This window comes from Streptomyces beigongshangae, from assembly GCF_019710745.1.
GTDB lineage: Bacteria > Actinomycetota > Actinomycetes > Streptomycetales > Streptomycetaceae > Streptomyces > Streptomyces beigongshangae.
Genome location: NZ_JAHKJW010000001.1, coordinates 57,010 through 114,163, shown reverse-complemented (window position 1 = coordinate 114,163; position 57,154 = coordinate 57,010). Strand labels below are relative to the sequence as shown.

The 57,154-nt window shown below is 71.9% G+C and carries 51 protein-coding genes (2 of these 51 running past the window's edge); 32 read left to right on the top strand and 19 right to left on the bottom strand.

The features are described 5' to 3' along the window. A protein-coding gene (locus KM933_RS00505; protein ID WP_221347721.1) for an NAD(P)-dependent alcohol dehydrogenase crosses the window boundary here: on the top strand, positions 1-407 show its 3' portion. Its footprint begins 634 nt before the window's first position; only the last 407 of its 1,041 coding nucleotides appear in the window; the start codon falls outside the window, past its left edge; it ends in the stop codon at positions 405-407. A 234-nt stretch (positions 408-641) separates the two neighbouring features. After that, complete coding sequence (locus KM933_RS00500) at positions 642-2,774, top strand: restriction endonuclease (protein ID WP_221347720.1); 2,133 nt, start codon at positions 642-644, stop codon at positions 2,772-2,774. Between the two features lie 547 nt (positions 2,775-3,321). On the opposite strand, the gene KM933_RS00495 is transcribed toward KM933_RS00500, so the two are convergent. Next, the gene (locus tag KM933_RS00495; RefSeq protein WP_308013188.1) at positions 3,322-4,752 is read right to left on the bottom strand and encodes an AfsR/SARP family transcriptional regulator; all 1,431 of its coding nucleotides are present in this window, start codon (positions 4,750-4,752) and stop codon (positions 3,322-3,324) included. Positions 4,753-4,891: 139 nt separating this feature from the next. Between KM933_RS00495 and KM933_RS00490 the strand changes: the two genes are divergently transcribed. After that, positions 4,892-5,770 carry a macro domain-containing protein gene (locus tag KM933_RS00490; protein WP_221347719.1) on the top strand — a complete coding sequence of 293 codons (879 nt, stop codon included), beginning with the start codon at positions 4,892-4,894 and terminating at the stop codon, positions 5,768-5,770. Positions 5,771-5,949: 179 nt separating this feature from the next. Here KM933_RS00490 and KM933_RS00485 read toward each other — a convergent pair whose 3' ends face one another. From KM933_RS00485 to KM933_RS00475, 3 genes are read right to left on the bottom strand one after another with little or no spacing between them, the layout of a single operon-like run. Further along, complete coding sequence (locus tag KM933_RS00485) at positions 5,950-6,630, bottom strand: TIR domain-containing protein (RefSeq protein ID WP_221347718.1); 681 nt, start codon at positions 6,628-6,630, stop codon at positions 5,950-5,952. Next, positions 6,627-8,252, bottom strand: a complete 1,626-nt coding sequence (locus KM933_RS00480) for a hypothetical protein (protein WP_308013187.1) — start codon at positions 8,250-8,252, stop codon at positions 6,627-6,629. Before KM933_RS00480 ends, KM933_RS00485 begins: the two co-directional genes overlap by 4 nt. Before the next feature lie 55 nt (positions 8,253-8,307). Continuing rightward, entirely contained in the window at positions 8,308-8,985 is a 678-nt protein-coding gene (locus KM933_RS00475) for a hypothetical protein (protein WP_260332838.1), read from the bottom strand. A 438-nt stretch (positions 8,986-9,423) separates the two neighbouring features. Here KM933_RS00475 and msrA point away from each other — a divergent pair, with 438 nt between their 5' ends. Further along, entirely contained in the window at positions 9,424-9,936 is a 513-nt protein-coding gene (gene msrA, locus KM933_RS00470; protein WP_221347717.1) for a peptide-methionine (S)-S-oxide reductase MsrA, read from the top strand. Between the two features lie 178 nt (positions 9,937-10,114). Here msrA and KM933_RS00465 read toward each other — a convergent pair whose 3' ends face one another. Beyond that, the gene (locus KM933_RS00465; protein WP_221347716.1) at positions 10,115-11,233 is read right to left on the bottom strand and encodes a hypothetical protein; all 1,119 of its coding nucleotides are present in this window, start codon (positions 11,231-11,233) and stop codon (positions 10,115-10,117) included. A 238-nt stretch (positions 11,234-11,471) separates the two neighbouring features. Here KM933_RS00465 and KM933_RS00460 point away from each other — a divergent pair, with 238 nt between their 5' ends. Further along, on the top strand, positions 11,472-12,626 hold the full coding sequence (locus KM933_RS00460; RefSeq protein WP_221347715.1) for a cystathionine gamma-synthase: 1,155 nt from the start codon (positions 11,472-11,474) through the stop codon (positions 12,624-12,626). 30 nt (positions 12,627-12,656) lie between these two features. Here the strand turns inward: KM933_RS00460 and KM933_RS38915 are convergent, their stop codons facing one another. The 3 genes from KM933_RS38915 to KM933_RS00450 form a co-directional block, all read right to left on the bottom strand. Next, on the bottom strand, positions 12,657-12,908 hold the full coding sequence (locus KM933_RS38915; RefSeq protein WP_430727255.1) for a hypothetical protein: 252 nt from the start codon (positions 12,906-12,908) through the stop codon (positions 12,657-12,659). Continuing rightward, entirely contained in the window at positions 12,905-13,414 is a 510-nt protein-coding gene (locus KM933_RS38910) for a sigma factor-like helix-turn-helix DNA-binding protein (RefSeq protein ID WP_308013186.1), read from the bottom strand. The genes KM933_RS38915 and KM933_RS38910 overlap by 4 nt, the downstream gene beginning before the upstream one ends. A gap of 191 nt (positions 13,415-13,605) precedes the next feature. Beyond that, positions 13,606-14,106: a MarR family winged helix-turn-helix transcriptional regulator gene (locus KM933_RS00450; protein WP_221347871.1), complete on the bottom strand. Its 501-nt coding sequence runs from the start codon at positions 14,104-14,106 to the stop codon at positions 13,606-13,608. 162 nt (positions 14,107-14,268) lie between these two features. Here KM933_RS00450 and ilvA point away from each other — a divergent pair, with 162 nt between their 5' ends. The 3 genes from ilvA (at position 14,269) to KM933_RS00435 (ending at position 17,646) form a co-directional block, all read left to right on the top strand. Further along, the gene (gene ilvA / locus KM933_RS00445; RefSeq protein WP_221347714.1) at positions 14,269-15,498 is read left to right on the top strand and encodes a threonine ammonia-lyase; all 1,230 of its coding nucleotides are present in this window, start codon (positions 14,269-14,271) and stop codon (positions 15,496-15,498) included. 229 nt (positions 15,499-15,727) lie between these two features. Further along, the gene (locus KM933_RS00440; protein WP_221347713.1) at positions 15,728-16,792 is read left to right on the top strand and encodes an ATP-binding cassette domain-containing protein; all 1,065 of its coding nucleotides are present in this window, start codon (positions 15,728-15,730) and stop codon (positions 16,790-16,792) included. Beyond that, positions 16,789-17,646: an ABC transporter permease gene (locus KM933_RS00435; RefSeq protein WP_221347712.1), complete on the top strand. Its 858-nt coding sequence runs from the start codon at positions 16,789-16,791 to the stop codon at positions 17,644-17,646. The genes KM933_RS00440 and KM933_RS00435 overlap by 4 nt, the downstream gene beginning before the upstream one ends. 137 nt (positions 17,647-17,783) lie before the next feature. On the opposite strand, the gene greA is transcribed toward KM933_RS00435, so the two are convergent. Together greA and KM933_RS00425 are read right to left on the bottom strand one after the other, a co-directional pair. Next, complete coding sequence (gene greA / locus KM933_RS00430) at positions 17,784-18,284, bottom strand: transcription elongation factor GreA (protein ID WP_221347711.1); 501 nt, start codon at positions 18,282-18,284, stop codon at positions 17,784-17,786. Positions 18,285-18,456: 172 nt separating this feature from the next. After that, a complete protein-coding gene (locus KM933_RS00425) occupies positions 18,457-18,849 on the bottom strand; it encodes a DUF4307 domain-containing protein (RefSeq protein WP_221347710.1) in 393 nt (130 codons plus the stop codon). 125 nt (positions 18,850-18,974) lie between these two features. Here KM933_RS00425 and mca point away from each other — a divergent pair, with 125 nt between their 5' ends. Together mca and KM933_RS00415 are read left to right on the top strand one after the other, a co-directional pair. After that, positions 18,975-19,856 (top strand): mycothiol conjugate amidase Mca, encoded by an 882-nt coding sequence (gene mca, locus KM933_RS00420; protein ID WP_221347709.1) that lies wholly within the window; start codon positions 18,975-18,977, stop codon positions 19,854-19,856. Next, positions 19,849-20,091, top strand: a complete 243-nt coding sequence (locus tag KM933_RS00415; protein ID WP_221347708.1) for a hypothetical protein — start codon at positions 19,849-19,851, stop codon at positions 20,089-20,091. The genes mca and KM933_RS00415 overlap by 8 nt, the downstream gene beginning before the upstream one ends. Before the next feature lie 126 nt (positions 20,092-20,217). Here KM933_RS00415 and KM933_RS00410 read toward each other — a convergent pair whose 3' ends face one another. Then, on the bottom strand, positions 20,218-23,439 hold the full coding sequence (locus KM933_RS00410; RefSeq protein ID WP_221347707.1) for a tetratricopeptide repeat protein: 3,222 nt from the start codon (positions 23,437-23,439) through the stop codon (positions 20,218-20,220). Between the two features lie 264 nt (positions 23,440-23,703). Between KM933_RS00410 and KM933_RS00405 the strand changes: the two genes are divergently transcribed. Further along, positions 23,704-25,734: a thioredoxin domain-containing protein gene (locus KM933_RS00405; protein WP_221347706.1), complete on the top strand. Its 2,031-nt coding sequence runs from the start codon at positions 23,704-23,706 to the stop codon at positions 25,732-25,734. Positions 25,735-25,780: 46 nt separating this feature from the next. Here KM933_RS00405 and KM933_RS00400 read toward each other — a convergent pair whose 3' ends face one another. After that, entirely contained in the window at positions 25,781-26,581 is an 801-nt protein-coding gene (locus KM933_RS00400) for a Mut7-C RNAse domain-containing protein (protein WP_221347705.1), read from the bottom strand. Between the two features lie 170 nt (positions 26,582-26,751). Further along, positions 26,752-27,465, bottom strand: a complete 714-nt coding sequence (gene trhA, locus KM933_RS00395; RefSeq protein WP_221347704.1) for a PAQR family membrane homeostasis protein TrhA — start codon at positions 27,463-27,465, stop codon at positions 26,752-26,754. 347 nt (positions 27,466-27,812) lie between these two features. Between trhA and KM933_RS00390 the strand changes: the two genes are divergently transcribed. Beyond that, entirely contained in the window at positions 27,813-29,651 is a 1,839-nt protein-coding gene (locus tag KM933_RS00390; protein ID WP_221347703.1) for a phosphoenolpyruvate carboxykinase (GTP), read from the top strand. A 202-nt stretch (positions 29,652-29,853) separates the two neighbouring features. Here the strand turns inward: KM933_RS00390 and KM933_RS00385 are convergent, their stop codons facing one another. Together KM933_RS00385 and KM933_RS00380 are read right to left on the bottom strand one after the other, a co-directional pair. After that, positions 29,854-30,282 (bottom strand): SCO4983 family protein, encoded by a 429-nt coding sequence (locus KM933_RS00385; protein ID WP_221347702.1) that lies wholly within the window; start codon positions 30,280-30,282, stop codon positions 29,854-29,856. Positions 30,283-30,389: 107 nt separating this feature from the next. Continuing rightward, positions 30,390-31,601, bottom strand: a complete 1,212-nt coding sequence (locus tag KM933_RS00380; protein ID WP_221347701.1) for a pyridoxal phosphate-dependent aminotransferase — start codon at positions 31,599-31,601, stop codon at positions 30,390-30,392. A 256-nt stretch (positions 31,602-31,857) separates the two neighbouring features. Between KM933_RS00380 and KM933_RS00375 the strand changes: the two genes are divergently transcribed. Beyond that, positions 31,858-32,694 carry a S1 family peptidase gene (locus KM933_RS00375; protein WP_221347700.1) on the top strand — a complete coding sequence of 279 codons (837 nt, stop codon included), beginning with the start codon at positions 31,858-31,860 and terminating at the stop codon, positions 32,692-32,694. A gap of 18 nt (positions 32,695-32,712) precedes the next feature. On the opposite strand, the gene KM933_RS00370 is transcribed toward KM933_RS00375, so the two are convergent. After that, positions 32,713-34,338 (bottom strand): N-acyl-D-amino-acid deacylase family protein, encoded by a 1,626-nt coding sequence (locus KM933_RS00370; protein WP_221347699.1) that lies wholly within the window; start codon positions 34,336-34,338, stop codon positions 32,713-32,715. A 9-nt stretch (positions 34,339-34,347) separates the two neighbouring features. After that, positions 34,348-35,631 (bottom strand): amino acid deaminase, encoded by a 1,284-nt coding sequence (locus KM933_RS00365; RefSeq protein ID WP_221347698.1) that lies wholly within the window; start codon positions 35,629-35,631, stop codon positions 34,348-34,350. A gap of 209 nt (positions 35,632-35,840) precedes the next feature. Between KM933_RS00365 and KM933_RS00360 the strand changes: the two genes are divergently transcribed. The 5 genes from KM933_RS00360 to KM933_RS00340 all read left to right on the top strand — a co-directional run bounded on the left by KM933_RS00360 (position 35,841) and on the right by KM933_RS00340 (position 40,379). Beyond that, on the top strand, positions 35,841-36,869 hold the full coding sequence (locus KM933_RS00360) for a sugar kinase (RefSeq protein WP_260332867.1): 1,029 nt from the start codon (positions 35,841-35,843) through the stop codon (positions 36,867-36,869). Continuing rightward, the gene (locus KM933_RS00355) at positions 36,866-37,630 is read left to right on the top strand and encodes an IclR family transcriptional regulator (protein WP_221347697.1); all 765 of its coding nucleotides are present in this window, start codon (positions 36,866-36,868) and stop codon (positions 37,628-37,630) included. The genes KM933_RS00360 and KM933_RS00355 overlap by 4 nt, the downstream gene beginning before the upstream one ends. After that, on the top strand, positions 37,627-38,040 hold the full coding sequence (locus tag KM933_RS00350) for a RidA family protein (protein WP_221347696.1): 414 nt from the start codon (positions 37,627-37,629) through the stop codon (positions 38,038-38,040). The genes KM933_RS00355 and KM933_RS00350 overlap by 4 nt, the downstream gene beginning before the upstream one ends. Positions 38,041-38,180: 140 nt before the next feature. Continuing rightward, the gene (locus tag KM933_RS00345; protein ID WP_221347695.1) at positions 38,181-39,749 is read left to right on the top strand and encodes a GntP family permease; all 1,569 of its coding nucleotides are present in this window, start codon (positions 38,181-38,183) and stop codon (positions 39,747-39,749) included. A gap of 66 nt (positions 39,750-39,815) precedes the next feature. Beyond that, positions 39,816-40,379 carry a hypothetical protein gene (locus KM933_RS00340; RefSeq protein ID WP_221347694.1) on the top strand — a complete coding sequence of 188 codons (564 nt, stop codon included), beginning with the start codon at positions 39,816-39,818 and terminating at the stop codon, positions 40,377-40,379. A gap of 79 nt (positions 40,380-40,458) precedes the next feature. Here the strand turns inward: KM933_RS00340 and KM933_RS00335 are convergent, their stop codons facing one another. Further along, the gene (locus KM933_RS00335) at positions 40,459-41,862 is read right to left on the bottom strand and encodes a M14 family metallopeptidase (protein WP_221347693.1); all 1,404 of its coding nucleotides are present in this window, start codon (positions 41,860-41,862) and stop codon (positions 40,459-40,461) included. Between the two features lie 336 nt (positions 41,863-42,198). Between KM933_RS00335 and KM933_RS00330 the strand changes: the two genes are divergently transcribed. Beyond that, positions 42,199-43,626, top strand: coding sequence for an Nramp family divalent metal transporter (locus tag KM933_RS00330; protein ID WP_221347692.1), 1,428 nt, complete (start codon positions 42,199-42,201; stop codon positions 43,624-43,626). Between the two features lie 46 nt (positions 43,627-43,672). Here the strand turns inward: KM933_RS00330 and KM933_RS00325 are convergent, their stop codons facing one another. Beyond that, positions 43,673-45,364, bottom strand: a complete 1,692-nt coding sequence (locus KM933_RS00325; protein ID WP_221347691.1) for a chitinase — start codon at positions 45,362-45,364, stop codon at positions 43,673-43,675. A gap of 391 nt (positions 45,365-45,755) precedes the next feature. On the opposite strand from KM933_RS00325, the gene KM933_RS00320 reads away from it, so the two are divergent. From KM933_RS00320 to KM933_RS00260, 13 genes are all read left to right on the top strand, one after another. Continuing rightward, positions 45,756-46,637, top strand: coding sequence for a hypothetical protein (locus tag KM933_RS00320; RefSeq protein WP_221347690.1), 882 nt, complete (start codon positions 45,756-45,758; stop codon positions 46,635-46,637). 239 nt (positions 46,638-46,876) lie between these two features. Then, positions 46,877-47,590, top strand: a complete 714-nt coding sequence (gene cpaB, locus KM933_RS00315) for a Flp pilus assembly protein CpaB (protein ID WP_221347689.1) — start codon at positions 46,877-46,879, stop codon at positions 47,588-47,590. Between the two features lie 53 nt (positions 47,591-47,643). Then, a complete protein-coding gene (locus KM933_RS00310; protein WP_221347688.1) occupies positions 47,644-49,257 on the top strand; it encodes a CpaE/TadZ family protein in 1,614 nt (537 codons plus the stop codon). Beyond that, on the top strand, positions 49,254-49,631 hold the full coding sequence (locus KM933_RS00305; RefSeq protein WP_260332837.1) for a TadE/TadG family type IV pilus assembly protein: 378 nt from the start codon (positions 49,254-49,256) through the stop codon (positions 49,629-49,631). The genes KM933_RS00310 and KM933_RS00305 overlap by 4 nt, the downstream gene beginning before the upstream one ends. 131 nt (positions 49,632-49,762) lie before the next feature. Then, entirely contained in the window at positions 49,763-51,103 is a 1,341-nt protein-coding gene (locus tag KM933_RS00300) for a TadA family conjugal transfer-associated ATPase (protein WP_221347687.1), read from the top strand. 91 nt (positions 51,104-51,194) lie between these two features. Next, positions 51,195-52,133: a type II secretion system F family protein gene (locus KM933_RS00295; protein ID WP_221347686.1), complete on the top strand. Its 939-nt coding sequence runs from the start codon at positions 51,195-51,197 to the stop codon at positions 52,131-52,133. 31 nt (positions 52,134-52,164) lie between these two features. Beyond that, a complete protein-coding gene (locus tag KM933_RS00290; RefSeq protein ID WP_221347685.1) occupies positions 52,165-53,055 on the top strand; it encodes a DUF5936 domain-containing protein in 891 nt (296 codons plus the stop codon). Position 53,056: 1 nt separating this feature from the next. Further along, positions 53,057-54,544, top strand: a complete 1,488-nt coding sequence (locus KM933_RS00285) for a sensor histidine kinase (RefSeq protein WP_221347684.1) — start codon at positions 53,057-53,059, stop codon at positions 54,542-54,544. Beyond that, entirely contained in the window at positions 54,537-55,301 is a 765-nt protein-coding gene (locus tag KM933_RS00280) for a response regulator transcription factor (protein WP_221347683.1), read from the top strand. The genes KM933_RS00285 and KM933_RS00280 overlap by 8 nt, the downstream gene beginning before the upstream one ends. 114 nt (positions 55,302-55,415) lie before the next feature. After that, the gene (locus KM933_RS00275) at positions 55,416-55,658 is read left to right on the top strand and encodes a hypothetical protein (RefSeq protein ID WP_430727254.1); all 243 of its coding nucleotides are present in this window, start codon (positions 55,416-55,418) and stop codon (positions 55,656-55,658) included. Next, positions 55,655-56,263, top strand: coding sequence for a pilus assembly protein TadG-related protein (locus KM933_RS00270; RefSeq protein WP_221347867.1), 609 nt, complete (start codon positions 55,655-55,657; stop codon positions 56,261-56,263). The genes KM933_RS00275 and KM933_RS00270 overlap by 4 nt, the downstream gene beginning before the upstream one ends. A gap of 15 nt (positions 56,264-56,278) precedes the next feature. Next, positions 56,279-56,872 (top strand): hypothetical protein, encoded by a 594-nt coding sequence (locus KM933_RS00265; RefSeq protein ID WP_221347682.1) that lies wholly within the window; start codon positions 56,279-56,281, stop codon positions 56,870-56,872. Positions 56,873-56,874: 2 nt separating this feature from the next. After that, positions 56,875-57,154 carry the 5' end (the start) of an OmpA family protein gene (locus KM933_RS00260; RefSeq protein ID WP_221347681.1) on the top strand. Its footprint extends 344 nt past the window's final position, so 280 of the gene's 624 nt are visible here — the first part of the coding sequence; it begins with the start codon at positions 56,875-56,877; its stop codon lies beyond the right edge, outside the window.

The following is a 57,154-nucleotide window of genomic DNA, read 5'->3' as shown; positions in this document are numbered from 1 at the left end:
ACGACGGCCTGAAGCTGGGCGCCGACCACTACTACGCGACCAGCGACCCGAAGACCTTCGAGGACCTGCGCGGCACGTTCGACCTGATCCTCTCCACGGTGTCCGCGCCGCTCGACCTGGACGCGTTCCTGGCCCTGCTGAAGACGGACGGCGCCTTCGTGAACGTGGGCGCGCCCGAGGAGCCCGTCTCCCTCAACCTGTTCTCGGTCATCGGCGGCCGCAAGACCCTCGCCGGCTCCTCGATCGGCGGCATTCCGGAGACCCAGGAGATGCTGGACTTCTGCGCCGAGCACGGCTTCGGCGCCGAGATCGAGCTGATCAGCGCGTCCGAGATCAACGAGGCGTACGAGCGGGTGCTGGCGAGTGACGTGCGGTACCGGTTCGTGATCGACACCGCGACGATCTAGCTCCGCCGGTGAACGGGGGAGGGGCCGGGGTGGTTCGGTCGTGGGCCGGCCGGCCGCCGGTGGGGGCTGATCGCGCAGTTCCCCGCGCCCCTTCGGGGGCGCCCCCCGCGCCCCTTCGGGCGCCGGGTGGATGTGCGGGGCGGTGATCGCTGGTTAGAGTCGTCCCGTCACATCTGGTTGTGGGGACAACCAGCTGCCTTTCGGCGCGGACGTCCTGGGGAGGGCCTGCAGCGCATGAGTCGTCGCTCTACTGGTTTTGTCGGCGTGTGGGCCGAGGTGCAACGGCAGCAGCAGCGCCAGCTGGAGGCCGAGGCCAGGCAGCGCAGACGCGCGGAACAGCAGGAGCTGGCCTACCGGCGACGGGCCGCCCAGAGCAGACGCCAGTACCGGCAGGCCGAGGCGCAGCGGCGCACCGAGGAACTGGATGCCCGGGTCGAGGCCCTGCAGGGGCTCCTCGCCGCGGGGTGCCGGGCCCCGGCCTTCCGCGCGTCCTCGCTCCTGCGGTCCGAGGAGATCCAGCCCTTCGCCCCGGGCCCGCTGGCACAGCCGGTGCGCATGCCGGACGCCGCCCACTACCAGGTGCAGGGCGGCTGGTCCGCGGGCCGCCGGGCCCAGGCGCAGGCCGAGGCCCGGGCGCGCTTCGAGCGGGACCGGCACGCGGCCCAGGCCGCTGAGGCGCAGCGGCAGCGGCAGCTGGCGTCCTACCAGTGGGAGTACCAGCAGTGGGCGGACGCCCGGCTGGCGGAGGTGCGCGGGCACAACGCGGGGGTCGCCGAGGTGACCGAGGGCGTCCGGCGCAAGGATCCGGACGCCGTGGTCGAGTACTTCTCCGCCGCCCTCTACTCCTCCACGGCCTGGCCGGAGGACCTCCCGCGCCAGGTCGCGGCGGCCTACGACCCGGCGGCCCGGCAACTGGTGCTGGACTGGGAACTGCCCGCCGTCGACATCGTCCCCGAGGTCAAGTCCGTCCGGTACGTGTCCGCGACCGACCAGGACAAGGAGATCCCCCACCCGGTGGGCCGGCGCCGGGCCCTGTACCGGGACGTCCTCGCGCAGTGCGTGCTGCTCGTGCTGCACGAACTCTTCGCCGCGGACGAGCTGGACGCACTGGAGTCGGTGGCCCTGAACGGGTTCGTGAACGGGCACGACCCGACGACGGGCCGGCCGGGCCAGATCTGCGTCGCGACCGTCATGGCCCCGCGCGCGTCGTTCCGCGATCTGCACCTGGCCCAGGTGGAGGCGGTCAGCTGCCTGTCCGACGGTCTGCGGGGGCAGTTGTCGGCCCGGCCGGACCAGCTCGCACCGGTGCGCCCCGGCCGCCGGCCGCAGGACGTCGGCAACCGTGTGGTCGCCCACGGCGGCGACGAGGAACCGGACCTGTACGCCATGGACCCGATCGCGTTCGAGGACCTCGTCGCCGATCTCTTCCGGGCCATGGGCATGCAGGCGGTGACCACCCAGCGCTCGAACGACGGCGGCGTGGACGTCGACGCGCTCGATCCGGCGCCGATCAGGGGCGGCAAGATCGTCGTGCAGGTGAAGCGGTACCGCAACACCGTCCCGCCCACCGCCGTACGCGACCTGTACGGAACCGTGCAGGACGCCGGTGCCAACAAGGGCGTCCTGGTCACGACGTCGCGCTTCGGGCCGGGCTCGCACACCTTCGCCAACGGCAAACCGCTGGAACTGGTCTCGGGACCCGAGCTCGTGGACCTGCTGCACCGGCACGGGCTGCGGGGGCGGCTGGGTGACGGCGGTACGGGTGACGGCGGTACGGGTGACGGCCGTACGGGCGGTGGCGGCGCTGCGGGCGGGAGTGGCGCGGGCGACGGGGACGGGGACGCGGGCGCGGTCCGGCCGGCTCCCGAGCCCAGGCTGCCCGACGACTACAACGTCCTGGGCATGTCGTGGACGGGGGACGTCGCGCTGGACGTGTGCGCGCTCGTCTGCTCGGGCGACCGCGTCCTCAGCGACGACCACTTCGTCTTCTTCAACAACCCGCGCACCCCCGACGGTGCGGTACGCGCACTGCCCGCCACCGCACCCGACAGGGCCGCGCTCTGCGTCTCCTTCGACGGGCTGCCGGAGCGGGCGGACCGGTTCGTCCTGGTGGCCGCGGTCGACCCGGAGACCAACCCCGAGGCCGACCTCTCCGGTTTCACCGACGCCCGCATCCGGCTCCTCGACCCGTCGCTGTCCGAGCTGGGCCGTCTGGAGGTCTCCGACGGCCGCGCGCACGAGACCGCGCTGGTACTGGGCTCGTTCCGCCGGCGATCGACCGGCGACTGGGACTTCGTCCTGGGCGGAAAGGGCTACCGGGGCGGCCTGGAGGAACTCGTCCAGGACCACGGCATAGAGGTGGAGTAGCGTCCGGACCCACACCTGCGCCGACGGTGCCTGGAAGCTGCCGGAGCCCGCCGCCACCCGCGGCGCCGGGGTCTTCGCCGACGCCTCCTGCATCCAGCGGCTCAGCACCCGCGGCGGTGTCGCCCCCCACCACCGCCTGCACCGGAACCGACCGGGTCAGCGTTCCCTGCTCGGCCACCCACACCTTCTACGGGCCCGTCGGCTGACGGAGCCCGTCGCGTGACGGAGCCCGCCGGGTGACACGGTGGACACCGGGTCCACCGGAGAGCAGGACCCGGGGCCCTTCGAACGGCTTCAAGGGCTTCCGGAGGGCCACGGTGGACGGTGTGCCGGCACACCGCGTCATCGGAACCGGATCGGAAGCGGACGGTGGCTACCCGCGGAAGCGCCGGCAGAGGTCCACTGGGGTCCGGTGGGGCCGGGCGGCCGTGGCGGGCCGAAGACCGGTGGACGACGCCGCGCGGGGGAGCCAGAGATGCGGAGAATTCCATCGGGTCGGGGGACGGACGCCGAGGACCGCCCGGTCCCACCTCCGGCCCGGGGCCGGTCACTCCGCCCGGTCCGGACCCCGACCGGGCTCCGCGCCCGGCACCAGGTCGTGGAAACGCTGCTCGACCGGCGTCAGGTCAGTCGTGGCCAGGTCCTCGGGGCGGACCACGACGCGCAGTTCGGGGGTGAGCGCGGGGTACCGGCGGCACGCGTCCATGAACGAGTCGACGATCAGGGCTATGAGCTGGCCGCGGTCCAGGTCGGTGACGCGGGCGAGGCCGGAACCGAGGAGGGGGAGGGCGACCGGTTTGAAGAGGCCGTGCACGGCCACCGACGCCCAGAGGCTGTCCAGGCTCGACCGCAGCTCCTCGTGACCCGACCTGGCCACCAGGTCGTTGCCGAGCCGCGAGTAGGCGGTGGCGAAGATCCGGCGGCCGTCGAGGGGGACGACGACGGTGGTGCCCACCGGGTAACGGACACGCCGACCGCGCGGCTTGGTCCGTGCGCTTTCGGTGCCGACGGCCCGTACGGTGCGCAGCCCCGCTCTCAGTTTTTCGTCCAGCAGGCGGCGGTCGCCCTTGAAGAGGCGGTCGACGAGCTGGCTCTGCACGCTGTCGCGGCTGATGACGATGTCCTCGTCGGTCTCCGTGTCGAAGGTGTCGGTGAAGCCGACCACGAGGTTGCAGTCCGCCTGCTCGAACAGGTCCCCGCGGACGAGGACCACGTCCGCCCGCTGACCCGGCAGGGGGACCCTGTGGCGGAGCAGTTCGGCACCGTGCCGTGCGCGGAGTGCGGCGCGCAGGGCGTCGAGGGTGCGCTCGGCTTCGAGGTCGTCGGGGTGGTCGCGGACGATCAGTTCCGCGACCGGCAGCGCCAGGTCGGGGCGTCCGAGGTCCGTCTGGACACGGACCAGTTCACGGCGGGCGGAGTCCTGCAGGGCGGTGAGCCGGCGGATGAGGAGGTCCGCGAACCTCTCGCCGTTGACCTCGGCCAGCGGCCGGCCGCGGATCAGGGTCAGCGCTTCGGTGAGCCGGTGGGCGGCGGTGGCCGGCGGGGCGAACAGGGCGGTGTTGACGACCGCCGTGAACCGCGCGCTGTCCAGCTCCTCGGGCCCCAGCACCAGGCGGTAGGCGGTTTCCGGGCCGTGCACGGTGACGTGCTGCTCGGTGAGCAGGACATGGGCGGCGCTGCCGTCCTGGGCGGGATCGAGGGCGCGCCGCAGCTCCAGGATGCGTTTCTGCACCTCGTTGCGATTGCGCTGGTCCACATGGCGTGGCTCGTCCGCCAGCCCCCATACGTCGCGGCGCAGTTGCCTCACGGGCACGGCCTCGCCCTCGGCGGCCACCAGACGGACCAGCAGGCGGGTGGTCAGCGGTGTGAGCCTGACAGGGACTCCGTCGACTTCGAGTTGGACCGGCCCGAGCACTTTCACCTGGATGTGCACCTGTCCACCGGCCACCCGCGTCGCCCCCGCCGCATCCTGCGTCACTCTGCGTCACTGAGAAGTGACCAGAAGATTATCATGTTGCCTCGGAGGAACGGTGCGTCCGGGTGATGCGCGCGGGCGGGGCCCGACAGGGGATCGGGGGGCATTTCGAATGCGTTTGCGGGCGCGACTCCGGGTGGTAATGCGATTTCTGCGCCTGTTCGGAACGTGGCGCGCCCGGCAGGTTTTCCTGCGCAATGCGGTGGTCGCTTTCGGCGGGATATCCGCGATCCTGCAGTTCGTCGGACAGTTCTTCCCGCGGAGTTTCCCCGATCCCGGCCTGGTCGTCGCGCTGTCGCTCACGGCCTGCCTGGTGTGGGGACTGGGACGGGCCCGGCCGGTGCTGCGGGTGGAGCAGACGTTCCGGCGGCCGGACATGAAGGTGGTGGTCGAGGCGGGCGATCTGTTCGACCAGTCGGCACATCTCGTCGTCGGGTTCTGCGACACCTTCGACACCGTGTCGGCCGGTGGAGCGGTCATCAATTCCGGGAGTGTGCAGGGGCAGTTGCTGCTCCGGCGCTACGACGGCGATGTGCAGCGCCTGGACGCCGAACTGGTCGCGGCGCTCGCCGGGACCGAGCCGGCCGCGCGGGAGGACCGGGACAGCAAACCGCTGGGCAAACTGGACCGGTATCCGGTCGGCACGGTGGCCGCCCTGGGCGCCCGGCCGGGCCTGGTGTTCGCCGTGGCGTACAGCCGCATCGGCAACGACTGCGTGGCCGCCTCCAGCGTGGAGGACCTCTGGTTCAGCCTCGGTCGTCTGTGGGACGCCGTGCACCGGCACGCCCAGCTGGAGCAGGTGGCGATGCCGTTGGTCGGGTCGGGTCTGTCCCGGCTCGACCACCTCGACCAGGACAGCCTGCTGCGGTTGATCCTGATGTCCTTCGTCGCGCGCTCCAGGGAGGGCGCGGTCTGCCGGGAGCTGCGGGTGCTGGTGCGGCCCGAGGATCTGGAGCACATCGACATGCGTGAGGTGGCGGCCTTCCTGGGCGGTCTCGCGGCAGGACTGGACCGTGCGTGAACGGGAGGAGCGGGACCGCAGGGCAACGGGACGGGCGGGACCGCAGGGCAACGGGACGGGCGGGACCGTAGGGCAACGGGACGGGCGGGACCGCAGGGCAACGGGACGGGCCGCAGGGGAAAGGAGCCCGCGGCCGGGGACCCGTCCCCCGACCCGCCGGCTTCCGCCGGCTCTCCGGTTCAGGCAAGACGCCGGTACGCGGCCAGGTTCCGGAAGTGCCGGGTCTCCCGCCACTCCGGCCGCGTGTCGTCCAGTTGGCAGCCGGCCAGCTTCAACCGCGCGACGATCTTCGCCAGGGAGCCCTCCGTGCCGTCGAACCTGATGACGTTGATGCCCGCGGTGTCGGCGACGTGCCGCAGCCGGCCGACCTCGACGATGACGGTTCGCTCGGGATAGGCCATCAGCACCATGCCCAGCTCGATCAGCACGTTCTGCCGGGGCTGGCCGGTGAGCTGGGTCTCGTCGTCCCGCTCGCGGTTGCCGAGCAGGTGCGGATGGAGCTTGGCCACGTCGTCCGGGGTGAGCAGGACCAGGGCCGCCTGCGCCTGCGCCGGTGCGTTCATGACCACTTCGCCGAGGAAGGGCGCGGTCCTGCCGGTGGCCCGCACGAGCTCCTCCCACTCCAGCGGACGCAGGTCGAGCCGTCGCAGCAGCCCGAACATCGCCCGCCGCACCTCCTCGTCCCGGCCGTGCACGACGAAGACACTGCGGCTGCGCCCGTGTTCGGCGGACGCTTCCCCGGACGTCCGCGGTTCGGCCGCGGGGGCCTCCGGCGCGGCGTGGTAGTTGTAGCCGAACTGCCGGTTGTCCCCGCCGAGGACGATCTGGCTGTTGGCTCCGAACGTGTGGCTCTCGCTCATGACGACTGCGCTCCTCGGCTGCCGGACGGGCCGGAGCCCCCCGAGTGGTGGTTGTATCCGAAGTTCTCGTTGTGCCCGCCGAAGACAGCCTGGGTGTTGTCCCCGAAAAGGATGTTGGTCTGCGCACGGTCGTGGTCGGCGAGATCCACGTGGTGCTCACGCAGGAACAAACGGATGTTGTGGAGCAGACGGCGCTCGACGATCTGCATGTACTTCCGGGCGTCGGACTTCTGGAAGAAATGGTGGAAGGTGTCGCTGGTGGCCATTTCCCGGACGCTCGTCAACGCGCCGCAGTCGGCCGTCTCGTTGGTGTAGCGGCCCAGACGGAATTCGCTGTTGTCGACCGCGTCCGCGCTTTCGGCGATGAATCCGGCGTAGGACCGACCGGCCGGCCGGGGGCGCACCACCCGACGCACCGACCGCGGCAGGAGGTGCTCGGGAAGCAGGCGCAGCGGCCACAGCGACAGTGCCAGGGCCAGGTGCGGCACCACCTTGACCATGTCCCACGCGACCCGCAGGGCCAGGCGGCCGTCGAAGGTGTCGGGCAGCAGGTCGACGAGGTGGAACTCCTGCACCAGCGGTCCGAGGGCATAGGTGTGGAATTCGGTGTGCAGGGTGTCGCCCTTGAGGTCGAACCCGACGAACATCGATGTCACCAGTTCCTCGTTCCAGGAGCTGACGCGCACGCACAGGTACTCGCGGGCCGAGTCGTAGTCCTCCCGCCAGTGGATGCCCGGGAGATCGTCCGTACCGGGCAACCGGGACCAGCCCGCGGCCAATGTCCGGTCGTTCGTGCGTACCGCCGTGGTGTAGCGGCGCTGCTCGACGGTCAGTCCTTCGACGCGTTCGTCGTGGCGGGCCTCGTCCCGCAGCTCCGCGGCCATCCGGGTGGCGACGTACGTGGTGATGTCGTGAACGGTGAACGGCAGGACGGGCCTGCGCTCCACGTCGTCCAGGGCGGGCCCGGTCCCGTCCCCGTCCCCGTCGAAGTGTCGCCGTGCGGCGATGCGGTCCTTGGGGGCGCCGAGCAGCAGTTGGGCGTTCGACCAGTCACGCAGGGGTTCACCGGCACCGACGAAGGGCTGGAAGCCGCCGTAGAAGACGAGGCCGGTGTGGGCGGACTGCTCGTGGTCGATCTTGTCGATCAGGGCGTCGGTGAGTTTGCCGCAGGCGGGATAGGAACCGTCGAAACCGCCGTCGGGCCGGGTCCCCTTCAGCCGGGTCATCAGGGTGTGCAGGGTGACGAGACGACGCAGGTAGGCCGCGCCCCACAGCACCCAGCACAGGAGCTGCACGGCGATGAAGGAACCCAGCGAACCCCTGGCCGTCAGCAGCAGGAGCACGACCGCCGAGCCGGCCGCCACGCTCCATTGGATGCGGCGGAGCCGGCGTGCCGCGAGAGCGTGCGCGAGGACCGACACGGCGTCGTAGCCGTACGACGGCGCGACCACCCTGAAGCGCTTCGTGAGCAGTTCCCGGATGACGGCCCGGCGGTAGCCGGGATCGAGGTAGGTGCCCGCGGACAGCAGACGGGTGGCCTTGGTCCGCGCGTATGCGCGGGTGATCCGCGGCGCCCCGGGTGGGCGGCCGTGGCGATGGGGATGCAGCGCCTGTGTGCTCACGATGGTTCGGTGCTCCGCTCGTGTCGGCGTGCCCGGTCCGGGCACGCCCGGCCGGTCAGGTGATCGGGGTTGCCTTGCCGCCGGTGATCTCACCGTTCCGGACGGTGTAGGTGGCCTCGTACGACTGCGACGTACCGTCCGTCTCCAGGGCATCGAGGACCAGCCGCACGACGGCTCCCTCCACGGACACGATGTCGATGGTGTCCCGTTCGGTGGTGGCGTAGCCCGCGGCGAAGGACTGGTAGTCGGGCTGCAGGTTCTTTCCGCCCAGGCGCCAGGCGGTCCGGTAGTCGCGGTCGTTGATCGCCGCGAAGTAGGCGGTGACGACCTCTGCCGGCCCTGCCCCCGCGGTACCGGTCGCGGTGGCTTCGTCCGACGGGAAGGACGGGGAGGCCGGGGAGGACGGAGGGCCGGTCGCGGTGGCCGTTCCCTCGGTGCCGTACGTGTCCGGTGCGGAAGGCCCGACGTACGTGTCCGACTCGGAGGGCTCGCCGTACGTGTCCGGTACGGAGGGTTCCCCGTACGGCTCCGTCGGCCACGCCGGCCCCTGCGCTCCGTCGTCGGTCGGGTCGGAGCCGCCGACCAGGCCCAGGAGCAGGACGAGCAGGAGGGGCACCCCGATGACGGTGAGCCCCCAGGTGCGGGCGGCGCCGGGCGGCGGTATCAGCCCGCCGGTGCGGTAGTGCGCCGGCGGGTCCGGCGCGGCGGACGGCGGCTGTCCGAGGTCGTTCATGGAGCACTCCAACGGTCACGACAGTGCGCTGACTCGCCCGTCCCGGCTGCCGGCACGGCCGTCGGCGCCCACGGGGATCCGTCTGTCGGCCGGCCTGCGCACGGTACGGACGAGTCGACATGAGCGAGCACGCGGAAAGAGCGGAGAGAACGGAAAGAGCGGAGAGAACGGAAAGACTGGTTGACGCCTGTGATGTCACCAGCCCCGTCACTTCCGCCGCCAGGGCCGATCCGCTTCCGATCCGCTTCCGGGCCGTCCGGGGCCGCTGCCCGGCCGCCGGTCCCGTGTCCGCCGGCCCGCCCCTGGTCCTGCCCCGACCGGCGCGGGCGGAATCGGTCGGGTCCCTCATGTGTTGAGGGGATGTGGGTCAGGGGCGACGGTGATGTGTGAGCCGAGCAGCCCGGCCCGATCGAGCTGACAGGAATTGGAGGGGCCGTAATGGCTGCGCAGACGCAGAGGGCCGTGCTGGCGGGCGGATGCTTCTGGGGCATGGAGGATCTGATCCGCCGGCTCCCGGGCGTGACGGCGACCCGGGTCGGGTACACCGGGGGTGACGTGCCGAACGCGACGTACCGCAACCACGGCACGCACGCGGAGGCCATCGAGATCCTCTTCGACCCCGAGGCGACCGACTACCGGGCGATTCTGGAGTTCTTCTTCCAGATCCACGACCCGAGCACCAAGAACCGTCAGGGCAACGACATCGGCCTCAGCTACCGCTCGGCGATCTACTACGTGGACGACGAGCAGAAGCGGATCGCCGAGGACACGATCGCGGACGTGGACGCCTCCGGACTGTGGCCCGGCAAGGTCGTCACCGAGGTGGAGCCGGTCGGCCCCTTCTGGGAGGCCGAGCCCGAGCACCAGGACTACCTGCAGCGCTACCCGGACGGCTACACCTGCCACTTCCCGCGCCCGGGATGGCGGCTGCCCGCCCGCACGGAGGGCTGAGTCCGGGCACGGGGCGGCCCGGCGGGCGGGGCAGGGGGAAGGCCACCGGCCGACGCCCTGTCCCGCAGCCGGGCCGCCCCACGCTCATGTCCGCGCCTGCCGGGACGGTGACGGCCCGGCCGCCGGGGTTCCGCTCCGCTCGGTGGGGGGTCTCGCACCCAGACCTCGGTGCGACGCCTCAGTGCGACAGCGTCGCCGGGCTTCCCCCGTTCGCCTCGTACCCCGCCACCGCCAGCGCTCTGTACACCGCGTAGTCCGCCGCCGGGTCCGAGGTCAGCGTCCAGGGCAGGGCGCCCACGTGGCCGTCCACGTGCACCAGCTGGCTCATCGCCTCCGACCAGCGCTCGCCGCGGACCAGGAAGAACACCAGCAGGTGGCGGACGTGCGCGAGCATCGGGTCGTCGGCGCGGGCCGAGTGGACCGCGTACAGCGCGCCGTGGACCGCCTTGGTCACGACCTCGCTCTGGTAGAAGCCACTGACGAGGTTCACCTCGGGCAGGTGCTCGAAGACCGCGAACAGCGGCATCGCCGCGAGGAGGGAGCCCCGCGGGGCACGCGCCGCGGCCGCCTCCGCGAACGAGTAGGCCGTCTCCCGTGAACCGTGCCACTTCTCGCACCAGTAGTGCAGCGCCGCCAGATGCGCCCCCATGTGGGCCGGCGCCCGGTCCAGGATCTTCAGCCAGAGCTTCTCGAACTCCGGCTGGGAGTAGGCGAGCCCACGGGCCACCGAGAGCTCGATGATGTACGGGACCGGGTCACCCGGAGCCAGCAGCGCGGCGTCCCCGCACGCCGCCCGCGCCTCCTCCATGATGATCCGGAACTCGTCCGTCCCCGGTGACGACGTACGCCACGCCTGCTGCACCAGGAACTCCGCGTGCACCGCGGCCCCGCCCGCGTCCTTCGCCTGCTCGGCCCGCCACACCCGCAGCCACTGCCCGCCCGGGCTGTCGCTCAGCCCGCCGGGGCGCTGCTGCAGCTCCAGCGACGCGGCACCCGCGAAGGCCTGGACGCGCTGCCAGCGGCGCTCGCCCTCCGTCTCCGTGCCGGCGAGCAGCTGTGCCGCCGCGCGGTAGTCCTGGCTGCGCTGCACCAGGTCGAGGACCTCCAGCAGGTCCTGGTCGGGACCGGGCATGCGGATGTCCAGCTCCTCCTGACGCAGGAAGCCGTAGTTCGCCGGGTCGGCGGCGTCCGGGTCACCGGGGGCGACCTGCTGGATGCCGGCACGCCTGCGCATCATGATTGGCCCCAGGGCGAACCCGATCATGAGCAGTGCCATCAGGACCCAGAGAATCTCCATGCCACAAGCGAACCAGACGGGCCCGACAATTGGCCAACCAGGTGCGTGATCCTGTGGAAAACCTCGCGGCGGACCACAGGAGGACCGCAGGAGGACCGGAGAGAGGCCGGAGAGAGGACCAGGGAGGGCCCGAGGGGGGACCGCGGAGAGGATCCGGCGCGCGCCTCCGGCCGGTCGCTTCGGGAGGGCGGGGGCATCGGGCGTCATGAAGCCCGCGGGCGCACTACCCTCGGTGCCCATGAGCGACAGGCACATCAGCCAGCACTTCGAAACCCTGGCGATCCACGCGGGCAACACCGCCGATCCCCTCACCGGCGCGGTCGTCCCGCCGATCTACCAGGTCTCGACCTACAAGCAGGACGGCGTCGGCGGTCTGCGGGGCGGTTACGAGTACAGCCGCAGCGCCAACCCGACCAGGACCGCCCTGGAGGAGAACCTCGCGGCCCTGGAGGGCGGCCGCCGCGGGCTCGCGTTCGCGTCCGGACTGGCGGCCGAGGACTGCCTGCTGCGTACGCTGCTCAGCCCCGGCGACCACGTGGTCATCCCCAACGACGCGTACGGCGGTACGTTCCGCCTCTTCGCGAAGGTCGTCTCGCGGTGGGGGGTCGAGTGGTCGGTCGCCGACACCAGCGATCCCGCGGCCGTACGGGACGCCCTCACCCCCAGGACCAAGGCCGTGTGGGTGGAGACCCCCTCCAACCCGCTGCTCGGCATCACCGACATCGCCGCGCTCTCGCACGTCGCGCGCGAGGCCGGCGCCAGGCTGGTCGTCGACAACACCTTCGCCAGCCCCTACCTCCAGCAGCCCCTCACCCTCGGCGCGGACGTCGTCGTGCACTCGCTGACCAAGTACATGGGCGGCCACTCCGACGTCGTCGGCGGCGCGCTCGTGGTCGGCGACCAGGAACTCGGCGAGGAGCTCGCCTACCACCAGAACGCGATGGGCGCGGTGGCCGGCCCGATGGACGCCTGGCTGGTGCTGCGCGGCATCAAGACGCTCGCCGTCCGCATGGACCGGCACAGCGAGAACGCCACCAGGGTCGCCGAGATGCTCTCCCGGCACGCGCGCGTGACGCGCGTCCTGTACCCGGGTCTGCCGGAGCACCCCGGTCACGAGACCGCCGCCAAGCAGATGAAGGCGTTCGGCGGCATGGTCTCCTTCCAGGTCGAGGGCGGTGAGGAGGCGGCCGTCGAGGTCTGCAACCGCGCCCGGGTGTTCACCCTGGGCGAGTCCCTGGGCGGCGTCGAGTCCCTGATCGAGCACCCGGGGCGCATGACGCACGCGTCCGTCGCCGGCTCCCTCCTGGAGGTCCCCGCCGATCTCGTACGCCTCTCCGTGGGCATCGAGAACGCCGACGACCTCCTGGAGGACCTCAAGCAGGCCCTGGGATAAGCGGCACGGTCACCGGTCCCGGCCGCCGCCTCACCAGCCGGTCAGCGGTGGGGTCGTCTCCGACGGCGGCTCCACCCACGGCCGGACGGTCGCCATCCACACCACGAGGGCGACGGCCGCCGCGAGCAGCAGCAGCCACACCAGCCGCCGGGCGGCCGTCCGGCGGCGCAGCATCCGCCCGCCCCTGCGCACCGCCTCCGCGCAGAGGTCCGGCGGCAGGGACGGCTGCGGCTCCTCCAGGATGCGCCGCACATCGGCCTCCCTGCGGCTCATCGGACTCATGACGGCGCCGCCTTCACGACCGGCGCGGCGGTCTCGCGCGGCGGGTGCAGCAGTGTGGCCATGGCACGGGCGCAGATCACCCGTACGCGCTCGGTGGGCAGCCCCAGCAGCGCCGCGGTCTGCTCCTCGGCGACCCCCTCGTACATCCGCAGCACGAGGATCAGCCGTTCCCGGGGCGTGAGGCAGTGCAGGGCGTTGCCGGGCACGGAACGGCCGCGCGGGTGCGTACGGCCGGGGCCGCCGTGCCGGTGCCACGCCCCGCGCGCGAAGCGCACGGCCAGGTACTGCCGGGTCCGGTCGTAGGGGTCCTCGCCGTGCAGCCGGTCCCAGGTGGCGTACGTACGGGCCAGGGCCGCCGTGAGCAGGCGCCGCGCGCGCGGGTTGCCGTCCGGGGGCTCCGCGGTGAGCAGTGTGGCGGTATGCATCAGCCGCCCTCCCGCGCCCGCGACGAACGCCTCGAACTCCCGGGCGCGGCGGGCGTTCCGGGACGCCTGCCGCTCTCGCACCGCGCCTCCAGACGGTGGGCAACCGGGTCCTGGGGACGTACGCCGAGGACAGCCGCGTACCTCGGGACCCGGTCTCATCTGAGGCCAGGCGCGGGCCCCTGGTCAAGAGGCCGGTACGGGACGGTGCGTCGGGGCCGGTACGGGACGGTGCGTCGGGGCCGCGGTGGGGCACGCGCGCGCGTGCGGTCCGTTCAGGAGGATGCCGGGGCCTCCGCCGAGGGCGACGCGGCCATCCGGGTGGAGAGCGCGACGTTGAAGCGGGTGAGCAGCGCGCAGAAGGACTCACGCTCCTCGGGCGTCCACTCCTCGGTCAGATCCGCCATCAACTGCCGCCTGGACGACCGCACTTCCTCCAGCCGGGAGAGTCCGCGCGGGGACAGCTGGAGTACCACGGCGCGCCCGTCCTCCGGATGGGAGGTGCGCTTGACGAGGCCGGTGTCGACCAGCGGGGCGACCTGCCGGGTCACCGTCGACGAGTCGATCCCCATGCTCGCGGCGAGTGCCTTGACGCCCATCGGCCCCTCCTTGTCGAGGCGGTTGAGCAGCAGGTACGCGGCGCGGTCCATCGAGTTGCGCACCTGGCCGACCCCGCCGAGCCGGGTCTGTTCGGCACGGCGCGCGAACACCGCGACCTCGTGCTGCAGCGTTTCGAGAAGACCGGTGTCACCGACGGTCGTCATGTCCATCGACATTCCAGGTGTTGTGGGCATGGCCGGGGGCTCTATTCATGCGTGGGGCTGGGTTGGGGGACAGAGTACGCGGACGGAGGGCGGGTCGTACGGGCGCTTCGGAAACCGGTCTCGGACGGTGGTCACGACCGGTGCGGCTCGGTGCGAACTGCGAGACTCGGACTCATGAGCTATCGCACGGCCGACTTCTCACCGCTGGTGACCCTCGACGACGTGCGCGGCGCACAGAAGATGCTCTCGGGCGTGGCACGGACGACCGCCATGGAGGGCAGCAGGCACCTGTCACGGCTGGTGGGCGCGCCGGTCCACCTCAAGTGCGAGAACCTCCAGCGCACGGGTTCGTTCAAACTGCGCGGCGCGTACGTGCGGATCGCCGGGCTCCTTCCCGAGGAGCGGGCCGCCGGGGTGGTCGCGGCCAGCGCGGGCAACCACGCGCAGGGCGTCGCCCTCGCCTCCTCGCTGCTCGGTGTGCGCTCCACGGTGTTCATGCCGTCGGGCGCCCCGCTGCCGAAGGTCGCGGCGACCCGGCACTACGGCGCCGAGGTCCGCTCGTACGGCACGGTGGTGGACGAGACGCTCGCCGCCGCGCAGGAGTACGCGGCCGAGACGGGCGCCGTCTTCATCCACCCCTTCGACCACCCGGACATCATCGCCGGGCAGGGCACCGTCGGACTGGAGATCCTGGAACAGTGCCCCGAGGTGCGCACGGTCGTCGTGGGGATCGGCGGCGGCGGTCTCGCCGCGGGCATCGCGGTCGCGGTGAAGTCGCTGCGGCCGGACGTGCGGATCGTGGGTGTGCAGGCGGCGGGCGCGGCCGCCTACCCCGCCTCCCTCGCGGCCGGGCGCCCGGTGTCGGTCGGGAACCCGGTGACGATGGCCGACGGGATCAGGGTCGGGCGGCCGGGGGACGTGCCGTTCCGGATCATCGGCGAACTGGTGGACGAGGTCCGCACGGTCTCCGAGGACGCGCTGTCCAGCGCGCTGCTGCTCTGTCTGGAGCGGGCCAAACTGGTCGTCGAGCCGGCCGGCGCGAGCCCGGTCGCGGCGCTCATGAGCGAGCCGGACGCCTTCGAGGGCCCGGTCGTCGCGCTGCTGTCGGGCGGGAACGTCGACCCGCTGCTGATGCAGCGCATCCTGCGCCACGGCATGGCCGCGAACGGCCGCTACCTCACGGTCACGCTGCGGCTGCCGGACCGGCCCGGCGCCCTGGCCACGCTTCTCGGGGTGTTGTCAGTGGTGGATGCCAATGTCCTCGATGTGAGTCACGTACGGACCGATCCGCGGCTGGGGCTCACGGAGGTGGAGGTCGAACTGCACCTGGAGACGAAGGGGCCCGAGCACTGCGCCGAGGTCAACTCGGCGCTGCGGCAGGCGGGTTACACGGTCATCGACTGAGACCGGCCGGCGTCGGGGCGGAGCCCGGGCGGCATCCGGGCGGCATCCGGTCGGAGGGACGAGTGCGGAAAACCGCTTGAGAGGACGCGATACATCGCGTTATGGTGTGTCTCTCGTCACGGCTGTCGAGGGCGGCTGCTTTATTTGCTCGCCGGGCGGCGCAAAGCGGACGAAAATGATTTCTCACTTATTCCTTTCCACGCGATCCCCAACCACTTGGGAGACTCACATGCCAGGCGCCATCTACGCCGAAGGCCTGGTGAAGACCTTCGGCAACGTAAGGGCTCTGGACGGCGTCGATCTCGATGTCCCGGAGGGCACGGTCCTCGGCCTCCTCGGGCCGAACGGAGCGGGCAAGACCACCGCGGTCCGCTGCCTCACCACCCTGCTCCGGCCCGACAGCGGCAAGGCGGTCGTCGCGGGCATCGACGTACTCAGGAACCCGAACGAGGTACGGCGCTCGATCGGCCTGTCCGGCCAGTTCGCAGCCGTCGACGAGTATCTGACGGGCCGCGAGAACCTCCACATGGTCGGCCAGCTCTACCAGATGAGGGCGAAGCAGGCGAAGGCCCGCGCGGTCGAGCTGCTGGAGCAGTTCAACCTCACCGAGGCCGCCGACCGCACGACGAAGACGTACTCCGGAGGCATGCGCCGCCGGCTCGACCTCGCGGCGGCGCTCGTCGTCTCCCCGCCGGTCATGTTCATGGACGAGCCGACGACCGGCCTCGACCCGCGCAACCGCCAGCAGCTGTGGGAGGTCATCAAGCAGCTGGTCTCGGGCGGTACGACGCTGCTGCTCACCACCCAGTACCTGGAGGAGGCCGACCACCTCGCGCACGACATCTGCGTCGTGGACCACGGCAAGGTCATCGCGCGCGGCACCTCCGACCAGCTCAAGGCCCGCACCGGTGGCGAGCGCGTGGAGGTCGTGGTGCAGGAGCGCGAGCACATCGCGACCGCCGGGGAGGTCCTGCGGGGCTTCGGGAAGGGGGAGACCACCGTCGAGGAGCACACACGCAGGCTCACCGTGCCCGTCACCGGCGGGGCGAAGCTCCTGGCGGAGGTCATCCGCGAGCTGGACACCCGCGGTATCGGGATCGACGACATAGGACTGCGCCGCCCCACCCTCGACGACGTCTTCCTGTCCCTGACGGGACACCTCGCCGAGCAGAGGGACGAGGAGAGCGGCGAGAGCGGCGAGAGCGGCGAGAACGGCAAGAACGGCAAGAACGCGGAGAACGGCGGGACCGCCGCCACCAAGGGCCAGAAGCGCAAGAAGGAGGACGCCAAGTGAGCGCCGTGACCGACACCGCGCGGGCCGTGGTTCCGGGGGGCTCCTTCGGGCAGTCCGTCCGGGACTCCCTGGTCGTCGCCAAGCGGAACCTGATCCGCATGACCCGGATCCCGGAGATGGTCCTGTTCGGGATCATCCAGCCGGTGATGTTCGTGGTGCTGTTCACCTACGTCTTCGGCGGCTCGATGCAGATCGGGGACAGTACCGACCCGGGTGTCTACAAGGACTTCTTAATGGCGGGCATCTTCGCGCAGACCGTCACGTTCGCCACCGCGGGATCGGCCGCCGGCATCGCGGACGACATGCAGAAAGGGCTCGTCGACCGGTTCCGCTCCCTGCCGATGGCCCGGGGCGCGGTGCTGACCGGCCGTACCGTCGCGGACCTCGTGCAGACCTCGATCACCCTGCTCGTCCTCGCGGCCGTCGCGCTGATCGTGGGCTGGCGCACCGGTTCCGCGGCCCCGAGCAACGCCGGGGAGATACTCGCCGGCTTCGGCCTGCTGCTCCTGCTGGGGTACGCCTTCACCTGGATCGGAGCCCTGATCGGCCTGTCCGTGCGCACCCCCGAGGCGGCGACCTCGGGCGGGCTCATCTGGCTCTTCCCGGTGACGTTCGTCTCGAACGCCTTCGTGGACTCCAGCCAGATGACCCCCTGGCTGCGGCACATAGCCGAGTGGAACCCCTTCAGCGCCACGGTGCAGGCGTGCCGTGAGCTGTTCGGCAACCCCGGTGTCGTGCAGTCCGACGCCTGGCCCATGCAGCATCCCGTCTGGGCCTCGGTGATCTGGTCCGTGCTGATCATCGCCGTCTTCCGGACCCTGGCCGTACGCAAGTACCGGCAGGCGGACGGCTGATCACACTGCTTCGCGGCCCGGGGTGCACGGGATCCAGGTGCATGGGCCTGTGATGCACGGGCCCCCGGTGCCCGCTCCCGGTGCTCCGCCCCCGGTGCGGGCACCGGGGGCTCGGCCGGGACGATGCGGCGGGTGGGTTACGCGGCGGCGTACGGCTTGGCCGCGAGGACCTTCACCGTCGCGAGCTTGCCGTTCGGCAGCTCGTACTGGGCGTCCTCGCCGATCTTCTTGCCGTTCACGCCGGAGCCCAGCGGGGACTGCGGCGAGTACGTCTCGACGTCGGAGCTCGCGTATTCGCGCGAGGCGAGCAGGAACGTGAGCGTGTCGTCCTCGTCGCCGTCGAAGGCGATGGTCACGACCATGCCGGGCGCCACCTCGCCGTCGGCCGCCGGAGCCTCGCCCACCTTGGCGTTCTCCAGGAGCTGGGTCAGCTGGCGCACCCGGAGTTCCTGCTTGCCCTGCTCCTCCTTGGCGGCGTGGTACCCGCCGTTCTCCCGCAGGTCGCCCTCCTCGCGCGCGGCCGCGATCTTGGCTGCGATCTCCGTGCGCGCAGGACCAGACAGGTGCTCCAGCTCGGCCTTGAGCTGGTTGTACGCCTCCTGGGTCAGCCAGGTGACGTTCTCGCTGGTCTGGGTCACAGGTGCTCCTCGTAGGTACTGGGAATACAAAGCATCGCCCTACCCAGAAGAATGTTCCTTCTCGGGTGGGCGAAACCACGAGCCTAACAATTCACGAGCCGCAGGGGGAGGACATAAGCCATCAGATTCCCGTAAACGCAGCTCGCCCGGTGGCGACGCGGACGGCGGCCGGTCAGTCCGCGTGGCAGCCGAGCAGCTCGGCGGTGGTGCCGGGAGCCGTCGTGCGGAGCGTGAGGACCTGGTCGACACGGGACGCGTCCTGGTCGAAGCGGAAGTCCGCGCGGCCCACCTCGGCGCCGTCCTCGGCCTGGGAGCGGACCGTGCAGTAGCCGGTCACCCCCGCGTCCTTGCGGACCTCCAGGTGGACCTCCACCGCGGAGTCCGAGACGTCGAAGCTGATGACCTCGGCGCTGATCTTGTTGCCGCCCACGTAGTGGACGGCGAAGTAGCCGACCAGGACGAGCAGGGCGACGCCGAGCACGGAACCGATGATCTTGAGCTTGCGGTCGGCGCGTTCGTCCGCGGAGCGGCCGTACCGGCCGTCGGGCAACTGCACCGTACTCATGATCGTCCTCTCCGGTGCGGGCGTTCGGGGCCGGGGCCCGGAATTTTTCGCCCGCTCATTCGGTCACTATAGAAGCGCCGATCGCGCCGTTTCACACCGGGCGCCGACTTACTGAGGATTGAGTCTTGACTGACCAGCTGCGACTGATGGCCGTGCACGCCCACCCCGACGACGAGTCGTCGAAGGGCGCGGCCACCATGGCGAAGTACGTGTCCGAGGGGGTGGACGTGCTGGTCGTGACCTGCACGGGCGGGGAGCGCGGCTCCATCCTCAACCCCAAGCTGCAGGGTGACAAGTACGTCGAGGAGCACATCCACGAGGTGCGCAAGAAGGAGATGGACGAGGCCCGCGACATCCTCGGCGTCAAGCAGGAGTGGCTCGGCTTCGTGGACTCGGGCCTGCCCGAGGGCGACCCGCTGCCGCCGCTGCCCGAGGGCTGCTTCGCGCTGGAGGACGTCGACAAGGCCGCGGGCGAGCTCGTCCGCAAGATCCGCTCCTTCCGTCCGCAGGTGATCACCACCTACGACGAGAACGGCGGCTATCCGCACCCCGACCACATCATGACCCACAAGATCTCGATGGTGGCGTTCGACGGGGCGGCCGACACCGAGAAGTACCCGGAGCCGGAGTTCGGCCCCGCCTTCGCACCGCAGAAGCTCTACTACAACCAGGGCTTCAACCGCCCGCGCACCGAGGCGCTGCACCAGGCCCTGCTGGACCGGGGCATGGAGTCGCCGTACGGGGACTGGCTCAAGCGGTGGGACGAGTTCGAGCGCGCCGAGCGCACGCTGACGACGCACGTCCCCTGCGCGGAGTTCTACGAGATCCGCGACAAGGCCCTCATCGCGCACGCCACGCAGATCGACCCCGACGGGGGCTGGTTCCGGGTTCCGCTGGACCTCCAGAAGGAGGTCTGGCCGACCGAGGAGTACGAGCTCGCGAAGTCCCTCGTCGACACCTCCCTCCCCGAGGACGACCTCTTCGCGGGCATCCGCGACAATGCCTGACATGAGCGCAAGCCTGGCACTGACGCACCTCGTCCCCCTCGCCAAGGAGGTCGACGAGAACAAGGTCACCCCCGGTGTCCTCGGCTTCATCGTCTTCGCGGTGATGGCCCTGGCGGTCTGGGGCCTGATGAAGTCCATGAACCGGCACATGGGGAAGGTCGACTTCCAGGAGGACGCCGACCCGAAGGCGGCCTCCGACGGCAGGGCGGCGGCCGGCCCCGGGGCGAAGGCGTAGCCCGCCGCCCGCCCGCCCGCCCGCCGAGGGCCGTGCGGCGGAGGACCGGGAACCGGCGGAGGACCGGGAAGGGCGGGGACCGGGCACCGGGCGTGACCGGGCCGCGGCCCGGTCACGCCGCGCCGCTCACGCGCGCGGTGCCGGGACCGCCACTCCCATGACCTCCCGCGCGTGGCGGTTCGGGACCATTCCCAGGCGCCAGGCCCGCCAGCCGGACTCCAGGTCCGCCCCCCGTTCGAGGAGCAGCTGGTACGCCTCGATGCAGTCGTCCAGTTTTCCGTCGCGGGCCGGGTGGCCCGTGCGGGACAGCTGGGACAGCTCCTCCTGGGCGACGGCCGTGCCCACCTCGACGCCGCCGGGGGAGGCGTACGGCAGCAGCGTGCAGCGCAGGAAGCGGGCCCAGTCCTCGCCGCGCCGGTCGCCGTAGGAGGCGAAGAGCGCGGTCGCCTCGTCGCACAGGGCCAGCGCGGGCTGCGTACGGGCGTTGCCCGCGTCCACCACCGCCAGTTCCAGGCAGGTCCACGCCTCCCCGTGGGCGACGCCGATCCGGTGGAAGTCGGCGCGCGCGTCCACCAGGAGCTGGCGGGCGAAGCCCGAGTTGCGGAGCGAGCCGGTCTGCGCGGCCCGCTGGTCGCGCGTCACCCGGGCCGAGTGGTGGCGGGCGCACGCCAGACCGTAGACGTCGCGGATGCGCGAGAACATCGTCCGGGACCGCTCCAGCTCACGGACCGCCCGGTCGAGGTCGCCCGTCTCCTCCAGCGCCTGGCCCAGGTAGTACACCGTCCACGCCTCGCCCCGGGAGTCCTCGTTCTCACGGTGGCGGGAGGCCGCCTGGCGCAGGCCGTCCACGGCGGCGGACGGGTCGCCGTCGACCAGCCGGGCCCGGGCCAGCTGGGTCAGCGCCCATGCCTCGCCGCGGGCGTCGCGCGTCCGGCCGTACAGGTCGAGGGCGGCGCGCAGTTCGGACTCGGCGCGCGGCACGTCCCCCATGCGCAGACCCAGCTGGCCGAGCTGGAAGTGGGCCCACGCCTCGCCGTGCACGGACTCGCCCTCGCGGTGCAGGACCAGGGCCCGGGTGAGGAGGTCCAGGGACTCGCGCAGCCTCGCCCGGTCCCGCTCCACGCCCGCCAGGGCGTGCATCGTCCAGGCGCGGTCGGCCGCCAGGGCGGGGGACGCCTGCAGGTCCAGGGCCTCCTGGAGCTTCACCGCGGCCTCGGTCAGATTGCCCTGGTGGTGCAGGGTGATGCCGAGCGAGCACAGTGCCCGGGCCGCGCCCGCGTCGTGATGGGCCTCGAAGTAGAGGTCGACGACCGACGTCAGCGTCGTACGGGCCTTGTCGAGCTCGCCGAGCTGGCGTGCCGCGATACCCGTGCGCCACTGGACCGAGCGCACGAGCAGTCCCTGGTCGACGGCCTGCGCCAGCTCGCTGATCTCGCCCAGGCGGTAGAGGTCGCCGCGCAGCAGGCAGTAGTCGCACAGCGCGCCCAGGAGGTTGAGCACCGCCTCCTGGTTCACCCCCTCCGCGTGCCGCAGGGCCGCCGTGATGAAGCTCGACTCGTCGTCCAGCCAGCGCAGGGCCGACTCCAGCGAGGTGAACCCGTGCGGTCCGACCGTGCTCGACTGGAAGGACGTGTCCGCGCGGGTGGACGTCTTGCCGTCGACCAGGCGGATCACCGAGTCCGCGAGCTCGCCGTAGTTGACGATGAGGCGCTCCTGGGCGGCCGTGCGCTCGGCCGGTTCCTCCTCGTCGTGCAGCCGGGCCTGCGCGAAGGCGCGTACGAGATCGTGCAGGCGGTAACGGCTGCCGCGTACGCGGTCGAGCAGGCCCGCGCGGGAGAGTGCCTCCAGATGACGGGTCGCCTCCGGCTCGTCCGCCGCGAGCAGGGCGGCCGCGGCGGCGGTGCCGAGCGAGGCGCGGCCCGCCAGGGCGAGCCGCCGCAGCAGCCGCCGTGCCTGCTCCGACTGGTCGGTGTAGCGCAGCCACAGTGCTCGTTCGACCGGCTCGACCGGGCCGTACGCCGCCAGGTCCGCGGCGAGCCGGCGCGGTGTGCGCGGGCCGAGGGACGAGCCCGCGATACGCAGCGCCAGCGGGAGCCCGCCGCACAGCTCCCGTACCTCGTCCGCGGCCTCGGCGTCGTACGGGGCCGAGTCGTCCCGGGCGGACGCCTTCAGGAGTTCCTCGGCGCCCGGCGCCGCCAGGGGCTCCACCGCGAGCTGGTGCACCCAGGCGGGGAGGTCGGCGGGCAGCTCCAGCGGCTTGCGGGCGGTGACGAGGACGAGGCTGTCGGAGCGCTCCGGCACGAGCGTGCGGACCTGCTCCGCGTCGCCCGCGTCCTCCAGGACGATCGTCACGGGCAGGCCGGTCAGATGCTGGTGGTACAGCTCGGCGAGCCGCCGGACCTGCTGGTCCGGCGCGGAACGCTCCCGGAACAGGAGCTGCTCACGGGGCGCGCCCAGCCGGTTCAGCAGGTGGAGCAGTGCGTCGCGGGTGGTCAGCGGCGGCTCCTCCGGGCTGTCGCCGCGCAGGTCCACCACGCACGCGCCGCGGAACTGGTCCTTCAGTTCGTGCGCGGCGCGGACGGCGAGCGTGCTGCGGCCGGAGCCCGGCGCGCCGTGCAGCACGACCACCGTCGGCCGGGTCTCGGTGCTCGCGCGGGCCGCGTGCACCCAGTGCGTGATCTGCCGCAGCTCCGGCCGGCGACCGGCGAACGGGCCGTCCGGTTCGGGAAGCCGGCCGAAGGACCGCTCCAGGACGCTGCGCCGGCGGGCCGCCGCGCTCTTGTCCGTGCGGCGGAGCTGGGGCGCGCCCTTCTTCGCCCCGGTGGCGGCGTTGTACACACGCTGCTGGTCGAAGAACGGCCGGACCCCGCGGACCTCCAGGGCGGTCAGCCAGGCCAGGCGCAGCTGCTCGGGGCCGCCGGGCCGGCCCAGGGCTCCCGCCCGGCGGCTCGCGGCCGGCAGGTGGGAGGCGGTCACCTTCGCCACCGTCGTGGCCGCGCCGACGACGCCGACGACCGCGCCGGCGCCCATCGCCGTACCCGCGCCGGTGCCGAGCGCCAGGTCGGCCAGCACGGCCGCGAGCGCTGCGGCGGCCGCCACCAGCAGGGGGGTTCCGGCACCCTCGCGCGCGTAGCGCTGCCCGAAGGTCAGCCGGCCGGCCTCCGCCTCGTCCATGGCCTTCGTGTATGCCTCGTACTCCTCGGCGGCCGTCTGCGCCATGGTGTCCAGCGCGGCCCGCGCCCGCGACAGCAGCACGTTCGCGTCGACCCGCCCGCCGGACCGCCGGACCTCCTCCTCCACGGCCCGGACCAGCAGCCGTTCGGCCTCCGCCCGGTGGTTCCCCCGCATCTCGCGTCCCCCTCCGCCGGCAACGGCTGTCCTGGTCGAGTGTCCTGCGGACGACCGGGGAAGGCGAGAGAGCCTCCGGCTCCACCTATGGCATGCCCACGCCCACCCGAACGACCCGGACCCCTTACCTACCCGCGCCCCGCCCCGGTGATCCGCCGCGTACGGCGTCGATCCGTCCCGGAGGGCCCGGCACCCGTTCCGGGAATCCGGCGCGCGTTCCTGTGATCCGTGCCGGCCCGCGGGTACTGCGGCAGGATGGATCCCATGCCGAACCGACTGGCCGACGAGACGTCCCCCTACCTCCTGCAGCACGCCGACAACCCCGTCCACTGGTGGCCCTGGTCGGAGGAGGCGTTCGAGGAGGCGCGCAGGACCGGCAGGCCCGTCCTGCTGAGCGTCGGGTACAGCAGTTGCCACTGGTGCCACGTCATGGCGCACGAGTCCTTCGAGGACCAGGAGACCGCCGACTACCTCAACGCGCACTTCGTCAGCGTCAAGGTCGACCGGGAGGAGCGGCCCGACGTCGACGCGGTCTACATGGAAGCCGTGCAGGCGGCCACCGGACAGGGCGGCTGGCCCATGACCGTCTTCCTCACGGCCGACGCCGAGCCGTTCTACTTCGGCACCTACTTCCCGCCCGAGCCCCGGCACGGCAGCCCCTCCTTCCGGCAGGTCCTCGAAGGCGTGCGCAGCGCGTGGACCGACCGGCGGGACGAGGTCGCCGAGGTCGCCGGGAAGATCGCGCGCGACCTCGCCGGCCGCGAGTTCGGCTTCGGCGACGCGCGGCTGCCCGGCGAGGAGGAGCTCTCGCAGGCGCTGCTCGGGCTCACCCGCGACTACGACGCCACGTACGGCGGCTTCGGCGGGGCGCCCAAGTTCCCGCCGTCCATGGCCGTCGAGTTCCTGCTCCGGCACCACGCGCGCACCGGCGCCGAGGGCGCACTCCAGATGGCCGCCGACACCTGCGAGCGGATGGCCCGGGGCGGTATCTACGACCAGCTCGGCGGCGGCTTCGCCCGCTACTCCGTCGACCGCGAGTGGGTCGTGCCCCACTTCGAGAAGATGCTCTACGACAACGCGCTCCTGTGCCGGGTGTACGCGCACCTGTGGCGGGCCACCGGCTCCGACCTGGCCCGCCGGGTCGCCCTGGAGACCGCCGACTTCATGGTCCGGGAACTGCGCACGGCCGAGGGCGGGTTCGCCTCCGCGCTCGACGCCGACAGCGACGACGGCACGGGCCGGCACGTCGAGGGCGCCTACTACGTGTGGACGCCGGAGGAGCTGCGCGAGGTGCTCGGCGAGCAGGACGCGGCACTGGCCGCCGACTACTTCGGGGTGTCCGAGGAGGGCACCTTCGAGGAAGGCGCCTCCGTCCTGCAGCTGCCGCAGCGCGGGGGCGTGTCCGACGCCGCGCGCATCGCGTCCGTCAAGGCCCGGCTGAAGGATGCGCGCGACGGCCGCCCCGCCCCCGGCCGGGACGACAAGGTCGTCGCCGCCTGGAACGGCCTGGCGATCGCCGCGCTGGCCGAGACCGGCGCGTACTTCGACCGGCCCGACCTGGTCGACGCGGCGCTCGGCGCGGCCGACCTGCTCGTTCGCCTGCACCTGGACGAGCAGGCGCGTCTCGCCCGGACCAGCAAGGACGGCCGGGCCGGCGCCCACGCGGGCGTGCTGGAGGACTACGCGGACGTCGCGGAGGGCTTCCTCGCGCTGGCCGCGGTGACCGGCGAGGGCGTCTGGCTGGACTTCGCCGGCTTCCTGCTCGACCACGTCCTCACCCGGTTCACCGACGAGGAGTCGGGCGCGCTGTACGACACGGCGGTCGACGCCGAGAAGCTGATCCGGCGCCCGCAGGACCCGACGGACAACGCGACACCCTCCGGCTGGAGCGCCGCTGCCGGAGCCCTGCTGAGCTACGCGGCGCAGACGGGCTCCGAGACCCACCGCCGTACCGCGGAACGGGCGCTGGGCGTGGTGAAGGCGCTCGGCCCGCGCGCCCCGCGGTTCGTCGGCTGGGGTCTGGCCACCGCCGAGGCGCAGCTCGACGGGCCGCGCGAGGTGGCCGTCGTCGGACCGGCCGACGACCCGGCCACCAGGGAGCTGCACCGCGCCGCCCTGCTCGCCACCGCACCCGGTGCGGTCGTCGCCGTGGGCACCCCGGACAGCGGCGAACTGCCGTTGCTCGCGGGCCGGTCACTGGTCGGCGGTGAACCGACCGCGTACGTCTGCCGTCACTTCACCTGCGACGCCCCGACGACCGAGACCGACCGCCTCCGGGCGGCACTGGGACGCTGAACGGGGGGCGCCGATCGCGCCCCCCGCATCCCCGTGCTCTTACACCTCACGCCGGATCCCCGGAGCTCCCGGAACCCAACCCGAGAGGAGCCTCCTCGGAGTCCTCGGAGCTCTCGGAGTCCTCGGAGCCGAACTCCGCGAGGGCCCGCCCGACGATCCCTTCGAGCTGCGCGTGGTGGGCTCCCCGCCAGTACGCCCGCCCGCACTCCCCGCACCGCGCGAACACGTCGTACGACCGCCGCGTCCCCCCTTCGAGCTGCCCGGCGATCTCGTCCTTCGAGGCCGCCCGCAGCACCCCGTTGCACGCGGTGCACCGGCTCCACGGCCGCAGCGGCGGCGCGAACCGTCCCAGTACGTCCCGCAGCTGTTCGTCCGGCCGTGTGCTGTAGACGAACGCCCCGGCCCACAGCTCCCGCCGCCGCAGCAGTCCCCGGTCCCGGCTGAGCATCACCCGCCGCTCGGCCGCGGACCTCGTGGCCAGCGCGGGGTCACCGATGTCCAGGGACTCGTACGCCGCGTCGACACCGAGCAGCCGCAGCCGGCGGGCCAGCGTGCCCAGGTGGACGTCGAGCAGGAACCGCAGCGGGGCGCCCGGCACCCGCTGCGGCCGCGGGACCGCCCGTACCGAGACGGACTCGCCCGCGAGCGGTACGTGGGAGACGGCCACCGCGCGCCCGTCCACCACGAGCCCGCCGACCTCGGTCAGCGGAACGCCGAGCGACTCGACGACATGGCCGAGCGTGGAGGAGCCGTCGGTGGCGACCGGCGTGGCTCCCGACCGGCGTCCGTGCGGGACGAACACCCGCAGCCCGGGGGCGAAGTCGACATGGATCTCGGGTCCGTTCACCGGGTCAGGATGCCATGGGGGCAGGCCCGCGGAGGACCGCACGGAAGAGCCCCACCGCGCCGTGCGGTGGGGCCGTTGCGGGCAGGGCAGGGCAGGGCAGGGGCCGGAGGAGGGGGAGGGGGAGGGGGAAGGGGAGAAGAGGGAGGAGGAGGGGCGGGAGACCGCCGTGGTCACTCGTACCGGTACGCCACCATCGAGATGGCGATGTAGTGCGCGATGAACGCCGCGAGGGTCAGCGAGTGGAAGACCTCGTGGAAGCCGAACCACCGCGGTGACGGGTCGGGCCGCTTCAGCGCGTAGATCACGCCGCCCGCGCTGTAGAGCAGCCCGCCCACGATCACGAGGACCAGGACGGCGACGCCGCCGGTCCGCATGAAGTCGGGGAGGAAGAAGACCGCCGCCCAGCCCATCGCGATGTAGCAGGGGGTGTAGAGCCAGCGCGGCGCGCCGATCCAGAAGACGCGGAAGGCGATGCCCGCGATCGCGGCGCACCAGATGCCCCACAGGAGCCAGCGGCCCTTGCTCTCCGGGAGCAGCAGCATGGTCAGCGGTGTGTACGAGCCCGCGATGATGAGGAAGATGTTCGCGTGGTCGAGTCTTCGCAGGACACCGTCCATGCGCGGGCTCCACGTACCGCGGTGGTAGATCGCGCTGACCCCGAACAGCAGACAGGCCGTCAGCACGAAGACCGCGCAGGAGGCGCGGGCCCGGGCCGAGTCGGCGAGGACGGTCAGCACCAGGCCGGAGACGAGGACGACCGGGAACATCCCGGCGTGCAGCCACCCGCGCAGGTGCGGTTTCACCGGGTGCGGCAGGGAGAGCGCTTCGGCGACACGGTCGACGACAGGCGTGTCCGTAGAGGCGTCGGAACTGGGCGCAGTCATACCGACCATCGTACCTACGGAACCGTAGGTTACGTGCCGCTCCCCCCGTGAGGGCGTCGTCGGGCGTCCGGTGTCCGGCGCGTGTCGGGAGGCGGTGCCCGGTGGACAGAGGTGGCACTTTGTACACATCCGGCGACAAGTGGTGATGCTCACGCCGCTCAAGTGTGAGGTCCTCTGGACATATGCGCGCAGCCGTCGGATGATCAAATGAGTGCGGTCGGCACCGGATGAGCGCCAAGGAGATCGATATGCACCGGAAGGACCCGGTGCGGGCCGGTCATGTGAAGCATCCGGGTCGCGGCCCCCACGGGGCACCCAAAACAAAAACCCCTCATCTAGGAGCGATCGTGGCGCGCGATATCGCGGCTCCCCCTTCGACCACCGTCCCCACCACCCACAAGGAACTGGTCTCGTGGGTCAACGAGATCGCCGAACTGACGCAGCCGGACAGCGTGGTCTGGTGTGACGGTTCGGAGGCCGAGTACGAGCGGCTGAGCGAGGAGCTCGTCCGCAAGGGCACCTTCCGGAAGCTCGACCCGGTGCTGCGCCCGAACTCGTACTACGCGGCCTCCGACCCCTCCGACGTCGCCCGGGTGGAGGACCGCACGTTCATCTGCTCCGAGAAGGAGGAGGACGCCGGCCCGACCAACCACTGGAAGGACCCCGCCGAGATGCGGGAGGTCTTCCAGGGCAAGGAGGGCAACGGGGGGATCTTCCGCGGCTCGATGCGCGGCCGGACGATGTACGTCGTCCCGTTCTGCATGGGACCCCTGGGCTCCGACCTCTCCGCCATCGGTGTGGAGATCACCGACTCGGCGTACGTGGCCGTCTCCATGCGCACCATGACCCGGATGGGACGGCCGGTCCTGGACGAACTCGGCTCCGACGGATTCTTCGTGCGTGCCGTGCACACGCTCGGGGCGCCGCTGGCCGAGGGCGAGGCCGACGTGCCGTGGCCCTGCAACTCCACGAAGTACATCTCCCACTTCCCGGAGACCCGTGAGATCTGGTCGTACGGCTCCGGCTACGGCGGCAACGCGCTGCTCGGCAAGAAGTGCTACGCGCTGCGCATCGCCTCCGTCATGGCCCGTGACGAGGGCTGGCTGGCCGAGCACATGCTGATCCTGAAGCTCACGCCCCCGCAGGGGGAGCCGAAGTACGTGGCCGCCGCCTTCCCCAGCGCCTGCGGCAAGACGAACCTCGCGATGCTGGAGCCCACGGTCCGCGGCTGGACCGTGGAGACCATCGGCGACGACATCGCCTGGATGCGCTTCGGCGAGGACGGACGCCTGTACGCCATCAACCCCGAGGCCGGTTTCTTCGGGGTCGCGCCCGGCACCGGTGAGCACACCAACGCCAACGCGATGAAGACGCTGTGGGGCAACTCCGTCTTCACGAACGTCGCCCTGACCGACGAGGGCGACGTCTGGTGGGAGGGCATGACGGAGGAGGCCCCGGCCCACCTCACGGACTGGAAGGGCAACGACTGGACGCCGGAGTCGGGCACCCCCGCCGCCCACCCGAACGCCCGCTTCACGGTCCCCGCCGCCCAGTGCCCGATCATCGCGCCCGAGTGGGAGGACCCCCGGGGTGTGCCGATCTCCGCGATCCTCTTCGGCGGGCGCCGCGCCACGGCCGTCCCGCTGGTGACGGAGTCCTTCGACTGGAACCACGGCGTCTTCCTCGGCGCGAACGTCGCCTCCGAGAAGACCGCCGCCGCCGAGGGCAAGGTCGGTGAGCTGCGCCGCGACCCGTTCGCCATGCTGCCGTTCTGCGGCTACAACATGGGCGACTACATGGGCCACTGGATCGACGTCGCCAAGGGCAGGGACCGCACGAAGCTCCCGAGGATCTACTACGTCAACTGGTTCCGCAAGAACGACGAGGGCGCGTTCGTGTGGCCCGGCTTCGGCGAGAACAGCCGGGTCCTGAAGTGGATCGTGGACCGGCTGGACGGACGGGCCGAGGGGGTCGAGACCCCGATCGGCGTGCTGCCGGCGAAGGGCGCCCTCGACACGGAGGGACTCGACCTCTCCGAGGCCGAGCTGGACTTCCTCCTCACGGTCGACACGGAGGTCTGGCGCGAGGAGGCGGCGCTGGTGCCGGACCACCTGAACACGTTCGGCGACCACACGCCGGCGGAACTCTGGGACGAGTACCGGGCGCTGGTGAAGCGCCTGGGCTAGGCCAGGGCTCCCAGGGGCGCGGGGGATCGCGCGACAGGCCCCACCGGCCCGCACGGCGAACGACGGACGCGCATCGGGAAGGGCCGCACCCCGACAGGGTGCGGCCCTTCCCGATGCGCGGGGCGCCCGGCCCGCACGTCGCTGCGGGTACGCGCGGGCCGGGGCCGATCGGAGGAGCCCGGAGGCTCCGAGGGGGGGCGGTTCAGTGAGCGCTGAGCGCCGGTGCCGTGACGGCCGTCCCGACGGCCGCCGTGTGCGCGTCCATGCGCTCGGCGGCCAGGATCGCGACCGCCGTGTCCGCACGGGACGCCGCGACGACGAGAGCGCGGCCGGCGAGCGCGTGCGCCCGCCGGTGCAGTCCCACGGGCAGTGCCGCGCCCTCGCTCGCGGCGACGGCCGCACGGACCGGCGGACGCCCGCCGCGCAGCCGGGTCACCTGCTCGGCCAGCCGCTCCGCGGCGGCGTCGAGCTCGGCGGACGGTTCGAGACCACGGAGCTCGTCCGTGACCGTGAGCAGTGCCGCCAGATGACCGGCGAGCTGGATGTCCAGCTCCTCCTCGCGCGACCGGTGGGGGAAGTCGGCGGTGCCGGCCATCGAGTGCACCGACTTGGTGCGTATCGGTTCGTACATGGGAGATGGCCTCCTGTGTCCTGACAGGAAGCCATCCTAGCTTGGATTTCGTCTAAAGTTGCGCAGGCTCGGGAAGTGATTCCGGACCGCCGCGCACCCCACCCGCGTCAGCTCTGCCCGTACCCGTCCAGGAAGGTGCCGATCCGTGTCACCGCGTCCGTCAGGTCCCGCGCCGTGGGCAGGGTGACGACCCGGAAGTGGTCCGGTTCCGGCCAGTTGAAGCCGGTGCCCTGCACCACCATGATCTTCTCGGTCCGCAGCAGGTCCAGCACCATCCGCCGGTCGTCCTTGATCTTGAAGACCTTCGGGTCCAGGCGCGGGAAGAGGTAGAGCGCCCCCTTCGGCTTCACGCACGTCACACCCGGGATCTGCGTCAGCAGCGCGTGCGCCACGTCCCGCTGCTCCCGCAGCCGCCCGCCGGGGAGCACGAGGTCCTTGACGGTCTGGCGGCCGCTGAGGGCGGCGACCACACCGTGCTGGCCGGGCATGTTCGCGCACAGCCGCATGTTGGCGAGGATCGTCAGCCCCTCGATGTACGAGTCGGCGTGCGCCCGGGGTCCCGAGATCGCCATCCAGCCGACCCGGTACCCGGCCACGCGGTACGCCTTCGACATGCCGTTGAAGGTGAGCGTCAGCAGGTCCGGGGCGACCTTGGCGGTCGGGGTGTGCACGGCCTCGTCGTACAGGATCTTGTCGTAGATCTCGTCCGAGCAGACCAGCAGGTTGTGGCGGCGGGCGATGTCGGTGAGCCCGCGCAGCATCGCCTCGTCGTAGACCGCGCCGGTCGGGTTGTTCGGGTTGATGATCACGATCGCCTTGGTGCGGTCGGTGACCTTCCGCTCCACGTCGGCGAGATCGGGCATCCAGTCGGACTGCTCGTCGCAGCGGTAGTGCACGGCGGTGCCGCCGGAGAGGGAGACGGCGGCGGTCCACAGGGGGTAGTCCGGCGCCGGTACGAGCACCTCGTCGCCGTCGTCCAGCAGGCCCTGCATCGCCATCACGATCAGCTCGGACACGCCGTTGCCGATGAAGACGTGCTCGACGTCCGTCTCGATGCCGAGGGTCTGGTTGTGCATGACCACGGCCCGGCGCGCCGCGAGCAGGCCCTTCGCGTCGCCGTACCCGTGCGCGGAGGAGACGTTGCGGAGGATGTCCTCCAGGATCTCCGGCGGGCAGTCGAAGCCGAACGCGGCGGGGTTGCCGGTGTTCAGCTTCAGGATGCGATGACCTGCCGCTTCCAGCCGCATCGCCTCCTCGAGCACCGGGCCCCGGATCTCGTAACAGACGTTGGCGAGCTTGGTCGACTGGATCACCTGCATGCCCGCGAGCTTACGGCCGGGCCGTGGTTCGCGCGGAGTGTTTCCCGCCACGTGAGACGTGCGGGGCGGGTGCCCGGCGCCCGGCCGCCTCGCGGCCCCGCGCGCTTCGCGGGTGCGGGCGGCTTGATTCGGGTTCTTGTCGGGGTGGGTCGGTCGCCTCACAATGCGCATGACAAAACGTGAACCCATGCGTGAAGCCATACGAGAAGCCGCCGGAAGACCTCCGGCCGCTCGCGTCGTACGAGGGGACCCCCACATGAAGAAGCCTCTCCTTGCCGTGCTCGGAGCCCTGGTGACCGCCGGGACGGGCCTGGCGGCACCGGCGGCCGCCGCGGAGCCGTCGGTCGCCGCGGAACCGGCGGCCGTCACCTTCGCCGGCACCGTCTCGCTCAGCAACTGCTCCGGCTCCGTCGTGCGCCTCCCGGACTCGCAGGACGACGACCCGGCGCTGGTGATGTCGAACGGCCACTGTCTGGAGACCGGCTTCCCGGCCGCCGGCCAGGTCATCGTCGACCGGGCCTCCAGCCGCACCTTCGGCCTGCTGAACGCCGCCGGCACCCGCGTCGCCACCCTCCGCGCCAGCAAGATCACATATGCCACGATGACCGACACGGACGTCTCGCTCTACCAGCTCACCACCACGTACGGGCAGATCAGGAGCTCGTACGGGATCAGCCCGCTGACGCTGGACGACAGCCGCCCGGCCGCCGGCCGGGCCATCACGGTCGTCTCCGGCTACTGGAAGCGCACCTACAGCTGCGCCATAGACGGCTTCGCCCACCGCCTCAAGGAGGGCGGCTGGACCTGGAAGGACTCGGTCCGCTACACCTCCGCCTGCCGGACCGTCGGCGGCACCTCCGGCTCGCCCGTGATCGACGACGCCACCGGCGACGTCGTCGCCGTCAACAACACCGGCAACGAGGACGGCGGACGCTGCACCGAGAACAACCCCTGCGAGGTCGACGCGAACGGCACCGTCACCGTCCGCGCCGGCATCAACTACGGCCAGCAGACCTACCAGATCCCCGCCTGCTTCGGCCTCGACAGCAAGCTCGACCTGAGCGCGAGCGGCTGCACCCTGCCCAAGCCGTGACCGGCCGGCGGCGGGCGGTCAGCCGGTGGTGCGGCGGACCGCCCGTCCCGCCAGCACATCCGTCCGGCGGCCGTCCTCGATGACGAACCGGCCGTCGATCAGGACGTGCGGGATGCCGGTCGGCAGCGTGCGGGGGGCGTCGAAGGTCGCGCCCGCGGCGACCGTCCGCGGGTCGAGGAGGACCAGGTCGGCGCGGTAGCCCTCGCGGACCAGGCCCCGGTCGGGCAGCCGCAGCCGGGCCGCGGGCCGTGAGGTGAGGTGGGCGACGCACTCCTCCAGACCGAGGACGCCCAGCTCCCGCACGTACCGGCCGAGGTACTGCGGGAACGTGCCGTACGCGCGCGGGTGCGGCTTGTCGCCCTGGAGGATGCCGTCCGAGCCGCCGGTGTGGACGCGGTGCCGCATGATCGTCCGTACGTTCTCCTCGTGGCCCACGTGCTGGAGGATCGTCGAGCCGAGCCCGTCGTCGAGCAGCAGCCTGCGGGCGACGGTCCAGGGGGCCTCGCCGCGCGCGTCCGCCGACTCCCGGACCGTGCGGCCCACGTAGGACGCGAGCGCCTGGTCGGTCACGCCCGAGATCTCGATGGTCTCCCACTCCACCGGCACACCGTGGCACCCGTCCGACCCCACCACCTCCATGTGGTGGCGGATCCGCTCGGCGGTGTCCCCGTCCCGCAGCCGGTCGAGGACCGCCGCCGGACCGCCCTCGCCCGCCCAGCTGGGCAGCAGCGCCACGAGCGTCGTACAGCCGGGGGTGTACGGATAGGTGTCCAGGCTGATGTCCGCCCCGCCCGCGAGCGCCTCGTCGACGAGTGCCAGCAGGTCGGCGCCCTTCCCCTTGTTCACGCCGAAGTTCATGGTGGCGTGCGCGAGGTGGAGGGCGCAGCCGGCCTCGCGCGTCAGGTCCACCATCTCCCGGTAGGCGTCCAGGGCGCCGGCCCCGTACGAGCGGTGGTGCGGGCAGTAGTAGCCGCCGTACTCCGCGACCACCCGGCACAGCTCCGTCAGCTCGGCGTCCCCGGCGTACATGCCGGGGGTGTACGTGAGGCCGGACGACATGCCGACCGCGCCCTCCCGCATCCCGTCGGCGACCAGCCGCCGCATCCGGTCCAGCTCCTCCGGCGTCGCCCCGCGGTCGTCCCAGCCGACGGCCAGCATGCGCACGGCGCCCTGCGGGATCAGGTAGGCGGCGTTCACGGCGATGCCCTCGCCGTCGAAGCCGTGGTCCAGGCGGTCCAGGTACTCGCCCACCGACCGCCAGGTGAAGTCGATGTCGTCCCCGCCGCCGTTCCAGCCGGTGATCGCCTTGCGGACCTCGGGGAGCGTGCGGTCGTCCACCGGCGCGTAGGACAGCCCGTCCTGCCCGATGACCTCCAGCGTGACGCCCTGGGCCGCCTTCGCGCTGTGGTCGGGGTCCCGCAGCAGGGCGAGGTCGCTGTGCGCGTGCATGTCGATGAAGCCCGGGGTCAGCACGAGACCCTCGGCGTCCAGCACGCGCCGGGCGACCGGCCGCTGGCACCCGGCGGCGGCCGCCTCCTGCACCACGGCCGTGATCCGGCCGCCCTCGATGCCCACGTCGGCCCGGTAGGAGGGGCCCCCACCGCCGTCGACGACGTCCACGTCACGGATGACGAGATCCATCATGGCGTGCTCCTAGAAGTAGGTGCGGATGTAGTCGACGACCGTGCCGTCCCGCTCGACGAGCGGGATCAGCTGCCACTTGTCGAACGCGGTGCAGGGGTGCGAGAGCCCCATCCCCACCCAGTCGCCCACCCGCAGCCCGACGCCCTCGTCCGTACGGATCCAGGTGTGCTGGTCGGAGAGGGAGGCGACGGTGACGCCGTCCGCCGGCCGCTCGCCCTCCGCCGTCCGCACCACCTGCGCCTCGGGCAGGTCCAGGTCGTACGCCGCGTCGCGCTTGCCGGCGTTCGCGAAGGCCTGCCCGGCCGACGGCCGGGAGACGACCTGCGCCCAGAGCCGGAAGGCGGGGTGCAGGGCGCCCTCCTCGGGGATCCGGACGAAGGGCGTCACCTCGCGGTAGTGCCCGTCGTCGTGCGAGACGTACGCCCCCGAGCGCAGCAGCTTCAGCACCGGCAGCGACAGCCCGGGCAGCTCGGCGAAGACGTCCGCCACCGCGTCGAACCAGGCGCTGCCGCCCGCGCTCACCACGATCTCGTCCACCCCGGCCAGGCCGAACCGCCCCGCCTTGTCGAAGTCCACGGCCAGGGCGGTCAGCCGCCGCAGCCACGCCCGCACCCGCTGCGGGTCGGCGTCCGGCACCTCGCCCTCGTACCCCGCGACCCCCACCAGCCGCAGCGTGTCCGTGCCGGCCACGGCGTCCGCGACGGCGGCGCACTCCGCCTCCGTGCGCGCACCGGTCCGGGCCCCCTCGCCCGCGCCCAGCTCCACGACGACGTCCACCGGCCGGGAGCCCCCGCGCAGCGCGGCGTCCATCAGCTCGACCCCGCGCACCGAGTCGACGTAACAGATGAACCGGAAGCCGGGGTCGGCGGTGAGCTGTGCGGAGACCCAGGCGAGGGCGGCCGGGTCGACCAGCTCGTTGGCGAGGAAGATCCGCCGGACGCCGAACGCCCGCGCCACCCGCACCTGGTGCGGCACGGCGAGGGTGATGCCCCAGGCGCCGTGCTCGATCTGCCGGTGGAAGAGCCGGGGGGCCATCGAGGTCTTGCCGTGCGGCGCGAAGGCGAGGCCGTGGCGCTCCGCGTACGTCCTCATGAGCCGCAGATTGTGTTCGAGGCGTTCGGCGGACAGGGCCAGCACCGGGGTGGTGAACCCCCCGCTGAACAGATTGCGCCGCTGGGCGGCCAGCTCGCCGACGGTCAGGCCCTCGGCGTCGGGCGGGAGGCCCTTGAAACGGTGGTCGACCCGCTCGTCCGCGAGCGAGGCAAGACGTTCCGCGCCGGAGTCGGCAGCCATAAGACCTCCCTGATCAGCTCTGTTGCAATCTGTGCAACAGGCATTGCGTAGCGCGCTTACTGCTGTCTAACATCTCGCCCAACGCCGGGTCAACGGAACCGCCCGGACCCGCAGCGCAAGGAGCCCCAGCCATCGTGACCCCCACCGGACCGTCCGACGACGCCACGCGCCCCCCGGCCGACGCGGAGGTCGTCACCCTCGGCGAGTCCATGGTCACGTTCCTCCCCTCCCGCCCGGGCCGCCTCGCCGACGTACCGTCCTTCGAGCGCGCGATCGGGGGCGCGGAGTCCAACGTGGCCTGCGCGCTGGCGGCCGCGGGGCACACCGTGAAGTGGGTCGGCCGGGTCGGGGCCGACGGCTTCGGCGACCACCTCGTCGAGACCATCGGCTCGTACGGGGTCGACACCTCGGCCGTACGCCGCGATCCCGCCCGCCCCACCGGCGTCTACTTCCGCACGGCCGGCGACCGCTCCACGGACGCCCACGAGGTGGCGTACTACCGCAAGGGCTCGGCGGCCTCGGCGATGGCCCCGGCGACCGTCGACCTGGCAGCGCTCGACTCGGGCCGCGTCCTGCACCTCTCCGGCATCACGGCAGCCCTCTCGCAGGACTGCCTGGCCCTCCTGAGGGCACTCACCGCCCCCCGCCCCGGCCGCCCCCTGATCTCCTTCGACGTGAACCACCGCGAGGGCCTCTGGCCCGACCCGGCCACGGCGGGCACCACCCTCCTCGCACTGGCCCGCGCCGCGGACCTGGTCTTCGTCGGCGAGGACGAGGCGGAGGCGGCCTGGGGTGTCACGGGCGGCCCGGAAGCGATCCGCGAGGCCCTCCCGGAACCCCGCGCCCTGGTGGTCAAGAGCGGCAGCGCGGGCGCGACGCTGTTCGAGGCGCAGGCCCCCGGGGACCGGCAGCCGGATACGCACCCGCGCCACGACACGGTCACCTACGCCCCGGCGCTCGAGGTGGACGTGGTCGCCCCCGTCGGCGCGGGCGACGCCTTCGCGGCCGGCTTCCTGTCGGCGACCCTCCGCGCCCTCCCCCCGGCCCACCGCCTCCGCCACGGCCACCTCATGGCCGCGGCCGCCCTCACCGCCCCCGGCGACCTCGCCGCACCCCCCTCACGCGCCCACGCCGACCGCCTCGCCGCCCTGGACGACGACGCGTGGGGGAGACTGCGACTCGGCCCCGGCTGGACGAACGCCGCAGACCGGGCCCAGGAGGAGGTACCCACCCCATGAGCCAGACCGTCGACCGCGCGCTGAGCATCCTGCCGCTGCTCGCGGAAGGCCCCGCCGACCTGGGACAGGTCGCCGACCGCCTCGGCGTCCACAAGTCCACCGCCCTGCGCCTGCTGCGCACGCTCCACGAACACGGCCTGGTCTACCGCCAGTCCGACCAGCGCTACCGCCTGGGCGCCCGCCTCTTCGCGCTCGCCCAGGAGGCCGTGGAGAACCTCGACGTCCGCGAGATCGCCCACCCCCACCTCGTACGCCTCAACGAGAGCTGCGGTCACACCGTCCACCTCGCCGTGCACGAGGACGGCGAGGTGCTCTACATCGACAAGGTCGACAGCCGCTACCCGGTGCGCATGTACTCGCGGATCGGCAAACCCGTCGCCATCACGGTCGCCGCCGTGGCCAAGCTGCTGCTGGCCGACCTCCCCGAGCCGGAGCGCCGCGCCCTCGCGGAGAAGCTCGACTACCCCATGTACACGTCCCGTTCGACCCCCAGCGCCCCCGCCTTCCTGCGGGAGCTGGACAAGGTGCGCGAACAGGGCTGGGCCACCGACCTCGGCGGCCACGAGGAGTCCATCAACTGCGTCGCCGCACCCGTCCGCGGCGCCGACGGGCGGGTCGTCGCGGCCATGTCCGTCTCCGCCCCGAACGTCGTCGTCGGCGCGGACGAACTCCTCACCCTGCTGCCACTGGTCCGCCGTACCGCGGACGCCATCAGCGGCGAGTACTCAGGCAAGACCCCGACGAAGGAAGCCGGCCCATGACCGACAAGACCGCCCTCACCCCGAAGACCCACACCACCCCGCCGGCGAAGTTCTCGCACGGCGTCCGGAAGGGCAACATCCTCCAGGTCGCGGGCCAGGTGGGCTTCCTGCCCGCCGTCGAGGGCCGGCCGCCGACGCCCGCGGGGCCGACCCTGCGCGAGCAGACCCTCCAGACGCTCGCCAACGTCAGGGCCATCCTCGAAGAGGGCGGCGCCTCCTGGGACGACGCGATGATGATCCGCGTCTACCTCACGGACGTCGACCACTTCGCCGAGATGAACGCGATCTACAACGCGTACTTCGAGGAGCAGGGCCTGACCGCGCCCCCCGCGGCCCGCACCACCGTCTACGTGGGCCTCCCGGCGGGCCTGCTGATCGAGATCGACGCGCTGGCGGTCCTGGACGGCTGAGCCCCGCCCCGCGCCCCTCCGGGGGCGCGGGAAACGCGCCTCCGGCCGGACACGACGCATCCCCCTCTCCCCACCCCCCCGCAGGACGCACGGCAATACCCCCTGCCCGAAACCCCATGCTTCGAAGAAGAGGCCCTCCCATGTCATCCCTCCTTGCCGCGACACCGGCCCCGGAGACCCCACCCCACACAGGCGGCCTGCTCCTCCTCCTGGACGGCACCGCGGGCCTGCTGACCGTCGCGGCCCTCGGCATCGTGCTGCTGCTCGTCCTGATCATCAAGGTCAGGCTCCAGCCGTTCGTCGCCCTGCTGGCCGTCTCCATAGCCGTCGGCCTCTCGGCCGGCCTCTCCGTCACCGAACTCTTCGGCACCGTCCAGCGCTCGGCCTCGGTCTCGATGATCGAGTCGGGCATGGGCGGCATCCTGGGCCACGTCGCGATCATCATCGGCCTCGGCACGATGCTCGGCGCGATCCTGGAGGTGTCGGGCGGCGCGGAAGCGCTCTCCACCCGTCTGCTCAACCTCTTCGGTGAGAAGCGCGCCCCGCTCGCCATGGGCCTGACCGGCCTCATCTTCGGCATCCCGGTCTTCTTCGACGTCGGCATCTTCGTGCTCGCGCCGATCGTGTACGCCGCCGCCAAGCGCTCCGGCAAGTCGATCCTGCTCTACTGCATGCCGCTGCTCGCGGGCCTGTCGATGACCCACGCGTTCCTGCCGCCGCACCCCGGCCCGGTCGCCGCCGCCGGCCTGTTCGACGTCGACCTCGGCTGGGTCATCCTGATGGGCGTCGTCGTCGGCGTCCCGGCCGTGCTCGCCGCCTGGGCGTACGCCGCCTGGATCGGCCGGCGCATCTTCGTCCCCGTACCGCAGGACATGCTGGAGGCGGCCGACGAGGCGAAGGCCGCCGTCGCCGAGGAGCGGGCCGCGCGCCGCGCCGCGGCCCGCTCGGCGGGAGCCGCGAACGCTACCGGCACCGGCAAGGGAACCGGCGCAGGCACCGGCACCGTCGTGACCGCCGGCCCCGAGGACTACGCCGAGCAGCCCGTCCCGCTCCCCACCGTCTTCCTCATCATCGGCACGCCGCTGCTGCTGATCCTCGCCGCGACCTTCTCCTCGATCACGCTGGACCCCTCGACGCCGCGCTCGGTCATCGAGTTCTTCGGGCACCCCTTCGTCGCGCTGACGATCGCGCTGCTGATGGCCTACTACCTGCTGGGCATCCGGCGCGGCTGGTCCCGCAAGTCGCTGGAGACGGTGTCCACCTCGTCCCTCAAGCCGGTCGGCAACATCCTGCTGGTCGTCGGCGCGGGCGGCGTCTTCGGCGCCGTCCTCAAGGGCTCGGGCATCGCCGACGCGCTCGCCGACACCTTCAACGACGTCGGGCTGCCGGTCATCGTGCTGGCCTGGCTGATCTCCGTCGTCCTGCGGGTCGCCCAGGGTTCGGCGACGGTCGCCATCGTCACCACCGCCGGCATCGTCGTCCCGCTCGTCGAGGGCCAGGACCTCTCCCAGGCCCATCTGGCGCTGGTCATCATGGCGATCTCGGCGGGCTCGATCTTCGCCTCGCACGTCAACGACGGCGGTTTCTGGATCGTCGCCAAGTACTTCGGCATCTCGGAACGCGACACCCTCAAGTCGTGGACGGTCCTGGAGACGGTGCTGTCGGTGGCGGGCTTCGCGGTGGCGGCGTTGCTCAGCATCTTCATATGACGATGTAGCGGGACGAAGCGGAGCCCGACTGTTCCTGGCACAGGATCGTCGACCATACTGCCCGCTGTGGAGCAGCGCATAGGACCCAACATCCCGCCCCTGCAAGGCGCCGCGGTCGATCCGGCGTTCGTGCCCGGCATCACGGGCCCGCGCCCCGCCGAGCCCGACGCCGCGAAGCCGAAGGAGCCCGCCGAGGAGGCCGTCCCGGACGGGACGGCCTCCGACGGCCCGGCGACGAAGGAGGAACAGGAACCCTCCGACGTGGAGGAGCCGGACGACGAGTCCGGAGAGCCCGAGGAGGCGCCGGCCCCGGACGGCGGCCCGGTCTTCGAGGCCGCCGACCGCCGCGCGAAGGTCGTCGCCGACCACAGCGGCGTACGGCTGCGCCTGGACGACCAGGAGGCCGAGTTCCGCTGGGACGAGATCGGCGCCGTGGAGACCGAGTCCCCGCGCTTCGGGAAGCGTTTCACCATCACGGTGCACACACCCGACCGCCGCTGGTACTTCCTGGAGATCGAGGCGAAGTCGCGCTCCGACTTCAAGGAGTGGGAGACGGACCTGGACAAGGTCCTGGACACCTACTTCGAAGAGGCCGGGGACGGGGAAGCCCCGGAACCGAGCGCCCTGTAAGGGGTGCGGGGAACTGCGCGATCAGCCACGACGGACGCGCAGTTCCCCACACACCTCAAGACACCTCGGGTTACCCCGCTCAGCCGCAGTACTGCGTCTCCTTCCCGATGGACCGGTACATGCAGTCCGCGTTCTCCAGCAGCTGCAGCACCGCATCCCGGTTCCGCGAGGTCTCCCGCTCGATGACCTCGTCGGGCGGGTAGAACCCGCCCCCGCCACTGGACGACGGATACATCTCGAAGGTGTAGCCGAAGATCTTCTGGCTGCCCCACAGGTAGTCGTCGATCGACCCGTCCGTGATGTAGAGGTCGCTCGCCTGCTCCGGCGTGTAGCCGTTGCTGGCGGCCATCTTCTGCCCGACCGCGGCGAAGGCGTTGCGGTCGTCCGCCGTCATGCCGGTCGTGGTGTCCGCGGTGGTGTACCCGAAGGGCCACAGCACCAGTTCGCTGTACGTGTGGAAGTCGATCCCCGCCCTGATCTGCTGCGTGCCGCCGACGACCCGGCTGCGCACGAAGTCGGCGACGACCTTCACCTCGGGCGCCGACTCGGCGGCCGGACCCCGGTAGGTCTCGGAGGACGTGGAACCGGACGATCCGCCGCAGCAGCCCCAGCGGTAGTTCCAGTTGCGGTTCAGGTCCGTGCCGACGGCCGAACTGCCCGTGTTGGGCTGGCGGTTCTTGCGCCACGAGCGGTACGCGCCGGTCGCGATGTCGTACTCGCCGCCGTCCGGGTTGAGGTCGGGGAGGATCCAGATCTCGCGGTTGTTCACCATGTTGGTGATCCGGGAGTCCGAGCCGTACCCGGCGCCCAGCTCGCGCAGCAGGTAGAGCGCCATCTCCACGGTGAGGTGCTCGCGCGCGTGCTGGTGGTGGGTGAAGAGCACCTCGGGCTCGGACTCGTCGGTGGCGACGTTGTCGCTGATCTTGATGGCGACGATGTCCCGGCCCTGGTACGACTTCCCGATCACGCGCCTGCTCATGATGGACGGGTAGGCGCTCAGGCGCTGGCTGATCTCCGTGTTCATCTCGGCGTAGTTGTGGTAGCGCGAGTCGGCGGAGGGGAAGTCGAGGACGCCCACGTCGGCGGCGCTCGACCGGTCCGGGGCGGCGCCGAGGAGCGAGACCTCGTACCCGAGCCGCCGCAGTTTCCCCGCCTGGGACGCGCGGCCCGAGACGACGACGCCCTCCTCGTCGGCCTCGTCGATCGACACCCCGGTCCGCGCGATGGCCGTACGGGTGGCCGAGGTGCTGCCGTGCAGGTGGATCTCGTACTGGCGGATCTCGTCCGCGTCCGGGGAGCCGGCGGCGGGGGCCGCTCCGGGGGCGCCGCTCGCGCTGGTCGTGGCGGCGACGGGCGCCGCGAGCGCCAGGGCGAGGAGGGTGGCGAGGGCGGCGGTGCGCCGACCGCGCCGGCGGGCGGGGGGAACCACGGCGGGTGTGCCGCCGCTTCCTCCGTCACTGCTTCCTCTGCTGCGAAGTCGCATGGATTCTCCTGTTTCTCCAGAATTCCGGGATCACCGGAAGGCGTGGGGATGGAGCGGGGATGGATCGGTGCGACGTGCCCGGGCCGGCCGCCGGGACGCCGAGGCGTCGGCGGGACCCTGTGTGCGGGTTGTGGCGCTCATCGTGGAGTGCTGGCATGTTCGGGTCAAGGGAAAGCCGGAAGCCGGTGCGGGGAACAGGCCGGGATCGCGCCGTCCTCCCCGGCCCCGCGAAGTCCCTCGGCACCCCTCGAACAGGCAGTACACGCTGTGCACATCGAGTGCCGATCGAAGCGCGCCCTCTTGTGTCCCGGATCCCTTTACGCTTTCTTGATCGGCATGGCGGACACCTCGGAAGGCACGGCGGGACGGGAACCAGGACGGGAGCCAGGACCGGAGACGGGGCCGGAAACGGGGTCACGGCCCCCGGGGAAAGGGGCCTCCGGCGCCCCGGAATCCCGCAGATCCAGCTGGAAGTACATCGGCCCCGGCATCGTGGTCGCCGCGACGGGCGTGGGCGCGGGCGACCTCGTCGCCACACTGATCGCGGGCTCCAACTTCGGCTACACCCTCCTGTGGGCGGCCGTCATCGGCTGTCTGGTCAAGATCTCCCTCGCCGAGGCGGCGGGCCGCTGGCACCTGTCCACCGGCCGGACGCTCTTCGACGGCTGGGCGAGCCTCGGCCGCTGGACGTCGTGGTTCTTCGTCGCGTACGTGGTCATCTGGGGCTTCGTCTACGGGGCGGCGGCCATGTCCTCGTCGGGCCTGCCCCTGCAAGCCTTGTTCCCGGACGTCATGGACCTGAAGTGGTGGGCCATCCTGACCGGTCTCGTCGGCCTGGTCTTCGTCTGGTTCAACAAGTACGCGGTGTTCGAGAAGGTCATGACCGTCCTGGTGGGCGTCATGTTCGTCGTCACGGTCTATCTGGCGGTCCGCGTCACGCCCAACCTGGGCGAGGCGTTCGCGGGCCTGCTGCCGGTCCTGCCCGACGAAAAGGATTCGATCCTCAACACGCTCGGCCTGATCGGCGGCGTCGGCGGCACGATCACGCTGGCCGCGTACGGCTACTGGGTCAACGCGAAGGGCTGGACGAACACCGGCTGGATGAAGGTGATGCGGCTCGACAACCGCGTCGCCTACCTCACCACCGGCGTCTTCGTCATCGCCATGCTCTTCGTCGGGGCGGAGATCCTGCACTCCTCCGAGGTCGCCATCGCGAGCGGCGACAAGGGCCTGGTCCAGCTCGGCGACATCCTGGAGGACGAGTACGGCACGGCGACCGCCAAGTTCTTCCTCATCGGCTTCTTCGCCACGTCCTTCACCTCGCTCATCGGCGTCTGGCACGGCGTGAGCCTGATGTTCGCGGACTTCGTGGAACGCTTCCGCAAGGACCGGGCCGCCGCGTCCGCGGGCGGGAGCACGAAGGCGGGGTCCGGCGAGAAGGCGGGGTCCGGCGAGGAGGTGGCGTCCGGCACCCACGAGAGGTCCTGGCCCTTCCGCGCCTACCTGCTCTGGCTGACCTTCCCGCCCATGATCCTGCTCTTCGAGGGCCAGCCGTTCCGCCTGATCATCCTGTACGGGGTCCTGGGCGCGGCCTTCCTCCCCTTCCTGGCCCTCACCCTGGTCTGGCTCCTCAACTCCTCCCGCACCCCGGCCGAGTGGCGCAACGGCCTCCTGAGCAACGCCATGCTGACGGTCGCGGGCCTGCTCTTCGTCGTCCTGTGCGTGAAGCAGATCTGGGACCAGCCGTGGTCGGAGTTCTTCTGACGGCCGTCCCGCCGCACCGGTGCGGCGGGACGGCCGTCCGCCGCCGCTACGGCAGCGCGTGCACGTGCGGGCCGACCGCGTTCGACCACGCGTTGCCGGCCGTGGCGTCCCAGTTCGTCGACCAGGTCATCGCGCCGCGCAGGTCCGGGTAGGTCCGCGACGGCTTGAACGAACCGCAGTTCGTGCCCCGGGCGAGGCAGTCCAGGGCGTTGTTCACGATCGACGGGGAGACGTACCCGCTGCCCGCGCCGCGGGTCGACGCCGGGACGCCGAGGCCCACCTGGGACGGGGCCAGGCCGTTCTCCAGCTGGATGCAGGCGAGGGCGGTGAGGAAGTCCACCGAGCCCTGCGAGTACACCTTGCCGTCGCAGCCGAGCATCGAGCCGCTGTTGTAGTACTGCATGTTGACGACCGTGAGGATGTCTTTGATGTTCAGGGCCGTCTGGAAGTAGGAGTTCGACGTCGACTGCATGTCGATCGTCTGCGGCGCCATCGTGATGATCAGCGAGGGGCCCGCCTTCGACGAGAGGGACCGCAGCGCCTGCGTCATGTACGTGGCGTTGAGGCCGTTCTCCAGGTCGATGTCGACGCCGTCGAAGCCGTACGTCTGCATCAGCGAGTGGACGGAGTTCGCGAAGTTCGCCGCGGAGGCGGCGTCGTTCACCGCCACCCTGCCGAGCTCACCGCCGATGGAGATGATCACCTTCTTGCCCGCGGCCTGCTTGGCCTTCACGTCGGCCTTGAACTGGTCGACCGTGTAGCCGTTCAGCCCCGCCGAGTCGAGGTTGAAGGTGACGGCGCCGGGCGTCGGCGTGGCGTCGGCGAAGGACACCGCGATGATGTCGTACTGGGACGGGACGTCGGAGATCTTCTGGACGGCCGCGCCGTTGTTGAAGTTCTGCCAGTAGCCGGTCACCGCGTGCTTCGGCAGGTTGCCCCCGTTGCCCGAGGACGCCTTGGTCGTCCCGGTGACCGTGGCCGACCGCGCCGACTCACCGGCCGTGTTGGTCGCGGTGACCTGGAAGGAGTACGAGGTCGAGGCGGCCAGGCCGGTGACCGTCGCCGAGGTGCCGGTCACCGCGGCGACCTTCGTACCGCCGCGGTAGACGTTGTAGCCGCTCGCGCCCGCCACCGGGTTCCAGGCGAGGGAGACCGAGGACGAGGTCGTGGAGGCCACGTTCAGGCCGGCGGGCGTCGCCGGTACCACCGGGTCGGGGTCGCCGCCCGTACCGCCCCCGTCGGGCCCGAACACGGACAGGTCGTCGGCGAAGTACGCCGCCTGCCCGTACCAGCCGTGGGTGTAGACGGTCACGGACGTGGTGTTCGCGCCCGTCGTGAAGGACGTCGTCAGCTGCTTCCAGGAGGAGGAGTCCGGGGTCCACGTCGACACGTCCGTCGTCCCCGTGCCGCTCGCGCCGAGGTACGCGTACCCGCCCTGCACCCATGTGCTCAGGGTGTACCTGGAGTTGGGCTTCACCGCGACGCTCTGGCTGCACCGGGCGTTGTCCTGCCCGGCCGGCGTGGCCTTCAGGGCCGACGCCCCTCCGTGCACGGGGGAGGAGACGGTGGCGCCGCTGCCCGCCGAACAGGTCCAGCCGGTGAGCCCGGACTCGAAGCCGGCGTTCTTGGCGTTGTTGACGTCCGCGGCCGCGGCCTGGCCGGCACCGGCGAGGGAGAGGACGGACGCGGCGAGTACGGCGGCGAGGGCGCCCGCCCAGGTCCGTCTGTGTCTGGGCATGCCTGGTACGCGGTCCACTGGGGCCTCCGGTGGGGGAGTGGGGGAGTGGGGGTGAGGGGAGAACGAGCACGGTGGCCACCGCCGACCTCCCAAAGTGGTCCAGACCAATAAGGTTGTCAAGACCTCTGGCGGACCCAACGCCCCCGCCGCCTCCTGAAGTTGGAGTGCACGCGTCTCACTCTGTGTGGATCACGTACGCACCTTGCGTGAAACGATCTCGGGGATCCGGTGTTGAGCGGCGCGCGCCGTGGATAAGGTGCAGGTGCGGAAGGACACCACAGCGGCAACCACAGTGGCACTATGTGTCCGTCCGTGAGGGAACCATGGCGACACAGGAGCAATCCGGGACGGCGGTCGACCACCTCGTCCCGCTGAACGGGGTGGTGTGCAGGTGCCGACCGCGATAGCCGTCACCGGTTCCGACCTGGTGCTCCCGCCGCACGACCGGCAGACCCCGCCCGCCGTCGTCCAGCCCCTCGACACGCTGGAGAGCTCCCTCACGGCCATGCACGCGCTCATCGAGCAGCACGGCTACGTGATCGCGCTCCACCCCTCCTCCGCGCCGCCCGGCGTCACACGGCGGCTGCACGCCGTGCGCTCCGTCCTGGAGAGCGACCGCATCGCGGTGCTCGGCCTCGACCTGCCGCCGCTCGGCCTCGCCCTGCTGGCCCAGCAGCTGCGCCAGCTCTCCGTCTGCGACTTCAGCCCCGGCGTGCTCGCCTCCTCCGCGCGGCTGCTCGCCCACTACATCTACTCGGGCGCCCTGCTGACCTCGGTGTCCAGGCTCGACCGGGTCCCGGTCCCCCTGAAGTCCCACGCCAGGTCCTGGATGCCGGGCGCCCAGTTCGCCGTACTGGCCACGCCGCGGCCCCAGCTCGTGCGTGTCGGCCAGGAGGAGCTGACCGGCCCGGAGTTCGGGACGCGGATGCTCGTCGCGTCCGGGCAGCTGTCCGCCGAGTGGCTCACCGGGACGCTCGCGCCGGCCTGGCGCGTCCAGGGGGTCGCGACCGTGCCGCTGCCCGCCGAGTCGGCCCGCTGGTGGGGCACGGGCAGGATCGCCGAGTTCGCCGCGGGCCTGCACGACGTGTCCGTGCTGTACCAGCTGGTCTCGTCCGTGCGGCGCGAGGAGTGCCACTGGTGCGGCCTCGAACTCATCGGCGACCGCTGCGGGTTCTGCGCGGCGCCGCTGGCACCACTCGCGTCACGGGAGCTTCCGGACACCGCGGCGCGGGCAGGTTCTCCGGTACGGGCCCTGACCCGAGGGGCCACCTGAACCACTCACGTCCCGCACGCCCCGAACGTCCCGCACGGTCCCGCACGCACACGTGAATAAGGGTACGGAACAGCTGTTCCAGTGTTCCAGGCACGACCCGCTCGACCCCGCTGTCCTCCCGCTCCCCCGATCGAGGTTGTCCGCGCCATGCCGCATCATTCCGGAGGGCGACCCCCGGACCCCCAGCAGAACAGCAGGCCAGCTCAAGAACCCGGTACCGCACCACGAGGTGAGATGTAGTGAACTCACGCCAGCGCCGCGGCGTCATCCTGCTGGTCCTCTCGGTCCTGTGCGCCGTGGCCGCCTTCGCCGGAGTGCTCTCGGTGATCCGGGACGTGAACTCGAAGGTCGGTCCCGAGGTCGCGGCGTACCGGCTGAAGAGCGACATCGCGCCCTACAAGGAGCTGTCCGCGGGCCAGTTCGAGAAGATATCGATGCCCGAGCGGTGGCTCTCCGACACGGCGGTCACCAGCCTCTCCCAGGTCCGCGGCAAGATCGCCGTCACCCAGCTGAAGAAGGGCTCGCTGCTCCAGCGGGACATGATCGTCGACCGGCCGGCGCTGCGGGCCGGCGAGCAGGAGATCGCGATCCTCATCGACGCGGCCACCGGCGTGGCGGGCAAGATCGACCCGGGCTCGCGGGTCAACATCTACGCCACGTTCAAGGACGAGACCGACAACGGCAAGGACCAGTCGAAGGTCATCGTGCAGAACGCCCGCGTCATCGACGTCGGGAAGCTGACCGCGCTGGAACCCGGCCAGTCCGGCAACGACCGCCGCCGCGCCGCGAGCGAGGCCGTCCCCATCACCTTCGCCCTGGACACCGCCGACGCCCAGCGCGTCGCGTACGCCGAGTCGTTCGCCGAACACGTCCGCCTCGCCCTGATCGCGGGGGGCGCCGACACCGACGTCGCACCCGGCGACCGCTCGTACACCCTCGACGAGGACAAGTAGGAGGCCGTGATGCGCTCAGTCCCCACGGGGCCGTCGTCCGCGAGGCCGCGCCCATGACCATCCGCATCCTGCCCGCCGTCGGCGACATCGACTCGGCCCGCTCCCTCAGCACCCTCCTGAGCCAGCTCCCCGACGCCGAACCCGCCGCGCCGGTCGCCGACACCACGGCGCTCCTGGACACCCTGGCCCGGCTGGCCGCGGAGTCCCTCGACGAGCTGCCCGAGGTCGTCCTGGTCCACGAGCGGATCGGCCCGGTCCCCGCGCTCGACGTCATCCGCGACCTGGTGCTGCGCTTCCCGGCCGTGGGCGTCGTCCTCGTCACCGCCGACACCAGCACGGGTGTCCTGACCGCCGCGATGGACTCCGGCGCGCGCGGCATCGTCGGCCTGCCGCTGGGCTACGACTCCCTCGCCGAACGCGTCCAGGCGGCCGCCGCCTGGTCCTCCGGCATGCGGCGCCACCTCGGCAACGGCACCCCCGAGCTGTACGCGGGACCGGGCGGCACCCTCGTCACGGTGACCGGCGCGAAGGGGGGCGTCGGCGCGACGGTCGCGGCCGTCCAGCTCGCCCTGGCCGCCCGGGCCTCGGGCCGCTCCGTGGCCCTGCTGGACCTGGACCTCCAGTCCGGCGACGTGGCCTCCTACCTGGACGTGCGGTTCCGCCGCTCCGTCGCCGACCTCGCCGCGATCAGCGACATCAACCCGCGCGTGCTCCAGGACGCCGTCTACACCCACGAGACCGGGCTCGGCCTGCTCCTCGCCCCCGCCGAGGGCGAGCGCGGGGAGGAGATCACCGACCGGGTGGCCCGGCAGGTCCTGGGCGCCCTGCGCTCGCGCTACGACGTCGTGGTGGTCGACTGCGGAGCCCAGCTGAACGCCGCGAACGCCGCCGCCGTCGAACTCGCCGACCAGGCCCTGCTCCTGATCACCCCCGACGTCGTCGCCGTGCGCGCCGCCAAGCGCATGGTCCGCATGTGGGACCGCCTCCAGATCCGCAAGGCGGAGGAGACCCGCACGGTCGTCAACCGCTTCTCCCGCGGTACGGAGATACAGCCGTCCCTGGTCGAACGCGTCACCGGCACCAAGGTCGCCCGCACCACGGTCCCGGCCGCCTTCAAGGAACTCCAGTCCGTCGTGGACGCGGGCCGGATGCAGGACCTGGACACCCGCTCGACGGTCAAGCAGGCCCTGTGGACCCTGGCGGGCGAGCTGGACCTGGTGGCCGAGCAGCCCGCCGGGGGCGGCGGCCGCCGCCGCAAGTCCTCCGACAAGGGGTCCCTCTCGCTGCGCCGCAAGGGCGGCGACCGGGGAGCGGTCACCCTGGAGTTCGCCGGGATGTTCCCGATCCTGCTGGTCGTGATGGCGATCCTGTGGCAGTGCGTGCTGTACGGCTACACGTACTCGCTGGCCGGGAACGCGGCGGACGAGGCGGCGCGGGCGGCGACGGCGGCGTACGCGGTGGACGGCGATGTCGGGGGAGCCTGCGGCACCGCGGGCGGGGAGCACCTGCCGGGCGCCTGGGACGGCGCCTCGATCAGCTGCGGTGTCGAGGGGCAGGTCATGAAGGCCACGGTCACCGCTCAGGTGCCCCTGTTCTTCCCGGGCTTCGACGCCGGCTGGACGGTCGACGCGGAGGCGGGAGCCGCACTGGAGGGGGACGACGGATGAGACACCGCGTGAAGCGGATCCTGAAGCGCCTGCGGGACGACCGGGGCGTCTCCATGCTGGAGTTCGCCGGTTTCCTGCCCGTCCTCCTCCTGATCGGGATGGCCGCCATCCAGCTCGGCCTCATCGGCTACGGCATCAACCAGGCCGGGTCGGGGGCGCGGGCCGCGGCGCGGGCCGCCTCGCAGGGGGAGGACGGGGGAGCGGCGGGGGCGGCCGCGGTGAGCGGCTGGCTCGACCCGAGCGTGTCGGCTCCCGGGGGCACCGGTGACCTGGTCACCGCGACGGTCACGCTCCAGGTCCCCGCGGTCATCCCGCTGCTGCCGGAGGTGACCGTGCAGCGGGACGCCACCATGCCCAACGACCAGGACGACTGACCGAACGACCGGCGGCCGACGGCTGACGACCGGCGGCCGAACGCCGAAAGACCGAACGCCGAAAGACCGAACGCCCGAACGCCCGAAAGACCGAGAGACCGAGAGACCGAGAGACCGAGAGGAGGCGACCCATGAGCCTGCGATCCCGAATCGCCGCCCCCGACGAGGGCGGAGCCGCCCGCGAGGACGGACACCTCGTCGCCGTCTACCGCGCCAAGCTGCTGGAGGAGATCGACCTCGCGGAGATGTCGAGCCTCGCCGCGGCCGAGCGCCGCATCCGCCTGGAGCGCGTGCTCGGGCACATCATCAGCCGCGAGGGCCCGGTCCTGTCGTCCGCCGAGCGCTCCCAGCTGATCCGCCGGGTCGTCGACGAGGCCCTGGGCCTCGGCGTCCTGGAACCCCTCCTCGCCGACGCGTCGATCACCGAGATCATGGTCAACGGACCGGACTCGATCTTCGTCGAGCGCGCCGGGCGCGTCGAACAGCTCCCGCTCCGCTTCGCCTCGAACGAGCAGCTGATGCAGACCATCGAGCGCATCGTCTCCACCGTCAACCGCCGCGTGGACGAGTCGAACCCGATGGTCGACGCCCGCCTGCCCACCGGGGAGCGCGTCAACGTCATCATCCCGCCGCTCGCCCTCACCGGCCCGACCCTCACGATCCGCCGCTTCCCGCGCGCCTACACCCTCCCGGAACTGATCGGCCTCGGCTCCCTCGACGAGCAGATGCTGATGCTGCTGGCGGCGTTCGTCCGCGCCCGCTTCAACGTCGTCGTCAGCGGCGGCACGGGCTCGGGGAAGACCACGCTCCTCAACGCGCTCTCCGGGCTCGTCCCCTCCCACGAGCGCATCATCACCATCGAGGACTCCGCGGAACTCCAGCTCCAGCAGGAGCACGTGATCCGCCTGGAGTCCCGCCCCCCGAACGTGGAGGGCAAGGGCCAGATCACCATCCGCGACCTGGTCCGCAACTCCCTGCGCATGCGCCCCGACCGCATCATCGTCGGCGAGGTCCGCGGCGGCGAGACCCTCGACATGCTCCAGGCCATGTCGACGGGCCACGACGGCTCCCTCGCCACCGTCCACTCCAACTCCGCCGAGGACGCCCTGATGCGGCTCCAGACCCTCGGCTCGATGTCCGAGGTGCAGATCCCCTTCGAGGCGCTCAGGGACCAGATCAACTCCGCGGTCGACGTCGTCGTCCAGCTCACCCGGCACGCCGACGGCTCCCGCAAGGTCACCGAGATCGCCCTGCTGGTCTCGCACGGCCGCGAACCGTTCCGCATCGTGCCCGTCACCCGCTTCGTCCCGCGACCCACCGGCCCCGACCGGGTCGTCCACGGCCGCTTCGAACACCTGCCGGTGCCCCGCGCGGTCGCGGAGAAGCTGTACGTCGCCAACGAGCCGCTGCCGCCCGCCTTCGGGGTGGCCGAGGCGATCGACGTCCTGAACACCAGGCAGGCCATCGGATGACACCCACCGGAGCCTTCGCCCCCACGGGGCAGGCCGCAAGCGACCTGAGGAGTACGGGAAGCATGAGGGACACGGGCGGGAGGAGCGAGCCGTGAACAACGGAATCCCGCTCGCCCTCGGCGCCACCCTCCTGTGCGGCACGCTCGCCGTCGCGGGCGTGCACACGTACGCGTCCGGCCGCGCCCAGCGCCAGGCCCTCGTCGACCGCCTCTCCGGCGGCCCCCTGCGCACCGCGGCCGGCCGCGCCCGCCGCTTCGCCGCCGTGGACCGCAGGCTGCGCCGCACCCGGCTGGGCCGCGGCATCCAGCTGCGCCTGTCGGCGACGGGTCTCGACGTGACGGCGGGGGAGTTCTTCACCTACGTCACCGCCGTGGCCGTGGCCCTCTGGCTGATCGCGGCCGCCGCCCTGGCCCCGTTCTTCGGCCCCATCGCGGGCCTGATCGGAGTCTGGAGCGCGGCGATCTTCCTCAACTGGCAGCGGCAGAAGCGCATCGAGGCGTTCATCAACCAGCTGCCGGACGTGGCACGCCTGCTGGCCAACGCGGCGGCGGCGGGCCTCGCCCTGCGCACCGCGCTGGCGATGGCCGCGGAGGAGCTGGAGGCCCCGGCGGGCGAGGAGCTGGCCCGGGTGGCCGACCAGCTGACCCTGGGCCGTTCGGTGGACGACGCCCTGGGCGAGCTGGCCGAACGGCTCCCCTCGCGCGAACTCGTCGTCCTCGTCACCACCCTGGTCCTGTCCAACAAGGCGGGCGGCACGGTCGTCAACTCGCTGCGCAACCTCACCCAGACCCTGGAGGACCGCAAGGAGACCCGCCGCGAGGTCCGCACCATGCTGTCCGAGGTCAACGCGACGGCCTTCACCGTGCCCCTCCTCGGCCTGGGCTCCCTCCTCCTCATCAACTCGTCGAACGAGGGGGCCCTGGCCAAGGTGACCGGCTCCCCGCTGGGCCAGACCCTGGTGCTGATCTCCATGGGGCTCTACACGATCGGCTTCTTCGTCATCCGCCGCCTGGGCAAGATCGAAGTATGAGTACGCGCAAGGACACGAGGAGGGGATCACGGTGCCGGCTCTGCTGCTCGCCACGCTGATGGGGCTGGCCGTCGGGGGCTTCCTCCTCGGGCTGCGCATGTACCGGGCGGAAGCCAGGCTCCCCAGCGACCTGGCCCTCGCCCTGGAGGTCGGCGGGAGCCGCGTCTCGAAGGCGGACTCGGCCGTCGACCGCCTCGGCATGCGCTTCGCCCCGCTCGTGCTGCGCCTGATGGGCCCGCGCCGCGTGGACGCCAAACGCCGCCGCATCGACATGGCGGGCAATCCCGGCGGCCTGACCCTGAACCGCTACGCGGCCCGCCGGGCGGTGTACGGCGTCTTCGGCGCCATGCTCTTCCTGATCTTCCTCAACAACGGCCGGCTCCTGCTCGCCCTCCTGGCCCTGGCGTTCGGCCTGCTGGCCGCCGACGCGCTGATCTGGCAGGCGATCCGTGAACGCAAGGAGGTCATCGACCGCACCCTCCCCGACTTCCTGGACGTCCTGGCGGTCGTGGTGTCGGCGGGCCTCGGCTTCCGCCAGGCCCTGGAGCGCGTCGCCGACCACTACGCGGGCCCGTGGGCGGACGAGCTGCGCATAACCCTCCGGCAGATGGACATGGGTGTCAGCCGCCGCCAGGCATTCGACGAACTGCGCAGGCGCAACTCCTCCGAGCAGGTCGCCCAGTTCGTCTCGGCACTCCAGCAGGGCGAGGAACTGGGCTCCCCGATCGCGGACACCCTGATCCAGCTGGCCACGGACATGCGCCGCACCGACGCCCAGAACTCCCGCCGCCGGGCGGCGAAGACGATCCCCAAGGCGACGATGGTCACCCTGGTCTTCATGCTCCCGGCCACGATGATCCTCATCGCCACGGGGATGTTCCTGGGCTCGGGCACGAACTTCGGCTCCGTCCTGGGCCGCTGAGATGACGACCGGCCGGGGCCCCGGGGCACGCGGCGGATCCGCGCCCCGGAAGCGGGAGGGGCGCGGGGAACCGCGCGCCCGGCCCCGACGGACCCGCGGCCTCAGGACGGCCCGTCCCACCGGCGGCCCTCGCACGACGGCCCGCCCCACCGGCTACTTCGCAGACGACGCGGCAGCGCCGGGCAGTGTCCGGCTCCAGCTCAACGCCTTACAGGCCCTGTGCCGGCAGGCGTTCGCCGTCCGCCTCACCCTCATCGCCCTCGGCGCCCCCTTCGCCACGGCCAACGCGGCGGACGGCCTCCCCCGCCACGCCGTCCTCGCCGCGGCGGTCCTGGGCGTCATGGGCTCGTACGCCATGCTCAGGGACTGGGACAGGTTCGCGCCCCGTCTCCTGGCCCACCCGACCCTCATGGCGGTGGACCTGGTCTTCGGCGCGGTGCTCCTCCTGACGGCCTCCCCCGCCTCCCCCCTCGCGTACGCCGCGGTCTGCACCCCCCTGCTGGCGGGCCTGCTGTACGGCTGGCGCGGCTCGGGGATCTTCACGGGGCTCCAGCTGGTGGTCCTGCTCACGGTGTTCAGGGCGTGGGACCAGCGCCCCGGCGCCGGTGCCAGCACCCTCCTCGTCGCCGGTTTCTGCGTGGCGGCGGGCATCATCGGCGTCACCCTGCGCAACCTGATGTTCCACTTCGGCGCGGCGAGCCGGGCCCTCGCGGAGGCGAACTCCCGTCTGGCGGTGGCGGAGGCCGTCGAGTCGGAACGGGCGCGCCTGGCCCGTGAGATGCACGACTCGGTGGCCAAGACCCTGCACGGCCTCGCGCTGTCGGCGGAGGCCCTGGCGGTCACCGCGGACCGTGACACCGACCCCCGCGCCCTCGGGGCCCAGGCCGCGGCCGTGGCGGGGGCGGCACGCCGGGCGGCGGCGGAGTCCCGCGACCTCCTCACGGACCTGCGGGCCCACACCGCCCTGGCGGCCCCGCCCCCGGACCTGCCGGCGGAACTGGCGTCGAGGGTGGCCGACTTCGAATCCCGTACGGGCCTGACGGCGACCTTCACCCACGAGACCACCCCGGCCCCGGCCTCGCCCCCGGCCCAGGCTTCGCCTCCGGCCCCGCCCCTCCCTCCCGGAACGTCGCGCCACCTCCTGGCGATCGTCTCGGAGGCCCTGGAGAACGCACACCGCCACGCGAACGCGACCCGGGTGGACGTCACCCTCACCTCCGGCACGCGCGCCGTACCGCCCGCCCTGCGCCTGACCGTGCGGGACGACGGCGCCGGTCCGGCCGTGTTCCTGGAGGACGTGCACGTCCTGGCGAGATCCGGCCACTTCGGTCTGCTGGGCATGCTGGAGCGCGCGGCGTCCGTGGGGGCGGCCCTCCGTCTGCGCACGGCCGAACGCGGAGGCACGGAGGTCATCGTGGACCTCCCGCTCGCCTCCCCCCTGTCCGCACGCCCCCCGCACACTCCACGAGAGGAGGCCGCACATGCCTGACCAGGCACTCCCCGGCCCGCCCCTGCACGTGCTCGTGGCCGACGACAACCCGGTCGTACGGGCCGGTCTCGCGGCCCTGCTGGGCGCGCACCCCGACATCGAGGTCGTGGCCCAGGCGTCCGACGGCGCGCAGGCCCTCACGAGCGCGACCCGCCACCACCCCGACGTGATCCTGCTCGACGTACGCATGCCGGGCACGGACGGCCTGACCGCGCTGCCCCCGCTGGCCCGGCTCGCTCCGGTGATGATGCTGACGTACAGCCGTGAACCCGAGGTGGTGGCCCAGGCACTGCGCCTGGGCGCGGTCGGCTACCTCGTCCACGGCGAGTTCACGGCCGCCGAACTGATCGGCGCGGTCCGGGACCTGCGCGCCGGTACGGCCACTTTCACGTCCTCCGCCGTCGATGTCTCGGATTCGCTCGGCGTTTCGTACGAACCGAACCAAAACTCTTCGCACCTGCAATCGATTGTGACACAGTCGTCGGAGGCCCGGCCCGCCCACGCGGCAGGACTCCACCGCCGCGGCCGCAACCACTGCGATCACGGGCTGAGTTCACGGGAGGTGGAGGTCATGGATCTCATCGCGACCGGCATGAGCAACCGGCAGATCGCCGCCACGTGCTTCATCAGCGAGAAGACGGTCAAGAACCACATCAACCGCATCTTCGCAAAGCTGCACAGTTCTTCGCGCAGCGAAGCGATAGCCCACTGGCTGGGCACGGCCCGCGAGGGAACCCACGGGGGGTGGAACCGGTGACTCCGATGACTCCGGCAAAGGGAAGTTGGGCCCCTGGACCCACTTGCGGCAGGTGGGTTCTCACGTACGGTGCGCGGGAAGGTAGTGGTTCTGGGTGGGAGGGAAGGGGACGTGATGGCGAGGAACTGGACGCTGAGGGCGACGGCCGGCATGGAGCGGGCGTTGGCGACCTGGGCGCAGACCGTCTCCGGCCGGATGCGCGGACGCGACCGGGACGCGGGCGCGGGATTCGTCGAGTACGCGGGCTTGATGATCCTCATCGCCGGGATCTTCACGCTGATCGACGGGCTCGGACTGGACGGCCAGATCTCCGGGGCGATCGGCGACGCGGTCGCGGATGTCGTCGGGGGCGGCTGACCCCGCCGGGCTTTCGTGGCGACCGGGGGTCGATCCTCCCTCTTTACATCTGGCTGACGGGGATCCTGCTCTTCGCCGCGTTCGCCTTTTTCGCCTTCGCCCAGGCGGCGTCCGCGCGGAACGGAGCACAGTCCGCGGCGGACGCCGCCGCGTTGGCTGCGGCGCAGAGCGCCCGGGACGACCTGATGGAGGGCCTGGAGGGCGCCATCGGCGTGGAGGACGACTGGTTGGACTGGCTGGACGGCGACGGGTTCGACGGGGCCGGAGCCACGGCCGCGGCACAGCAACTGGCCGCCGAGAACGACTCGACCGTCCAGGGCGGGGCCCAGGCCACCACCGTCGGTGGACTGCCCGGCTTCCGGGTGGCCGTCGAAACGAACTTCACGGTGGGCGACTCGATCATTCCGGGCACGGAGACACAACACGCCAAGGCGGACGCCACCGCTGTCATCGAACCGCGGTGCGACTTCGACCTCGATGCCGATCCCACGGAACCGATCACACTGGACTGCGACGGCGAACCCGTGGACATTGATCCCGAAGACTTCGATGTGGACGACCTTCCCGACGCATCCGTGCTGTTCTCTGTGCATCTGGCCGAGTGAAAGGAAGCCGTAGCGATGAACATCCGGCGCACCACGAAGGGCCGCACGGTACTGACCGCCGTGGCGATCACGACTGGGCTGGTCCTCACGGTGGCCGGCTGCGGCGGGGGAGGCGATGAGGACAAGCCGGACAAGGCTGCCTCGTCGTCCGCCACCGGCAAGAGCAACGACGACGGCAAGGACGAGGAGTCGCAGGCACCCGGGCAGGACAAGGTGCTCGCTGAGTCCAAGCAGGGCGACATCTCCCTCGCCATCACATCGGCAGTGCGTGACGCCGGGGGTTTCGTGACTGTGTCCGGCACGGTCACGAACAACGGGTCGAGGCTGTTCGTGGCGGCGGACTGGCGCGGCGACGAGAACGAGCTGCGCCAGAACGCCTCGTCCGTCGCCGGCGCGAGCCTGGTGGACCAGTCGGGCAAGAAGAAGTACCTCATCCTCCGTGACACCGAGGGCCGGTGCCTCTGCACGCGCTTCGTCGGCGGCGTGAAGTCGGGCGAGACGGCGGACTGGTACGCCCAGTTCCCCGCCCCGCCCGAGGACACCACCGAGGTCTCCTTCCAGGTCGGCTCGATGCCCCCGGCCTCCGTCGAGATCTCCGAGGGCGAGTGACCATGTCCCTCACCCCCCGCGCCGCGGCGGTCGCCCTCACCGCCCTCACCACGCTCGTCTTCATGACCCCCCTGACCGCGGCCCACGCGGACGACGAGGACCCGAGCGCCCCGCCGGGCAGCGTCACCACGTCCCCGCCGCCGGAGGTCGACGCGAACAGCCCGGGGCTGAAGCTCGCCGACGGGGCGACCCTCGCGTCCGCGCGCGTACTGGACATCAAGTCGGTCGTCGAGGACCTCGGCGGCGAGGAGCGGCGCGAGGACACGAACGAGGACGTGACGT

Excerpts from the sequence above, each read along its gene's own strand:
- KM933_RS00335 (WP_221347693.1), bottom strand. The coding sequence starts at position 41,862 with ATGCGACTTCGCAGCAGAGGAAGCAGTGACGGAGGAAGCGGCGGCACA.
- KM933_RS00460 (WP_221347715.1), top strand. The coding sequence starts at position 11,472 with ATGAGCGACAGGCACATCAGCCAGCACTTCGAAACCCTGGCGATCCAC.
- KM933_RS00490 (WP_221347719.1), top strand. The coding sequence starts at position 4,892 with ATGCGATTTCTGCGCCTGTTCGGAACGTGGCGCGCCCGGCAGGTTTTC.
- KM933_RS00380 (WP_221347701.1), bottom strand. The coding sequence starts at position 31,601 with ATGCAGGTGATCCAGTCGACCAAGCTCGCCAACGTCTGTTACGAGATC.
- KM933_RS00365 (WP_221347698.1), bottom strand. The coding sequence starts at position 35,631 with ATGGCTGCCGACTCCGGCGCGGAACGTCTTGCCTCGCTCGCGGACGAG.
- KM933_RS00325 (WP_221347691.1), bottom strand. The coding sequence starts at position 45,364 with ATGCCCAGACACAGACGGACCTGGGCGGGCGCCCTCGCCGCCGTACTC.
- KM933_RS00375 (WP_221347700.1), top strand. The coding sequence starts at position 31,858 with ATGAAGAAGCCTCTCCTTGCCGTGCTCGGAGCCCTGGTGACCGCCGGG.
- KM933_RS00450 (WP_221347871.1), bottom strand. The coding sequence starts at position 14,106 with ATGTCGATGGACATGACGACCGTCGGTGACACCGGTCTTCTCGAAACG.
- KM933_RS00415 (WP_221347708.1), top strand. The coding sequence starts at position 19,849 with ATGCCTGACATGAGCGCAAGCCTGGCACTGACGCACCTCGTCCCCCTC.
- KM933_RS00475 (WP_260332838.1), bottom strand. The coding sequence starts at position 8,985 with ATGAACGACCTCGGACAGCCGCCGTCCGCCGCGCCGGACCCGCCGGCG.
- KM933_RS00405 (WP_221347706.1), top strand. The coding sequence starts at position 23,704 with ATGCCGAACCGACTGGCCGACGAGACGTCCCCCTACCTCCTGCAGCAC.
- KM933_RS00500 (WP_221347720.1), top strand. The coding sequence starts at position 642 with ATGAGTCGTCGCTCTACTGGTTTTGTCGGCGTGTGGGCCGAGGTGCAA.
- KM933_RS00355 (WP_221347697.1), top strand. The coding sequence starts at position 36,866 with ATGAGCCAGACCGTCGACCGCGCGCTGAGCATCCTGCCGCTGCTCGCG.
- KM933_RS00425 (WP_221347710.1), bottom strand. The coding sequence starts at position 18,849 with ATGAGTACGGTGCAGTTGCCCGACGGCCGGTACGGCCGCTCCGCGGAC.
- KM933_RS00280 (WP_221347683.1), top strand. The coding sequence starts at position 54,537 with ATGCCTGACCAGGCACTCCCCGGCCCGCCCCTGCACGTGCTCGTGGCC.
- KM933_RS00345 (WP_221347695.1), top strand. The coding sequence starts at position 38,181 with ATGTCATCCCTCCTTGCCGCGACACCGGCCCCGGAGACCCCACCCCAC.
- KM933_RS00370 (WP_221347699.1), bottom strand. The coding sequence starts at position 34,338 with ATGATGGATCTCGTCATCCGTGACGTGGACGTCGTCGACGGCGGTGGG.
- KM933_RS00360 (WP_260332867.1), top strand. The coding sequence starts at position 35,841 with ATGGTCACGTTCCTCCCCTCCCGCCCGGGCCGCCTCGCCGACGTACCG.
- KM933_RS00275 (WP_430727254.1), top strand. The coding sequence starts at position 55,416 with ATGGCGAGGAACTGGACGCTGAGGGCGACGGCCGGCATGGAGCGGGCG.
- trhA (WP_221347704.1), bottom strand. The coding sequence starts at position 27,465 with ATGACTGCGCCCAGTTCCGACGCCTCTACGGACACGCCTGTCGTCGAC.
- KM933_RS00385 (WP_221347702.1), bottom strand. The coding sequence starts at position 30,282 with ATGTACGAACCGATACGCACCAAGTCGGTGCACTCGATGGCCGGCACC.
- KM933_RS38915 (WP_430727255.1), bottom strand. The coding sequence starts at position 12,908 with ATGAGTCCGATGAGCCGCAGGGAGGCCGATGTGCGGCGCATCCTGGAG.
- KM933_RS00410 (WP_221347707.1), bottom strand. The coding sequence starts at position 23,439 with ATGCGGGGGAACCACCGGGCGGAGGCCGAACGGCTGCTGGTCCGGGCC.
- KM933_RS00300 (WP_221347687.1), top strand. The coding sequence starts at position 49,763 with ATGAGCCTGCGATCCCGAATCGCCGCCCCCGACGAGGGCGGAGCCGCC.
- KM933_RS00265 (WP_221347682.1), top strand. The coding sequence starts at position 56,279 with ATGAACATCCGGCGCACCACGAAGGGCCGCACGGTACTGACCGCCGTG.
- KM933_RS00465 (WP_221347716.1), bottom strand. The coding sequence starts at position 11,233 with ATGGAGATTCTCTGGGTCCTGATGGCACTGCTCATGATCGGGTTCGCC.
- KM933_RS00305 (WP_260332837.1), top strand. The coding sequence starts at position 49,254 with ATGAGACACCGCGTGAAGCGGATCCTGAAGCGCCTGCGGGACGACCGG.
- KM933_RS00350 (WP_221347696.1), top strand. The coding sequence starts at position 37,627 with ATGACCGACAAGACCGCCCTCACCCCGAAGACCCACACCACCCCGCCG.
- KM933_RS00485 (WP_221347718.1), bottom strand. The coding sequence starts at position 6,630 with ATGAGCGAGAGCCACACGTTCGGAGCCAACAGCCAGATCGTCCTCGGC.
- KM933_RS00440 (WP_221347713.1), top strand. The coding sequence starts at position 15,728 with ATGCCAGGCGCCATCTACGCCGAAGGCCTGGTGAAGACCTTCGGCAAC.
- ilvA (WP_221347714.1), top strand. The coding sequence starts at position 14,269 with ATGAGCTATCGCACGGCCGACTTCTCACCGCTGGTGACCCTCGACGAC.
- msrA (WP_221347717.1), top strand. The coding sequence starts at position 9,424 with ATGGCTGCGCAGACGCAGAGGGCCGTGCTGGCGGGCGGATGCTTCTGG.
- KM933_RS00310 (WP_221347688.1), top strand. The coding sequence starts at position 47,644 with ATGACCATCCGCATCCTGCCCGCCGTCGGCGACATCGACTCGGCCCGC.
- KM933_RS00285 (WP_221347684.1), top strand. The coding sequence starts at position 53,057 with ATGACGACCGGCCGGGGCCCCGGGGCACGCGGCGGATCCGCGCCCCGG.
- KM933_RS00330 (WP_221347692.1), top strand. The coding sequence starts at position 42,199 with ATGGCGGACACCTCGGAAGGCACGGCGGGACGGGAACCAGGACGGGAG.